Raw genomic sequence first — 55796 nt, 5'->3', positions numbered from 1 at the left:
AGGTCAATGATTGAGCCTCTGAAAACTCATACTCATCGGGTAAGCGAGCAAAAAATTGTGGGTCTCGCGGAGGTGCCTCAAACAGAGTAATGTTCTCGCTTCCGACTCTAGTTTCACCTGCTATAGCCCGCACGCGACTCAAGTCATCATGAAAATATTCCGCCAGAGTCGGCAGGATGTTCGCTTTGAAAACGTGAGCCAAAGCTCGGAGGTGGCCATCAGGGCTCTCAGCCCATGACATTGTCGAACGGATAGCATCGAGTCGCGCCTCCATTAAAAAAGCATGACCAAATTCGTAGCCACCACCAAGCAAAATAGTTACCCGATTATTGATTCTATTTAGTAAAGCACAAACATCAACACCATCGTAATTATCTGGTAATAAGTCGGGCTCTGCGGGTATAAGGGCAAACTCAAATCGACGCCGCATAGCAAAGTCCAACGCTGTCAGCGATCGATCCACAGTATTCATTGTACCGACTATCGATACATTGGCAGGAACCGAGAAAAGGGACTTCGAGTAAGGTAACCAGACCTTCTTCTCTTCTAGCATCCCCTCACGCTTGTCAGTCTCAATCAGCGTCAACAACTCACCGAAAACCCGGGAAGGTTCTGCCCGGTTGATTTCATCAATCACAAGCACAACTGGACTTCCAGCTGTTGACTCTGTTGCCAACAATTCGCGAAGCCTCCTTACAACCGATCCATAATGAGAAGCATTACTTAGATCAGAACTCGAAAACATGCGGCTTCGTGCGGCAATTATTTTCCGAACAACCGCCCCCACACGGGTAGTTTCGGTCTCATTTTGATCACGCTGAGGCTCTGGCACATCGGAATCATTCGGATCTATACCATACTCGGCCAGATTAAGAAGACTCTTCCCCGGGATGGAGAAAATTTGAGGCGGATAACCCATGGCAAGGACACGATCAATCACATATCTAGGAACGTACTTATCAATAGTGGAAGCGACTTCATCAGATCGATTAGGAGTAACACGAACTACCCAGCCGCCGGCGTCCTTGTCCACCACAATCCCTGCTGGACGCCCCATACCATCACTAAGCTGCTCTCCAATCTGTAAATCAGTTTCGAACCTGGCTCGCAAACAGAGAGACTTGAAAGGCCCATCAACGACTCGATAAGCCAACTGACCTGTATCATCGACTACGGGTCGGTATCCCTCCACAAAATCTTCGTAAGAGTAGCTTGGGTGGAAGGTCACCCAGAGAATTCGACCGTCAGCAACCAAGCTGTCATGAAGCGAACGTAACTTCGAGTCAGGATCCACTTCCTCAAGAGCCTCAGCATAAAGCTTAGGCTCCACAGCCTTAACAGCCTCGCGAGCTGCACGCCATGTCTTACCAGTCCCAGGAGGACCGTACAGAATCTTCATCGTTGCCGCGGTCAATTTTACTCTCCTCAATCCATTCTGCTGCTCAGTTCATCCCTTGCCGAGACAGACTATCTCCTTGGCATCGATCAGCCAGAAGAGTGCCGATTTTACCAATATTCGCTCGCTAGCAGCATAGCGTTAAATCGGCCGACGCACAAAATCCCCATTGATGAGGATGCAGGAAAAGCCTATAAAATCGGGAACATTTTACGGTTTCATGTGAGCTACGCTAAGAGCTTGCATATGAGCCAAGCACTGCTATGTAGAGAGGTAACGGTGCACTAACTAGGAAAAGCGCGGCCTTGTTTACTATAATTTAGTTTTTGAGAAAAACTATCATGATTTCTGCGAGTTTCTTTTGACTCATCGCAGTTATTGCGTTCACGATTACTGCTGAACGACATTTCTACCATTTCACCTCACACTAGCAACGACCGATTAAGCCACCTTGCGCACACAATAAAAACCTCTATTCCAAGCAACCATAACCCCAATGAAAATGGCGAAACCAAAATAAAACCGCCATAAACGGCTAAACCACCCGAAGGTGGTTTAGTTTTTTCAAATAATGGTCGGGACGGAGTGATTCGAACACTCGACCCCTTGCACCCCATGCAAGTGCGCTACCGGGCTGCGCTACGCCCCGACAAGGCGGTTCTCAATGTTGCCGAGAACGAGAAGAAATGTACCCTAACCTTTTGATTAATGGAAGCTTTTTTTCAAAAAACTTTCCACCCATCGGCTTTGGTCACTTCTTGAGCACCACCAACACATCCTCCAACTCCGCAATCATCTGCCGAATCAGCTGTTTGTACTGGCTGGACTCATCCTTGACCTCATCACTGGAGAGCCGTAACCGCGCCCCGCCAATGGTAAAGCCCTGGTCATACAGCAAAGCGCGGATCTGGCGGATCATCAGCACGTCCTGGCGCTGATAATACCGCCGGTTGCCACGGCGCTTCACCGGGTTGAGCTGCGGAAATTCCTGCTCCCAGTAGCGCAGCACGTGCGGTTTTACCGCACAGAGCTCGCTGACTTCACCGATGGTGAAGTAGCGTTTGCCCGGGATGGGGGGCAGCTCGTCGTTATGGCTTGGTTCCAGCATAGGCCTCTACCCGGGCTTTCAGCTTCTGCCCTGGACGAAAGGTGACGACGCGGCGCGCGGTGATCGGGATCTCTTCCCCTGTTTTAGGGTTGCGGCCCGGCCGCTGGCGTTTGTCGCGAAGGTCGAAGTTGCCGAAACCGGACAGCTTGACCTGCTCGTTGTCTTCAAGCGCGTGCCGAATTTCTTCGAAAAACAGCTCGACCAGCTCCTTGGCCTCACGCTTGTTAAGCCCCAGCTCCTCGTACAGCCTTTCGGCCATCTCAGCTTTCGTCAGAGCACCCATGCCGTTATTTCCTTAACGTGGTGTTCAACCTTTGTTCAAGCGAGGTGAGGATGGTTTGCAGGGTTTCATTCACCTCATCGTCGTTAAGAGTGCGCGATGGATGTTGCCAGGTCAAGCCGACGGCCAGGCTTTTTCTATCAGGATCAATGCCTTTACCCTGGTAGACGTCAAACAGCCTGAGGTCTGTGAGCCATTCGCCTGCATTGTCACGAATTACTTCAAGCACCGAGCTAGAAGCTACATCACGACCTGCGATCAAGGCCAGGTCACGACGGGTTTCCGGGAACTTGGACAGCTCGCTGAACTTCGGCAGGCGGCCTTCCACTACATCACCGAGCACCAGCTCGAAGACGAACACCGGGCGGTCGAGGCCGAGGGTCTTGGCCAGCTCCGGGTGGATGGCGCCGAGGTAGCCGACTTCCTTGCCGTCGCGCTCGATGCGGGCGGTCTGGCCGGGGTGCAGGGCTGGGTGCTTGCCGGCGACGAAGCTGAAGTCGCTCAGGGCGCCCGAGTAGCCCAGCAGGGCTTCCACGTCGGCTTTGACGTCGAAGAAGTCGATGCCGTCGCGACCGTTCGCCCAACCTTCGGGCTGGCGGCTGCCGGTGACGACGCCGGCGATCATCGGCTGCTGCTTGAGGTCACCGAGCTGGCCGACGAAGCGCAGGCCGCTTTCGAACAGGCGCACGCGGTCTTGCTGGCGGTTGAGGTTGTGCTGCATCGCCTTGACCAGGCCCGGCCACAGCGAGGCGCGCATGGCGGCCATGTCGCTGGAGATGGGGTTGGCCAGCAGCAGCGGCTCGACGCCCGGGGTGAACAGCTCGAACAGTTTCGGGTCGATGAAGCTGTAGGTGATGGCTTCCTGGTAGCCGCGGGCGACCAGCAGACGGCGCAGGTTCGGCAGCTCGCCGCGGGTTTCCGGGCGGGCTTGCGGGGCCAGGCGGGCCTGCGGGTAGCGCACCGGCAGGTTGTTGTAGCCGTACAGGCGGGCCAGTTCTTCGATCAGGTCGACTTCCAGGCTGACGTCGAAGCGGTGGCTTGGGACGGTGACCGTCCACTGCCCTGCCCCATTGGCGCTGGTTTTCAGCTCCAGGGCGTTGAGCAGTTGCTCGACCTGGGCGGCGTCCATCTCCATGCCGAGCATCTGGGTGATGCGTTCGGCGCGCAGGGTGATCGGCGCGATATTCGGCAGGTGCTGCTCGCTCACGGTCTCGACTACGGGACCTGCTTCGCCGCCGACGATCTCGAGGATCAGGGCGGTGGCGCGCTCCATGGCTTCACGGGCCAGTTGCGAGTCCACGCCGCGCTCGTAGCGGTGCGAGGCGTCGGTGTGCAGGCCGTAGGAACGGGCCTTGCCGGCAACGGAGATCGGCTCGAAGAAGGCGCTCTCGAGGAACAGGTCGCGGGTCTTCTCGGTGTTGACGCCGCTGTGCTCGCCACCCATCACGCCGGCAATGGCCAGGGCGCGGGTGTGGTCGGCGATCACCAGGGTATCGGCGCGCAGGGCGACTTCCTGGCCGTCCAGCAGGACGAGCTTCTCGCCCTCCTCGGCCATGCGTACGCGGATGCCGCCGTTGATTTCGGCGAGGTCGAAGGCGTGCATCGGCTGGCCGAGTTCGAGCATCACGTAGTTGGTGATGTCGACGGCGGCGTCGATGCTGCGCACGTCGCTGCGGCGCAGGCGCTCGACCATCCACAGCGGGGTCGGCTTGCTCAGGTCGACGTTGCGGATCACGCGGCCCAGGTAGCGCGGGCAGGCGGCCGGGGCGCTGACTTCGACCGGGCGCACTTCGTCGTGGGCGGCCGGTACCGCTGGCACCACCGGGCGGGTGACCGGCACGTCGTACAGGGCGCTGACGTCACGGGCAAGGCCGGCCAGGGACAGGCAGTCGCCGCGGTTCGGGGTCAGGCCGATCTCGATGCTGGCGTCGTCCAGGTTCAGGTACTTGCGAATGTCTTCGCCAACCGGGGCGTCAGCCGCCAGTTCCAGCAGGCCGTCGTTCTCTTCGCTGATCTGCAGCTCGGAAGCCGAGCAGAGCATGCCGAACGACTCGACGCCGCGCAGCTTGGCCTTCTTGATCTTGAAGTCGCCCGGCAGTTCGGCGCCGATCATGGCGAACGGGATCTTGATGCCTGGGCGGGCATTCGGGGCGCCGCAGACCACCTGGAAGGTCTCTGCGCCGTTGCTCACCTGGCACACGCGCAGCTTGTCGGCGTCCGGGTGTTGTTCGGTGGTGAGGATCTCGCCCACCACGATGCCGCTGAACTGGCCGGCAGCGGGGGTCACGCTGTCGACTTCGAGGCCGGCCATGGACAGGCGGGCGACCAGTTCGTCACGGGAGACTTGCGGGTTTACCCAACCGCGCAGCCACTGTTCACTGAATTTCATGCTGTTCTCCTGAAAGTTGCGTCGATTGGGCCTAGCGGAATTGAGCCAAGAACCGCAGGTCGTTGTCGAAGAACAGACGCAAATCGTTGACGCCATAGCGCAGCATGGCCAGGCGCTCGGCGCCCATGCCGAAGGCGAAGCCTTGGAACTCTTCGGGGTCGATGCCGGACATGCGCAGCACGTTCGGGTGGACCATGCCGCAGCCCATCACTTCCAGCCAGCCGGTCTGCTTGCACACGCGGCAGCCCTTGCCGGAACACATCACGCACTGGATGTCGACTTCGGCGGAAGGCTCGGTGAAGGGGAAGAACGACGGGCGGAAGCGCACGGCCAGTTCTTTCTCGAAGAACACCCGCAGGAACTCTTCGATGGTGCCCTTGAGGTCGGCGAAGTTGATGCCACGGTCGATCAGCAGGCCTTCGACCTGGTGGAACATCGGCGAGTGGGTGATATCCGAGTCGCAACGGTACACACGGCCTGGGCAGACGATGCGGATCGGCGGCTGGGTGCTTTCCATGGTGCGCACCTGTACCGGCGAGGTGTGGGTGCGCAGCAGCATGTTGGCGTTGAAATAGAAGGTGTCGTGCATCGCCCGGGCCGGGTGGTGGCCGGGGATGTTGAGCGCTTCGAAGTTGTGGTAGTCGTCTTCGACCTCGGGGCCTTCGGCGATGCCGTAGCCGATGTGGGTGAAGAACTGCTCGATGCGCTCGAGAGTACGGGTGATCGGGTGCAGCCCACCGGTGGTCTGGCCACGGCCTGGCAGGGTCACGTCGATGCATTCGGCGGCCAGGCGAGCGTTGAGCTCAGCCTCTTCAAAGCCGGCCTTGCGTGCGTTGAGCACGTCGGTGACGCGTTCCTTGGCGTCGTTGATCAGCGCGCCGACCTTGGGGCGCTCTTCGGCTGGCAGGTTGCCCAGGGTCTTCATCACCTGGGTCAGTTCGCCTTTCTTGCCGAGGAATTGAACCCGGATCTGTTCCAGGGTAGTGATGTCTTCAGCGCGTTCCACGGCCTCGAGGGCTTGGGCGACCAGCGCGTCCAGGTTTTCCATGTACAGACTCCAGATACGAAAATAGGGGAAGAGCTTTTGAAGGCTCTTCCCCTATCCGATGACGTTTTACACCCGACGGCGCAGGCGCCGCCGGATGATTGTCGTGGGTACTTAAGCCAGTACGGCTTTAGCCTTCTCGACAATCGCAGCAAACGCCGCTTTTTCGTTCACTGCCAGATCGGCCAGAACCTTACGGTCGATTTCGATCGACGCCTTTTTCAGGCCAGCAATCAGACGGCTGTACGACAGACCGTTGGTGCGGGCACCGGCGTTGATACGAGCGATCCACAGTGCGCGGAACTGACGCTTCTTCTGGCGACGGTCGCGGTAGGCGTATTGGCCTGCCTTGATGACCGCCTGCTTGGCAACGCGGAATACGCGCGAGCGTGCACCGTAGTAGCCTTTAGCCAGTTTCAGAATTTTCTTGTGACGCTTACGAGCGATGACGCCACGCTTTACACGAGCCATGAGTAACTTCCTCTATCTTTGACCGAAATTAACGTACGCGCAGCATGCGCTCGACTTTTGCCACGTCAGACGGGTGCAGCAGGCTGGCACCGCGCAGTTGACGTTTACGCTTGGTCGACATTTTGGTCAGGATGTGGCTCTTGAAAGCGTGCTTGTGCTTGAAGCCGGAAGCGGTTTTCAGGAAACGCTTCGCAGCACCGCTCTTGGTTTTCATTTTTGGCATGTTGGAACTCCGCATTCGATAAAATTACACAATAATCATCAGGCCTGCCGTGCCCGGGAGATTACTTCTTCTTTTTGGGGGCGATGACCATCATAAGCTGGCGTCCTTCCATCTTCGGATGCTGCTCAACGGTGCCGTATTCGGCGAGGTCGGTTTCGACCCGCTTCAACAGCTCCATGCCCAGCTCCTGGTGGGCCATCTCACGGCCGCGGAATCTCAGAGAGATCTTGGCCTTGTCCCCATCGCTAAGGAAACGTACCAGGTTGCGTAGTTTTACCTGGTAATCCCCTTCTTCCGTCCCTGGACGAAACTTGATTTCTTTGATCTGGATCTGCTTCTGGTTCTTCTTGGCTTCGTTGGCCTGCTTCTTCTTCTCGAAGAGGTGCTTGCCGTAGTCCATCACCTTGCAGACGGGCGGCACCGCGTCTGCAGAGATTTCCACCAGATCCAGCTTCGCTTCATCAGCGATACGCAGCGCTTCATCAATCGAGACGATGCCAATCTGCTCGCCGTCAGCACCAATTAACCGAACCTCGCGTGCCGAGATATTCTCGTTGATCGGGGCTTTCGGTGCAGTTCGTTTATCGTTTCTCATTTCACGCTTAATAGTCATTACTCCGATTCTTGGCGACCACGCCGGGAAACCGCTTGCGACAGCAGCTCAGCGAACTGCGCGACGGGCATCGAGCCCAGGTCTGCGCCTTCGCGGGTGCGCACAGCGACGGTTTGCGTTTCGACTTCGCGATCCCCTATAACCAAAAGGTAAGGGACACGCAGCAACGTATGCTCGCGGATTTTAAAGCCGATCTTCTCATTTCTCAAGTCCGACTTGGCACGGAATCCGCTACCGTTCAGGGCTTTTTCCACCTCGAGGGCGAAATCGGCCTGCTTGTCGGTGATGTTCATGATCACGGCCTGGGTCGGCGCGAGCCAAGCCGGGAACACGCCGGCGTAGTGCTCGATGAGCATGCCGATGAAGCGCTCGAACGAGCCGAGGATGGCGCGGTGCAGCATCACCGGGCGCACGCGACTGTTGTCTTCGGCGATGTAGCTGGCGTCCAGGCGCTCCGGCAGGTTCGGGTCGTACTGCAGGGTGCCGCACTGCCAGTTACGGCCGAGGCAGTCGCGCAGGGTGAACTCGATCTTCGGACCGTAGAACGCGCCCTCGCCCGGCTGGTATTCCCACTCCAGGCCCGACTCGTTCAGGGCGTCGGCCAGCGCGCCTTCGGCGCGGTCCCACAGCTCTTCGGAACCCACGCGCTTGGCGGGACGGGTCGAGAGCTTCATGGCGACGTCGGTGAAACCGAAGTCCTTGTACACATCCAGGGTCAGCTTGATGAAGTCGGCGGCTTCTTTCTTCACCTGGTCTTCGGTGCAGAAGATGTGCGCGTCGTCTTGTACAAAGCCACGCACGCGCATGATGCCGTGCAGGGCGCCGGACGGCTCGTTACGGTGGCAGGCACCGAACTCGGCCAGGCGCAGCGGCAGGTCGCGGTACGATTTGAGGCCTTGGTTGAACACCTGCACGTGGCACGGGCAGTTCATCGGTTTTACCGCGTAGTCGCGGTTTTCCGACGAAGTGGTGAACATGTTCTCGGCGTAGTTGGACCAGTGGCCGGAACGCTCCCAGAGGATGCGGTCGACGACCTGCGGGGTCTTGATCTCCTGGTAGCCGTTTTCACGCTGGACCTGGCGCATGTACTGCTCGAGCACCTGGTACACGGTCCAGCCGTTGGCGTGCCAGAACACCATGCCCGGGGCTTCTTCCTGCAGGTGGAACAGGTCGAGCTGCTTGCCGATCTTGCGGTGGTCGCGTTTTTCGGCTTCTTCGATGCGCTGGATGTAGGCGGCCAGCTGCTTCTTGTCGGCCCAGGCGGTGCCGTACACGCGTTGCAGCTGCTCGTTCTTGGCATCGCCACGCCAGTAGGCGCCGCTCAGCTTGGTCAGCTTGAATGCCTTGAGGAAACGAGTATTCGGCACGTGCGGGCCACGGCACATGTCGACGTATTCTTCGTGGTAGTACAGGCCCATGGCCTGTTCATCCGGCATGTCCTCGACCAGGCGCAGCTTGTAGTCTTCGCCACGCTGGGTGAACACATCGATGACTTCGGCGCGCGGGGTCATCTTCTTGACGACGTCGTAGTCCGTGTCGATCAGCTGCTGCATGCGCTTTTCGATGGCGGCGAGGTCGTCCGGGGTGAAGGGACGCTCGTAGGCGATGTCGTAGTAGAAGCCTTCGTCGATCACCGGGCCGATCACCATGCGGGCGGTCGGGTACAGCTGCTTCACCGCGTGACCGACCAGGTGGGCGCACGAGTGACGGATGATCTCCAGTCCCTCTTCATCTTTAGGGGTGATGATCTGCAGGGTGGCGTCGTGGTCGATCTTGTCGCAGGCATCGACGAGCTTGCCGTCGACCTTGCCGGCCAGGGTGGCCTTGGCCAGGCCCGCACCAATGGATGCGGCGACTTCGGCTACGGATACCGGCTGGTCGAACGTGCGTTGACTGCCATCGGGAAGAGTAATAACGGGCATGGCGCCTCCTCTCCTAGTGGTGACCCCTACCAAAGGTCACGTGGGTTGGGATGAGCCAGTACAAGATCCGCCCTGCCTTTCCCGCGGGAAAGCCTGCCTCACAGTGGCAGAGACCTTTCGGCCTGCCAGGGTCGAACCAGAGTGACTGGAAGGTAAAAGTTGCAGGCCGCCGGTGGCGAGCCGCAAGCCGAGCATGCTAGCACGCGGGTTGCACCGGGTCGCGGAAATATTTGGAAATTACGCCGCCGGGGTGAACTTGTACGGAAAATTTCCTATCAGACCTTCTGAAGCAACCTACTCTTGATGAGACCTTTACCCAAGGAGTGTCCGGTTATGCGACTTCAGTCCCTTCTGGCTGCCTGCGCCGCAAGCGCCCTGCTGCTGCCGCTGGCTGCCAACGCAGGCAATTTCCCCGCCGGCAAGGAAGCGCACTACATGACCCAGTGCCAACAGGTGGCGAGCGGCCAGGGCGTGGACGCGGCGACGGCGAAGAAGCACTGCGAGTGTGGCGCCCAAGCCATCAAAAAGAATTTCAACGATAAGGAGATCGATGAGCTCGACGGCAAGGACGGCGTTGACGCCAAGCTGATGCAGAAGGCCCGGCAGGTGGTTCAGGCCTCCTGCATGCCGAAATAACCAGGGTTAGCGGGCCATTTCACGCATCTTTTGCGCTGTATCAACATCCTGCGAAGGTAAAAGGCGCTAGATGCGTAGAAATGGACTATAGTGTCGTCGGTGCCACTGAAGCTTCGCGACATTGCACCCCGATAAAAAATCATGTTTCTGGAGATTCACCCCATGTCCAATCGCCAAACCGGCACCGTCAAGTGGTTCAACGATGAGAAAGGCTTCGGCTTCATCACTCCTCAAGGCGGCGGCGACGACCTGTTCGTACACTTCAAGGCTATCGAAACCGACGGTTTCAAAAGCCTGAAAGAAGGCCAAACTGTTTCCTTCGTTGCCGAAAAAGGCCAGAAGGGCATGCAGGCTGCGCAGGTTCGTCCGGAGTAATTTTCGGATAGCTGCAAAAAAACCCGCCACTTGTGGCGGGTTTTTTATTGGCTGCGCTGCAGCTTGTCGGAACCGGCTACCTTGAACGGTCAGGCTGGCCGCCCCCCTGTGGGAGCGGCCTTGTGTCGCGAAAGGGCTGCAACGCAGCCCCAGGATATCGGCGTCGAAGCAGAAATTGCCGGGGCCGCTTTGCGCCCCTTTCGCGACACAAGGCCGCGCCGACAGGGGGGCCAATACTGGGCTTGGATCAACCGCAGTTGACGCGGGTAACCACACCCTTGTCGTCGACATTCAGGTTCAACCGCTCGGAGCGGTATTCGAGGGTGATCATGTCGTGAGGCTTGAGGATGCGCGCCATCTGCGAGCCACTAGCCTTGCGCGCCTGCTCCAACAACTCTGGCGAGGCCAGCTTGCCGATGGTGAAGTCGGCGCCACTGGCTTCGCAGCGGCCATCATTGCCGGCCGGGGTGGCCTGGGTACTGCTGCCGCCCGAGGAGCCACCGGTGCTGCAACCTGTCAGAACGGAAGCCACCAGCAAGGTCGCCAGGCAAGCGCGGGTACGGAACATGAATCCTCCTAAATAAAGCCGGGAACTGCCTGATGCGACAATTCCTCCAGGCATTTGTTGCAAATTCGCACGATTCTGCCTGACTTGGCCACTTGACGCGAAAGACAATCGTCACCGGATTTTGCACCGAACCGTCGGTTCGGCCAACCGCGCCCCTTATGCTTAAGTCGCAGGTCCCGTCACGCAAAGGCATGATTTACTGCAAGAAGCGGAGCGCGAAACGCCTCCCCTTCGAACGCCAGGATGCGGTATTCGACCTATCACCCAGGCCCAGCGAGAACCGCCCCATGAGCAGCCACAGCATCGACGCCGATATCAAGGTCAAGTGGGACGAAGGCCAGAGCGCCTACAGCCCGAGCACGCCCGAAGAACTGATGCTGATCGCCGTCGACCTGCTGGTGCGCGACCGCGGGGGTGACGCGGCGCGCAGCTTCATCGAGCAAGTACTTGAGCGCCACGCGCCGCACGAGGCTATTTCAATCGGGCCAGGCGGGCGCTGAGCAGGTCGAAGAAGCCCTGGGCGTCGCCCTCCTCGATCCACATCACGTTGGCCGGTTGCTTGAGCACGCCGTACCAGTCGGCGATGGTCTGGCCGAAGGTCGGGCCTTCACGGCTATCGACCACCATATGCACCTGGCGCCCCTTGAACAGCTCGGGCTTGAGCAGGTAGGCGATGACGCTGGCGTCGTGCACCGGGCCGCCGGGCATGCCGTAGTTGTCCATGTCGAACTTGATGTAGGCGTTGAGGATGTCCACCACCAGCTTGCTGGCATTGTTGTTCACCGCCGCCAGCTGCTTGAGGCGGGCGTCGCTGGTGAGCACCTTGTGGGTGACGTCCAGCGGCAGGTAGGTCAGCTTGACGCCGCTGGCCAGCACCACTTCGGCGGCGTGGGGGTCGGCGAACAGGTTGAATTCGGCGGCCGGGGTGATGTTGCCGCCGTTGAAGTGGGCGCCACCCATCACCACCACTTCCTTGATGCCGTTGACGATCTCGGGTTTCTGGATCAGCGCCAGGGCCAGGTTGGTCTGCGGGCCGAGCATGGCCACGGTGATGCTGTGGGGCTCAGCAGCACCCAGGGTGTCGATCAGGTACTGCACGGCATTGCCGTTGGCCAGGGGCTTTTTCGGTTCGTGGACCTGGACGCCGGTCAGGCCTTCCTCGCCGTGGACGTTGGCGGCGTAGATCGGCGTGCGCACCATCGGCCGCCCTGCCCCGGCGTACACCGGGATCTCTTCGCGGCCTGCCCATTCGCGGGCCAGACGGGCGTTGCGCGAGGTCTTTTCCAGACGCACGTTGCCAGCCACGGTAGTGATGGCGCGGATCTTCAGTTCCTCGGGCGAGGCCATGGCCAGCAGCAGGGCCACCACGTCATCGGCGCCGGGGTCGGTGTCGATGATCAGGTCGCGGGGCGCGGCCATGACGGCGGTGGCGGCTAGCGCGGACATGAGGACGGCTCCTTGGAGCAGGGATTTGAGGGACATTCAGCACTCCTTGTTGCTAGGGGATGATTTCAACAGGGGCCGCTTTGCGGCCCTTTCGCCGGCTTGCCGGCGATCGAGGGCACAGCCCTCGCATTCGGTCTAAAAGGTAACGCCAGCCACCAGGGCAATATTGCTGTAGGGCTTGCACTCCCCCGTACGCACCACGGCCCGGGCCTGGCGACACAGGGTCTTGAAATCGGCATGGCTAAGCACCTGTCGCTGGCCCAGCTCGCCGCCGGCATGCAGCCGCTCGACCTCGGCCAACCCTGGCGGCAAAGCCTGGAACACTTCCTCGGCCAGCACATGGCGCTCGACCTGCATCTCGCTCAGCACCACGCGCAGCACGCTGGCGAAGTCCGGGATGCCCGGCGTCAGCGCCAGGTCGATCAGTTCCACGCCCGGCGGCACCGGCAGGCCGGCATCACCGATCACCAGGATGTCGCCATGGCCCAGCCCGGCGATGGTCCGCGACAGGGCGATATTCAACAGTGGCGTCTTCTTCATGGCGCCAGCTCCTTCAGGTAAGGGATCGAAGGCTGCGCGCCGACACGGGTCACCGACAACGCGGCGGCGCGCTGGCCGAAGCCGATCGCCTCGTCCTCGGGCAGGCCGCGCGCCAGGCCAGCGGCAAAGCCGCCGACGAAGGTGTCGCCGGCCGCCGTGGTGTCCACTGCCTGCACCCGGGGCGCCGGGAACTGCCGGCTGCCGGCGGCATCGACCAACAGCGCACCCTCACCGCCCAGGGTGACGATCACCTTGCCCGCGCCCAGCTGACGCAGACGTTCGGCCGCCCGGCGGGCGCTGTCCTGGTCCTCTACCTGCACCCCGGCCAGGGCCTCGGCCTCGCTCTCGTTGGGGATCAGGTAGTCGATGTAGGCATACCACTCCGCCGGCAGCGGCCCGCTGGCCGGCGCCGGGTTGAGGATCACGGTCTTGCCCAGCTCGCGGCCACGGGCCAGGGTCCAGGCCACGGTGGCGGTGGGCACCTCCAGCTGGCAGATGATCACCTCGGCGCCCTGCAGCAGGTGGTCGAAACGGCTCACCGACTCGGGCCCGAGCAGGCCGTTGCCGCCGGGAATGACGACGATGGCGTTCTGGCTGGCGGCATCCACCACGATCAGCGCCACGCCGCTGGACACGCCCTCGCACAGGCTCACGCCCTGGCAATCGACACCCTCGCGCTTCAACGCCTGGCGCAACTGCTGGCCATAGGCGTCATCACCGACGTTACCGACCATTGCCACGCTGGCGCCCAGCCGCGCGGCGGCCACCGCCTGGTTGGCGCCCTTGCCGCCGGGCGCGGTGAAGAAGCTTTCGCCGGGCAAGGTCTCGCCGCCCCGGGGCAGGCGCTGGGCGCGGGCCACCAGGTCCATGTTGAGGCTGCCGACCACCACCACCTTGGCATCCATGGGTATTCCTTAACGGTAATCGTTGAACAGGTCCGGGCGCGGCCCGGTGGATTCACGCAAAACGATGCGCGGGGCGACGATGCGCTGCTCGGCGCCGCCGTCGCGCCGTGGCGTGACGATGCGCGACAGCAACAGGCCGGCGGCGCTCTCGCCCAGTTCACGGATCGACTGGCCGACCGTGGTCAGCGCCGGGTACACGTAGCGGCTCAGTTCGATATCGTCGAAACCGATCACCGACAGCTCGCCGGGCACGTCGATATTGCGCTCGGCGGCGGCGCGCAACACGCCGAAGCCGATCATGTCGTTACCGGCGAAGATCGCCGTGGGCCGCTCGCCGTCGAGCAGGCGCGCCGCGGCGGCATGCCCGCCGAGGCTGGTGAAGTCGCTGTGCAGCACATGGCCGGGGGCAACGCGCACGCCGGCCTCGGCCATCGCCCGGCGGAAACCGGCCAGGCGCAGCTGGCTGACACCGGTGTCCACCGGGCCGCCGATGGTGGCGATCTCGCGGTGCCCCAACTCCAGCAGGTGGCGGGTGGCCAGGTAGGCGCCCTGCTCGTGGTCGATGCGCACCAGGTCGGCCTCGACGCCGTCCAGGGCGCGGTCGACGATGACCATCGGCGTGCGCACGCCGCTGAGGCTGTCGAGCAGGTCCTGGTCCTCGCCCACCGAGGCGACGATCAGCCCGTCTATGCGCTTTTCCAGCAACACACGCAGGTAGCTGCGCTGCTTCTGCGGGTCGTCGTCGGAGTTGCACAGGATCACGCAGTAGCCGTTGCGCTCGCAGGCGTCCTCGATGCCCCGGGCCAGCTCGGCAAAGTACGGGTTGACGCTGTTGGGCACCAGCAGGCCGATGGTGGCGGTGCTGCGCGCCTTGAGCGAGCGGGCCACGGCGCTGGGCACGTAGTCGAGCTCGGCGATCGCCGCCTCGACCTTCAGGCGCACGTGCTCGCTGACCGGGCGGGTCTTGTTCAGTACATGGGACACGGTGGTGTAGGAAATCCCCGCCAGTGCCGCGACGTCTTTGATGGTTGCCATGGTTTCAGTTCCGCCGGTTCGCGCGCCGGCTGCGGTAAGTGTCGAGTACCACGGCGATGACGATCACCGCCCCGGTGATGATGCGCTTGGTCGGCTCCGAAGCGCCGATCTGGGCCAGGCCTGCGGCCAGCACCGAAATGATCAGCACGCCGAAGAAGGTGCTGATGACCGAGCCGCGCCCGCCCATCAGGCTGGTGCCGCCGATCACCACGGCGGCGATCACCTGCAGCTCGAGGCCGGAGCCGGCGTTGGGATCGGCGGCTTCCAGACGGGAGATCTGGAACAGCGCGGCGAGGCCGGCGAGCACGCCCATCAGGGCGAACACCAGGATCTTGTACGGACGCGGGTCGATGCCGGCCAGGCGCACGGCCTCTTCGTTGGTGCCGATGCCGATCAGGTAGCGGCCGAACACGGTGCGGGTCAGCACCAGCTGGGCGGCGACGATCACCAGCAAGGCGATGATGAAGGCCGGCGAGATGCCGAAGGCGATGGGGTTGGAGAACCAGGCGAAGGCGTCGCCGATGTAGGCGGTACGCGAGTCGGTGAACTGGTAGGCCAGGCCACGGGCCATCTCCAGCACGCCCAGCGAGACGATGAACGAAGGGATGCGCCAGGCCACAGTGATGCTGCCGGTGACGGTGCCGGCCAACGCGGCCACGGCCATGCCCAGCAGCGCGGCAGGCAGCACGCTCCAGCCCCAGCCGAGGATCGCCACGCTGACCGTCGAGGCGGCCAGGGCCAGCACCGAGCCCACCGACAGGTCGATGCCGCCGATGATCAGGACGAAGGTCATGCCCACCGCCAGCACCATCAGGTCGGGGATCTGGTTGGCCAGGGTGCTGAAGGTGGCGTAGGACAGGAAGTGGCTGCTCAGCATCGAGAACAGCACGATCATCGCCAGCAAGGCGCCGGCCAGGCCCAGGTAGGTGCCCAGGCCGAAATAGGTGCCGCTGCGGCGCACGGGCGCGGCGCCCGACGTATTTGTTGTGGTTTTCATGCGTCCATCCTGGGGGCTGCGTCGTGCAGCAGGGCATCACGTTTCTGGTAGCCGGCGAAGGCGGCGGCAAGCAGTTGGTCCTGGGTCCAGTGATCACGGTCGAAGGTGTCGATCAGACGACCGGCGCTGAGCACGGCAATACGGTCGCAGATCAGCATCAGCTCGCGCAGGTCGCTGGACACCACGACGATGGCCTTGCCCTGGCGGGCGAGCTCGGCGAGCAGGCCATAAATGTCGAACTTGGCGCCGACGTCGATACCGCGGGTGGGCTCGTCGAACAGCAGCACCTGGCAGTCGCGCTCCAGCCAGCGGCCGATCACCACCTTCTGCTGGTTGCCGCCGGACAGCTCGCCCACGGCTTGGGCAGGGCTGGCACTGCGGATGCGCATGGCGCCGATCTGGCGCTCGGCCAGCGCGCGTTCGGCGTCGCGGTCGAGCACGCCGGCGCGGGACACGGCACCGAGGTTGCCCAAGGCAATGTTGGCGCTGATCGACTGGCTCAGCAGCAGGCCTTCGCCCTTGCGGTCCTCGGTGATCAGCGCAATACCGGCCTTGACCGCGGCCTTGGGCGAATCGATGACCACCGGCACCGGCGGCTGGCCGAGGGCGACCTGGCCGCTGTCGGCGCGGTCGGCGCCGTAGATCAGGCGCAGCAACTCGGTGCGGCCGGCGCCGATCAGGCCGGAGATGCCGAAGATCTCCCCTGCCCTGACCTCGAACGACACCTCGCGCACCTTGTCGCCACGGCTGAGCTTGTCGACCTTGAGCAGCGGCGCGCCGATGCTGCGCTGGCCGAGGTCGATATGCTCGCCCAGCTCGCGACCGACCATCAGGTTGACCAGTTGCTCGCTGTTGTAGCGCTGGATCGGCTCGGCGCACACCAGCTTGCCGTCGCGCAGCACGGCGATGCGCTGGGCCACGCGTTGCAGCTCTTCGAGGCGATGGGAGATATAGACGATGGCCACGCCGCGCTGGCGCAGGCGCTCGATCTGGGTGAACAACAGCTCCACCTCGCGGGCGGTGAGCATGGCCGTGGGTTCGTCGAAGATCAGCACATGGCAGTCGCCGATCAGGTTGCGGGCGATCTCGACCATCTGCTGGTGGCCGATGCCCAGCTCGCCCACAGGGGTGTCCGGGTCGATGGCGTCCAGGCCGACCTGGGCCATGGCCGCGCTGGCCAGCTGGCGCAGGCGCTTCTGGCTGACCCAGCCGAGGCGGCTGGGCAGGTTGTCGAGGAACAGGTTCTCGGCCACGGTCAGGGTGGGCAGCAGGTTGAGCTCCTGCATCACCATGCGCACGCCAAGGCGCTCGGCCTCGGCGCGGTTGCCGGGGCTGTAGGGCTGGCCGCGATAGCGCATCTGCCCGGTGGTGGGGATCTCCAGGCCGCTGATCAGCTTGGACAGGGTCGACTTGCCCGCGCCGTTCTCGCCGGTCAGGGCCAGCACCTCGCCGCCGCGCAGCTCGAGGGTGACGTCGCCGAGCACGGGCTGGGCGTAGGTCTTGCCCAGACCGCTGACGGCTAGCACGGTTTCATTGGCCGATACTGACATGGCCATACTCTCCTAGGTTGGCACAACACCCCGGTAGGCGCGGGCTTGCCCTGCGAAGCCGTCGACGCGGCGCATGGCACCGGTCAGGCCGGTGATCACGGGGCAAGCCTGCTCCTACAGGGATCACAACATCACTGGGTAATCAGCTCGACTGGCGTCTGGATGACATTGTCGGCATCCACGCCCGGCTGCTCGCCCTTGAGCATCTTCAGCGCCGCCTGGATGCCGAACACCGCCTGCTGGCTGGCCGCCTGGTCGAGGGTGGCGAGCACACGGCCATCCTTGAGCATCGGTTTGATGGCGTTGATGTTGTCGTAGCCGACCACCTGCACCTGGCCGGTCTTGCCGGCGGCGCGCACGGCCGAGACGGCCCCCAGGGCCATGCTGTCATTGCCGGCAAGCAGCGCCTTCAGCTCGGGGTATTCGTTGAGCATCGAGGCGGCCACGGCGTTGCCCTTGTCGATCTCCCAGTTGCCCGACTGCACCGAGACGATCTTCATCTGCGCGGCTTCCATGGCGTCCTTGAAGCCGGCAGTGCGCTGCTGGGCGTTGGTGGTGGTCGGCACGCCTTCGATGATGCCGACCTGATCGCCGGCCTTGAGCTTCTGCCGGGCCAGGTAGTCGCCGACCAGGCGCGCGCCCTTGCGGTTGTCCGGGCCCACGAACGGCACGCTGATGCCCTTGCTCTTGAGCACGGCGGGGTCGAGACGGTTGTCGATGTTGATCACGGTGATGCCGGCGTCCATGGCCTTCTTGATCACCGGCACCAGCGCCTTGGAGTCGGCCGGGGCGATGACCAGGGCCTTGGCGCCAGTGGCGATCATCTGCTCGACGATGCGGATCTGGTTGCCGGTGTCGGTCTCGTCCTTGATGCCGTTTGCCACCAGGGTGAAATCGTTCGGGTGCTCTTTCTGGTAGGCCTTGGCGCCGTCCTCCATGGTGCGGAAGAACTCGTTGGCAAGGGATTTCATCACCAGGGCGACCTTGGGGGCTTCCTCGGCGTGGGCAGTGGAGAGGGCGAAGATCAGCGAGGAGAAAACGGCGAGGGCCAGTGGACGGCCGGGGAACGGCAGTTTCATGGAAATGACTCCGAATCTTGTGGTTTTTATCGGATCGCAAACGTTTGCGGTGATCAACTATGGAAACAGCCGTAGGTTTTGTCAAATCCATTGCGTACGCAGCCACAGCTCCACACGTCGGATTATCCGCAATCCGTCCGAAAAACCGAACATTTTTCCTACATAAATTCGGCCAGCCGAACAAGCACGACCTTCCTGACCCTGCGGTCAATTCGAGTACCCCCAGTCAAAGCAGGGGTTTCAAGATGAAATTCGACGAACGGTAGTTGCTGGTACGAAATCTGCCTTATCCCAGTGCGACATAACGCACATCTCCTCCAGGAAGAGAGAAGCAGAAATGATGAAAACCGCTATCAAGACCTTCGCACCAAGCGCCCTGGCGCTGCTACTGGTACTGCCGACCACCGTTTCCGCCAAGGAAGCCGCGCAACAACAGAAACTCGCCAACGTGGTGATCCTGGCCACCGGCGGCACCATCGCCGGCGCCGGCGCCAGTGCCGCCAACAGCGCCACCTACCAGGCCGCCAAGCTGGGCATCGACAAGCTGATCGCCGGCGTGCCGGAGCTGCAGGACCTGGCCAACGTGCGCGGTGAGCAGGTGATGCAGATCGCCTCGGAGAGCATCGGCAACGACGACCTGCTCAAGCTGGGCAAGCGTGTCGCCGAACTGGCCGACAGCAAGGACGTCGATGGCATCGTCATCACCCACGGCACCGACACCCTGGAAGAAACCGCCTACTTCCTCAACCTGGTGGAAAAGACCGACAAGCCGATCATCGTGGTCGGCTCGATGCGCCCGGGCACCGCGATGTCCGCCGACGGCATGCTCAACCTGTACAACGCCGTGGCCGTGGCCAGCAGCAAGGACGCCCGCGGCAAGGGCGTGCTGGTGACCATGAACGACGAGATCCAGTCCGGTCGTGACGTGAGCAAGGCGGTCAATATCAAGACCGAAGCCTTCAAGAGCCAGTGGGGCCCATTGGGCATGGTGGTCGAAGGCAAGTCGTACTTCTTCCGCCTGCCGGCCAAGCGCCACACGGTCAACTCCGAGTTCGACATCAAGACCATCAGCAAGCTGCCGGCCGTGGACATTGCCTACGGCTACGGCAACGTGACCGACACCGCCTACAAGGCGCTGGCCCAGGGTGGCGCCAAGGCGATCATCCACGCCGGCACCGGCAATGGCTCGGTATCGTCGCGCGTGGTGCCGGCGCTGCAGGAGCTGCGCAAGGACGGCGTGCAGATCATCCGTTCGTCCCACGTCAACCAGGGCGGCTTCGTGCTGCGCAACGCCGAACAGCCTGACGACAAGAACGACTGGGTCGTGGCCCACGACCTGAACCCGCAGAAGGCGCGGATCCTGGCGATGGTCGCGATGACCAAGACTCAGGACAGCAAGGAGCTGCAGCGGATCTTCTGGGAATATTGATCGGCCTGCGCCTCGGGCTGGTGTGTTGAACATACCGGCCCTATCGCGGGGCAAGCCCGCTCCCACAAGTCTGCAACGACTTTGTGGGAGCGGGCTGACCCCGCGATGCTTTCAATGGAACCAATCCCTCTACCACGGTCTTATACGGCTTTCATCCTACCTGCTGTTGCGAAACGGCTTACAGTGAAATACTGTATGCGCATACAGCAAAACAAGGAAAAGCCCCGTGGCCCAACCCGCCTCCGCGTCGCCAAGCAGTTATGAACTCCTGGGTCAGCGCATCCAGAAGATCATCAACAGCCCCACCGCCCAGCGCAGCCGCGCCGCCTTGATCTTCCGCCTGGAGCACGAGTCGCCCGACGACTGGGCAACCCTGCTCGAGGAAATCGCCGAGAACGACAACGTCACCCTCGCCCACCGCGACGATGGCGGCGTACAGATTTTCTGGACCGTGCCGAAGGAAGACTGACCGCGCATGAGAGTTTCGCTTTTCGCCGCCTGCCTGCTGCTGCTTGCCCCCCTCGCCCACGCTGACGCCCCACGCACCTTCCAGGAGGCCAAGAAGGTCGCCTGGAAGCTGTACGCGCCGCAGTCCACGGAGTTTTATTGCGGCTGCAAGTACAAGGGCAACAAGGTCGACCTGGCCTCCTGCGGCTACGCGCCGCGCAAGAACCTCAACCGCGCCTCGCGCATCGAATGGGAGCACATCGTCCCGGCCTGGCAGATCGGCCACCAGCGCCAGTGCTGGCAGGATGGCGGGCGCAAGAACTGCACGCGCCACGACAAGGTCTACCAGCGCGCCGAGGCCGACCTGCACAACCTGGTGCCGAGCATTGGCGAGGTCAACGGCGACCGCAGCAACTTCAGCTTCGGCTGGCTGCCCGAGCAGCATGGCCAGTACGGCAGCTGCCTGACCCAGGTCGACTTCAAGGCCAAGAAGGTCATGCCGCGCCCATCGATCCGCGGGATGATCGCGCGCACCTACTTCTATATGAGCAAGCAGTATGACCTGAGGCTGTCCAAGCAGGACCGCCAGCTGTTCGAGGCCTGGAACAAGACCTACCCGCCGCAGGCCTGGGAGCTGCAGCGCAACCAGCAGGTGGCATGCGTGATGGGTCGTGGCAACGAGTTTGTCGGGCCGGTCAATCTCAAGGCCTGTGGCTGAGCAGGGTCAGGCCAGCGTCTGCAGGTAGGCGCTGGCCTGCTGGTAGCGACAAAGCCGGGCAAGGTCGGCCGGGCCTGGATGGGCAATGCGCGAGAGGTCGCTGTTGTCGGCCAGGTCGGCGAGCTTGACCTGGCGCGCCAGGGGGTCGACGCCCAGGCGGATGACGAAGGCCTCGTAGCTCTCCCCTTCGCGGCGGCTCAGCGCCAGCAGCGCGGCAAGGATCTTCAGCGGGAAACCTTCGCGGGCGAGGTCGGACAGGGTCAGCGGGGTGTCTTCCAGCACGTCGTGCAGCACCGCGACGATGCGCTGTTCCGGGGTGATCACTCGCTCCATCACCCGCAGCGGGTGGAGGATGTACGCCGCACCGCCTTTGTCGAACTGCCCTTCATGTGCCTTGATGGCCATCGCGATGGCCCGCTCCAGCGTCGCCATGAAGTCATCCCCTCTTTGAACCCCCGCACTAGACAGCATAGCCGCTGTGCGCCCTCACTGCAGCGGACTGCCAACGGGAGCGGACGTGCCGCGTGATCACCCACGCAGCCAGTGCCAGGTTATTGCGCAGCGCGCACCACAATGGACCTTTCACGACCCGAAGGCGCTGTGCAGCCCCCGCCCCCCAAGGCCTCCGGCCACCTGGCATCCTCCTTGCTGCCGTCCCCCGCTTAACCTTTTGCCAGCCTTAGGTTTTTTAAGGTTCATGAGCACAAATTTACTAATTTCTCGATACCCGCCCACCCCGCATCATCGCTCCAACAAGAACGCGTCGCCCCTTGCCGGCACGCACCCGGGCTTCCCCCGATGCCCCACCTTGCCTTGGAGTCAGTCATGACCAGTGCAGCCAATTCGGCACCCCTCATCGAGAAACACACAATCGGCTACGTGCCGCCGCAAGACCGCCATGGAAAGGTAAGGGATCTGTTCACACTGTGGTTCGGCGGCAACATCGCGCCGTTGCCCATCGTCACCGGCGCGCTGGGCGTGCAGCTGTTCCACCTCAACCTGGTGTGGGGCATCGTCGCCATCCTCGTCGGCCACCTGGTCGGCGGTGTGCTCATGGCCCTGCACTCGGCCCAGGGCCCACAGATGGGCATCCCGCAGATGATCCAGAGCCGTGCCCAGTTCGGCTCGCTCGGCGCCCTGCTGGTGGTGGTGATCGCCGGAGTCATGTACATCGGCTTCTTCGCCTCCAACATCGTGTTGGCCGGCAAGTCGCTGCACGGCGTGGTCGACAGCGTGCCGGTGCCGGTGGGCATCGTCATCGGCGCCCTGGGCTCGGGCATCATCGGCATCATCGGCTACCGCTTCATCCACGTGCTCAACCGCATCGGCACCTGGGTGCTGGGCATCGGCATCGTGGTCGGCTTCGGCTACATCTTCAGCCATGTGCAGAGCGACGACTTCCTCACCCGCGGCGGCTTCAACCTGGCCGGCTGGCTGGCCACCGTGTCGCTGGCGGCGCTGTGGCAGATCGCCTTCGCCCCCTACGTGTCGGACTACTCGCGCTACCTGCCGGCCGACGTCAAGGTGTCCTCGACCTTCTGGACCACCTACCTGGGCTCGGCCCTGGGCTCGAGCCTGTCGTTCATCTTCGGCGCGGTCGCGGTGCTGGCGATCCCGGCCGGGATGGACACCATGGACGCGGTCAAGCTCGCCACCGGCACCCTCGGCCCGCTGATGCTGGTGCTGTTCCTGCTCAGCGTGATCAGCCACAACGCCCTCAACCTGTACGGCGCGGTGCTGTCGATCATCACCCTGGTGCAGACCTTCGCCTACCGCTGGATCCCCACCGCCAAGAGCCGCGCCGTGCTGTCGCTGATCGTCCTGGCCGCCTGCTGCGTGGTGGCGGTGTTCGCCTCGGCGGACTTCATCGGCCACTTCGTCGACATGGTGCTGGTGCTGCTGGTGGTGCTGGTGCCGTGGACGGCGATCAACCTGATCGACTTCTATGTCATCCACAAGGGCGACTACGACATCGACTCGATCTTCAAGGTCGACGGCGGCATCTACGGCCGCTACAACCCCCAGGCGCTGATCGCCTACGCAGTGGGCATCGCGGTGCAGATCCCGTTCATGAACACGCCGCTGTATGTCGGGCCGGTATCCGTACACATCAATGGCGCCGACCTGTCGTGGCTGGTGGGGTTGGCGATCACCTCGCCGTTGTACTGGTGGCTGGCCACTCGCGACAGCGCGTATCGCCGTCGCCAGGTGAGTGCAAAGCTGGCGGCGGGGGTCTGAATCCGCCGGGCTGATGATCGACAGGAAGACCCGCCACGGCGGGTCTTCTGCCCTTGCCAGGCATGCTCACCGCTCACCCAGAAACGTCCTACAAAGCAAGTGGACCCAGCTGATTACTCCAGGCAAAACACCTTGGCGAGCATACGCACCTCCCGCACAAGGAGTGTCCCATGCAAAAATTGCCGGCCCCCGACTTCACGATCCTGCGCAAGAAACGCAAGCTGATTGCCGCCATCATCCTGACGGTGCTCGCCCTCGGCGCCATTGCTGCCGTGTTCAACCAAGTGTTCTTCTACAACGAAGCGGGCCAGATGACCCACGTGCGCACGATCTTCGGCGAGGAAAAGGTGGTCGAGGACGTCGGCTACGCGACCAAGTGGTTTGGCCGCAGCACGGTCTGGCGGCGCACCATTGGCGTCCAGTCCGCCCTGCGGGCGGACAATCAGGAGGACAACCGTGGCGGACAACCCTCGGTGATCCTGGAAAACCTGCCGATCGTGTTCCTCGGCAACGTCGATGCCAAGGCCGAGTTCAGCACCCAGTTCCGCCTGCCCTCGGGCGATGCCTTCCTGAAGATTGCCCAGGAGTACCGAACCCCCGACAACTTCCTGCAGCGCGCCCTGCTGCCCGCCGTCAAGGAAACCCTGCAGGCCACCGCCTCGCTGATGAGCGCCGATGACTACTACGCCGGCAACCGCAGCCACTTCGGCGCCGAGTTCGAGAACCAGCTGCGCAACGGCCTGTACCTGACCAGCCGCAAGGAGATTCGCGTGCAGCGCGACAACCTGCCGGCACAGACCGCGATACTCCAGTCGGGCACCGACCAGGGCAGCTTCGGCGACAACTCCGCGACCCGCTTCGTCATCGAGAAAAAACTCGACAAGGACGGCCAGGAACTACGCAAGCAACAGCAGTTCCGCCTGTTCGGCGTCGAGGTCGTCGATGCCCGAGTGACACACATCGACCCCAACCCCCAGTACCAGGAACGCATGGTGAGGGTGCAGCAGGCGCTGGCGGAGCTGGCCGTGGCCCGACAGAACCGACTCAAGGAAGAGGAAGAAAAGGAGCTGGTCTCCGCCCGCGGTGCCAAGGACGTCGAGGCCAAGCGCCAGGAGAGCCTGCGTCAGCAGATCGAACGCACCACCGAAGCCGAGACCGAGAAGCAGCTCACGCTGATCAATGCCGAGCGTGAAAAACGCCGGGCCGAGATCGACAAGCAAACGGCCGAGTTACTTCGTGACAAAGCCAAGGTCAACGCCGAGGCCACCAAGATCACTGCTGACGCTGAAGCCTACGCACGTGAAGCCTCGCTCAAGGCCGACGGCGCCCTGCAGACCAAGCTCGATGCCCTGGTGCAGATCAACCGCGCCTGGGCCGACGCGGCGGCCAAGGCACCGGTGCCCAGCGTGATGATGGGAGGCTCCGACGCGGGGCTTGGTCGTCAGGACGAGATGGGCAAACTGATGAGCGTGCTCGCGACCAAGGCAGCGAAGGATCTGGTGCTGGACCTCAAGACGCCTTGAGTAAACACCTGGCCACCGGGCCCCGCATTGGTACCTGAAACTCCCAATGCGGGGCTGGCTTGTCGGACCGACATGAGCATCTGCGATGGGCAACGTTCGCACAACCCGGCTATGCAAATAGAAACATCAGACGCGCTTGAACTGCACCAGGAGAGCAACGAAAGCCATCCAGACAACAGCGATCAGAATGCAGTACATACCTAGCTTCATGCGCCTTTTCAGGTAGACCGGAAAATCGCGACTATCCTCCGGATTCAGCCACCCCTGACGAATACTTAACTTAGGCCAGAACATGCCGGCCGTCATGGCACACACTGTCATCAGTCGAAACTTTAGCGTCAGCGCGCCACCGTTTTTCAGCTCTTCGCGAAGACCTTCGCTTCGCTGCAATGCTTCGCACATCACCTGGAAATGGCGCGAGCCTGCGATATGCAACTGAATTGCAAGCCCGGTCAGCACAATAATGAAAGGAGTGAGTAGCAACACTATCCTCAACTCCACAGGCCACCAGCTCAAATCAATCATAAACAACCTCATACAGTAACTCGCCTGCCCCTTCCCCTAAGAACTCACCGAGTTTCCCCACACCGAGGGAAGATGCGCCGATTACTGCGATCCCGCAGGTGGCCCGTCCCCATGGTCCAAAACCACAGACTGCTTTAATGGCGAGTTTTCCGACACCGCCACCGGCCATACCTCCCGCGCCCCCCCCTGAAAAGCTACCGGTTTCGGTATACCGGACACGTTTACATTCTTCAGTCTCCCCGGCGCGGCAAGCTTCGTAGATTTTCATGTAAGAAGACGTCGCCCCCAAGCCCACCGCCACATGCCCCCCATACTTCAAATACTTCGACATCTTCGCCACTTCATCCAAATGCGTCGCATACCCCGGTATCGCCCCCGGCGCACCAGCCTTGGACCAGTGATGAACAAGGCTTTTGGTGGAGATATTCAAGCTCTTACGCAGGCTTTCATGCCCCCCAACGTTCAGGTACTTGCCCAGAAACGCACTACGCAGCTGAGCATCCAGCTGCTGATAGAGCGCTCGACGTGATTCGAAGAATTGCCGACTATTGAGATGACCATGCAAGGTGAACTCGCGCTGATGCAGGCGTTCGAGCCCCTTGAGCGTATCCCCAACCTGCCCCAGCCCTCGCGACAGCATGTCCTTGCCCACGCCCATGGATTGACTCGCGCCATTGAGCACTCCGGCGACCTCGCCAATGTGCTGCATCATGAAGTTGGCCTCCTGCTCGTCGAGCACAGCCAGTGCCTCCCGCGCCCGCTGCGCCGCAGCCATCAGGTCGGCTTCCTCGCGGGTGCAGGCGTGGTGGTTGTCGGGGTCACCGAGGACGAAGATTTCACCGGCCTTGAAACCTTGCTCGAAGGTAGGGTTCAGGCGCTGGATGCGTGCAATAGGCAGTGTGCTGTCCTGCGCCAACAACTGAGCCAGTACCTGGGGGCCGGACATGCTGCGGGGAACGATATGAAAACCGGGTTCCAACCCGACTTGCGCAGACGCGATGGCGCCAGACATCTGTGCGTTGGCTGGGGTATGGAGAGTGCGGGCGCCGGGGGCCGTCGCCGCGTTTGTCTGCCTGCCATGCATGGGATGACTGGACGTCGCCATTCCACCCAAAGGAGCAACCACCCTGTTACTGCCGTTCGGGCAACCACAGGCAACCAGGGAACCATCCGTCGCCAGTGGCTGACCGTCGGAAATCCACCCGAGGTAGCCCTCTACAACGACGCCAGGTTGGCAGCAGAGCGGACATTCGGTAGTCGAGTCCCCGACCCGCAGGACCTTTCGCCCATCACAGATGTAACTCTCACCGCTGGCAATGCAAATTGCACCCGTGGTGGTCACATCACCATCTACTGCCTGGCCTTTCCCATCAAGACTGACGCGATACATGTGCAGGTTCCTTTTGCGCTGGAAGCTCAAGAACCTAACAAATGAAGTTCGCCCCGTTACCCGAGAAAAAGCGAAAGAGATTTTTCCTACTCTGACAAGAGAAAAGTCTTAAAACCAAACATGTAACCAGCCTGCTCAGGCGTGCAGCCGAACCTGAGCGGGCGGGTCACGATGCTCTTCAGTGCCCGCTACGCAACATCTCCTTCGGCACATACTTGCCAATCTCATACTTGCCGATCGCCGCCCGGTGCACTTCATCCGGCCCGTCGGCCAGGCGCAGGGTGCGTTGCATCGCATACATGTACGCCAGCGGGAAATCACCGCTCACCCCGGCCCCGCCATGGATCTGGATGGCCCGGTCGATCACCTTGAGCGCAACGTTGGGCGCCACCACCTTGATCTGGGCGATCTCGCTGCGCGCCACCTTGTTGCCGACAGTGTCCATCATGTAGGCGGCCTTCAGGGTCAGCAGGCGGGCCATGTCGATCTCCATCCGCGAGTCGGCGATCTTGTCGACGTTGCCGCCCAGCCGCGCCAGGGGTCGGCCGAAGGCGGTGCGCTCGACCGAGCGTTTGCACATCAGCTCCAGGGCGCGTTCGGCCATGCCGATCGAGCGCATGCAATGGTGGATCCGGCCTGGGCCGAGGCGGCCCTGGGCGATTTCGAACCCGCGGCCCTCGCCGAGGAGCACGTTTTCATACGGCACGCGCACGTTCTCGAACAGCACTTCGGCATGGCCGTGGGGCGCGTCGTCGTAGCCGAACACCGGCAGCGGGCGGACGATCTTCACCCCGGCTGCGTCGGTGGGCACCAGGATCATCGAGTGCTGCTGGTGGCGCTGGCCGTCCGGGTTGGACAGGCCCATGAAGATCATCACCTTGCAGCGCGGGTCGCAGGCGCCGGAAGTCCACCACTTGCGGCCGTTGATCACCCATTCGTCACCGTCGCGCACAGCGGTGGCGGCCATGTTGGTGGCGTCCGAGGAGGCCACGTCCGGCTCGGTCATGGCGAACGCCGAACGGATCTCGCCGCGCAGCAGCGGCTCGAGCCACTGGCGTTTCTGCGCCTCGCTGCCGTAGCGCACCAGCACCTCCATGTTGCCGGTGTCCGGCGCCGAGCAGTTGAACGGCTCGGGCCCCAGCAGCGAGCGGCCCATGATCTCGGCCAGTGGCGCGTACTCAAGGTTGGTCAGCCCCGCGCCGTACTCCGATTCCGGCAGGAACAGGTTCCACAGCCCCTCGGCGCGGGCCTTGGCCTTGAGTTCCTCGACAATCGCGGTGGGCTGCCAGCGGTCGCCCTCGGCGACCTGGCGCTCGAACACCGGCTCGGCCGGGTAGACGTATGCATCCATGAAAGCGCTGACGCGCTCGCGCAGTGCCTGGACCTTGGGCGAATAGGCGAAATCCATCGGGGCTACCTTCAGTCAATGAAGAACATGGGCCTGAGCCTAGAACAGCCACCCTTCATCCACCTAGTCTATTTTCTACGTGTATAAACATTCATAACCAATATATGATCACCCGATAATTCCAACAAAGAGCGGCGCCCATGAACCTCAGCAAGGTCGACCTCAACCTGTTCATCGTCTTCGACGCCATCTACACCGAAGCCAACCTGACCCGCGCCGGGCAGATCGTCGGCATCACCCAGCCGGCGGTGTCCAACGCCCTGTCGCGCCTGCGCGAGACCTTCAACGATCCGCTGTTCGTGCGCACCGCCCAGGGCATGGTGCCCACGCCCATGGCGCAGAACATCATCGGCCCGGTGCGCAACGCGCTGTCGCTGCTGCGCACCTCGGTGCAGGAAAGCCGCATCTTCACCCCGCTGCAGGCCAGCAAGACTTTTCGCATCAGCATGACCGACCTCACCGAGGCGGTGATCCTGCCGCCGTTGTTCCAGCGCCTGCGCCGCCTGGCCCCGGCACTGGTGATCGAGAGTTTCCTGTGCAAGCGCCGCGAGACCACCAAGGAACTGGCCGCCGGGCGCCTGGACTTCGCCGTCGACGCGCCGCTGAACACCGACCCACAGGTGCGCCACGTCAAGCTGATGCAGGACCGCTACGTCTGCGCCATGCGCCCCGGCCATCCGCAGGCCGACGGCAAGCTGACCCTGGACAGCTACCTGGCCATGACCCACATCCATATTTCCAGCCGCCGCAACGGCTTGGGCTATGTCGACCTGGCCCTGGGCAAGATGGGCGTGCAGCGCCGTGTCGCGCTGCGCTCGCAGCACTACCTGATGGCTTCGCAGGTGCTGCAGCAGACCGACATGGTGATGACCGTGCCCGAGCGCTTCGCCCGCCGCCATCAGCTGCGTCACCAGCCGCTGCCGGTGGAGGTGCCGGCGCTGGAGACCCACCTGTACTGGCACGAAAGCACCGACCAGGACCCGGCCAACCGCTGGATGCGCGAGCAGATCATCGAGCTGTGCGAACGGGTGGTGGCCCAGGATGAGCAGGAGCAGGCGGATTCGTCCATGGCCTCGGCCTGAGTCGCCTACACTGTGGGGGATTGCCTCTGAACCCGGGAGCCACTCATGGACGACCACCAACACGGCAAGCCACCGACCTTCTGGCAGATGCTGCAAAGCATTCTCGCCGCCGCCTTCGGCGTGCAGAGCGGCAAGAACCGCGCGCGCGACTTCACCTACGGCAAGGCCAGCCATTTCATCGTGATGGGAACGCTGTTCACGCTGATCTTCATCTTCGTGCTGATTGGCCTGGTGCAGCTGGCGCTGCACCTGACGGCGCGCTAGCCGCGCGAGGGCAAGGCCCTGCACAAATCCCTGTAGGAGCCGCCCCAAACGCAATCCGCCCGCGGATATCCCTTCCGCGGGCGGCTCAGGCGTGACTCACGGTCTCGAGCAGTTTTGCGCTACTGATGGCTGACCCAATACACCGCAGTGACCACCACCAGCACGATCAGACACAGGATCGCCCAGGCATCGACACTGCTGTCAGCTTTGCGGACCTTGGTAGAGTTTCCCATTGCATTGCCTCTTGTAGTGGTTATGGGAATGCACTTCACAAGCAGCAGTTAAGTCCAGCAATGCCCTTCCCTCAAGCAGGGGTTTTCAGTAGTCGACGGGTGACGTGAGAAAGGGGTAGCGAAAGTCCGTCGGCCTGCCCTCGGCACTGAAGCGGTGGAAGTCGATGCCGTGGTTGTCCTGTTCCAGCAGCTTGAGCCAGCGCCGGGCCTTGTCCGCGTCGATCAGTTGCAAGGCCGGCACGCTATGTTCCCGCTGGCCATCGCGCCCCACTGCCAACCCCTGGGCGTCATCATGCAACATGACCATGGCCCAGCCGCCGAGGGTGAAATGCCCGCCCATCAGCACGCTCAGACGCCCGTCGATCCGCGCCCGCAGGGCCTCGGGCGAGCTGTTGACCGCGCTGAACAGGGCATCGCGCCCCGGCACCTTGCCCAGGGCCTCGAACGCTTGCATGGCGCCGAACGCCATCTGGTCGTTGGCCGACCACACCAGGCGCGTGTCGGGGTAGCGCTCCAGCAGCATCTGCGCCTGCTCGAAGGCGCGTTCGCGGCGCCAGCCGCCATACACCACCTGGCGCAGGCGCACCTGGGGGGACTCCGCCAGCGCCCGGCGCATGCCCTGCACCCGCAATTGCGAGGCGGGCGTGGTCTTTATCCCGGCGAAGGCCAGCAGGTCAACCGGCCCTGCGTCAGTCGGCACCTGCGCCACCATCGCCTTGAGCATCTGGTAACCGGCCTCCTCGTCGTTGCTGACCAGGGTGCCGAGCACTTCAGGATACTTGTCGGGCTGCGCCTGGATGCTGTGCGCCTGGCTGTCGGTGAGGCCGTTGTTGACCAGGAAGAGCTTGACCCCGGTGCCCCGTGACAGGCGGATGATCTCTGGCGCGACATACTGCTCGTTGACCAGTACCAGGTAGTCCGGGCGCTGCGGTCCTTGCAGCACTTCGCGGGCCTGGGTCAGCGCGAGGTCGGCGCGGCGCTCGCTGTACTGCACGCGCAAGGCCATGCCCAGGTCCTGGGCGGCGGCCTGCATGAAGCGCGAATAATCGACCCAGAACGTCTCATTGGAATAGCCCGGGTTGAGGAACACCACGGACGCTGCCTGTGCGCTCGCTGCCAGTGGCAGGCTCAGGCACAGGCTCTGGCACAAGGCCTTGAGCATGCTGATACTTCCCTGCGGAGCAAACCCCGGATTATAGCGCCGCGATGTACCGGCGCGGACAAATGCCAGTCAGTCTCACTTAGTCCAAATGGTTCTTTTCATATGCAAAAACATCACTTTAGCGCATAAACCCACTCTGCTATCGTGCCTCGGCTCCGACCTGGAGTGCGCGGCCGTGCGCGCGATTAGCTGCATGCTAGCCTGAGACAGGACTTATATGTACGTATACGACGAGTACGATCAGCGGATCATCGAGGACCGCGTCAAGCAGTTCCGTGATCAGACCCGCCGCTACCTGGCCGGTGAGCTGAGCGAAGAAGAATTCCGCCCTCTGCGCCTGCAGAACGGCCTGTATATCCAACGTTTCGCGCCGATGCTGCGTGTCGCCGTGCCCTATGGCCAGCTGAACGCCCGCCAGGCCCGCATGCTGGCGAAGATCGCCCGCGACTACGACAAGGGTTACGCGCACATCAGCACCCGCCAGAACGTGCAGTACAACTGGCCGGCGCTGGAAGACATCCCGGAAATCCTGGCTGAACTGGCCACGGTGCAGATGCACGCGATCCAGACCAGCGGCAACTGCCTGCGCAACGTCACCACCGACCAGTTCGCCGGTGTCGCCGCCGACGAGCTGGTGGATCCGCGCCCGTGGTGCGAGATCGTCCGCCAGTGGACCACCTTCCACCCGGAATTCGCCTACCTGCCGCGCAAGTTCAAGATCGCCGTGAACGGCTCCAGCGACGACCGCGCCGCCATCGAAGTGCACGACATCGGCCTGGAGCCGGTGCGCAACGCCGCAGGTGAGCTGGGCTTCCGCGTGCTGGTCGGCGGCGGCCTGGGCCGCACCCCGGTGATCGGCTCGTTCATCAACGAGTTCCTGCCCTGGCAGGACCTGCTCAGCTACCTGGATGCCATCCTGCGCGTGTACAACCGTTACGGCCGCCGTGACAACAAGTACAAGGCGCGGATCAAGATCCTGGTCAAGGCCCTCACCCCGGAAGTGTTCGCCGAGAAGGTCGAGGCCGAGATGGCACACCTGCGCGGTGGCAGCACCACCCTGACCGAGGACGAGGTGCAGCGCGTTGCCCGCCACTTCGTCGACCCCGAGTACCTGGCCCTCGACAACGTCGACTACAGCGCCCTGGACGCCGAGCACCCAGGCTTCGCCCGCTGGCGCTCGCGCAACACCCGCGCGCACAAGAAGCCGGGCTACGTCGCCGTGACCCTGTCGCTCAAGCCCACCGGCGTCGCCCCGGGCGACCTGACCGACAAGCAGCTCGACGCCGTCGCGGACTTCGCCGAGCGCTACAGCTTCGGTTTCCTGCGCACCTCCCATGAGCAGAACATCATCCTCGCCGACGTCGAGCAGCGCCAGCTGCACGCGCTGTGGCTGGAACTGCGCGAGCAAGGCTTCGCCACCCCGAACATTGGCTTGCTGACCGACATAATCTGCTGCCCGGGCGGGGATTTCTGCTCGCTGGCCAACGCCAAGTCGATCCCGATCGCCGAGTCCATCCAGCGCCGCTTCGACGACCTGGACTACCTGTTCGACATCGGCGAGCTCGACCTGAACATCTCCGGCTGCATGAACGCCTGCGGCCACCACCACGTCGGCCACATCGGCATCCTTGGCGTGGACAAGAAGGGCGAGGAGTTCTACCAGGTCTCGCTGGGTGGCAATGCCGCACGCGACGCGAGCCTGGGCAAGATCCTCGGCCCCTCCTTCGCCCAGGACGACATGGCCGACGTGATCGAGAAGCTGATCAATGTGTACGTCGAGCAGCGCACCGAAGACGAGCGCTTCATCGACACCTACCAGCGGATCGGCATCGACCCCTTCAAGGAACGCGTCTATGCAGCGAATCATTAAGAACAACCAGATCGTCGACGAAACCTGGCACCTGCTGCCCAAGGACGTCTCGATCGACGAGCTGACCAACTGCGACGACTACATCGTGCCGCTGCAGCTGTGGCGTGACCATCCGAGCCTGCTCAAGGCCCGCGACGGCGGCCTGGGCATCTGGCTGGACAGCGACGAGGAAGCCGAGGAAATCGGCGAAGACGTCGAGCACTTCCAGGTCATCGCCCTGAACTTCCCGGCCTTCACCGACGGGCGCAACTACTCCAACGCGCGCCTGCTGCGTGACCGCTACAAGTTCAAGGGCGAGCTGCGCGCCATCGGCGACGTGCTGCGCGACCAGCTGTTCTACATGGCCCGCTGTGGCTTCGACGCGTTCGCCATCCGTGCCGACAAGGACCCGGAAGACGCGCTGCAGAGCCTGAAGGACTTCTCGGTGACCTACCAGGGCGCCACTGACGAGCCGCTGCCGCTGTTCCGCCGCCGCTGATCGCTCCTGGCCCTACGCAACAGCCCGCCAATCGGCGGGCTGTTGCGTTTGGGGCCGACCGTGCTTTAGCGCAACGGCACGTAGATATCGGTCTGCCACTGCTCCAGCGGCGTCTGCGGGTAGATGCTCAGGTAATGGAAGAACAACGGATGATCGCGCAATTCCTCGCCACTGGCCGGCAGCCAGTCGCGGTAGAGCGGATAGATCGTCTCGCCGATATGGTCCGGCGAGCCGACATGCCGCACCACCGCGCAGCGCCCGGCGGGCAGGCTCGACTCCCGCACGCCCTGGGCGTTCGGCGCCACCGCCTCGTGGATTTCCCCGCAGATGGCGAAGCGGAAGTCTTCCGGCGCCGTGGTGTCCGGGTTGTTGTAGGGAATGCCGAAGCTGCGGCTGCTGGCCACGGGCGACTGCCCGCTGCTCATGCGCCAGTCGATGAAGTGGCGCACAGTCTCGCTGACCCGATTGGCCGGCCCACGGTGCTCGAGCGCGGCAAGGCGCACGGCGGCGAAATCGACGATTCGTACCTGCATGGTGATGCTCCTGGAAAAATGAGGAATGGCAAACACCGTATTCCATACCTGCCAGTCAGGCCGGCGGCGGAACGCGCTGGGCGCATGCCCGAAGGCCCGGCGGAACGCCCGGCTGAACGCTTCCGGGCTTTCGAAGCCCGCCTCCAGCGCCACCGCCAGCACCGAGTGGCCTGGCTGGCCGAGCAGCCGGTGGGCCGCGCGACGCAGTCGCATCAGTTGCACGTAGCGGGCAACCGGCACACCCACATAGGCGCTGAACTGGCGATGGAAGTGGAACACCGAAAAGTGCGCCACCGCGCTCAGGGCCTCCACCGACAGGTCGCCTTCCAGGTTGTCCTGGATATAGGCGAGCACGGCGTCGAAGCGGGTCTTGTAATGAACGTTGACGGGCAAGGTCAGTGTGCTCCTGGAAATACGGCAGGCCACAGCTTCGTCGATCCGCGCTCGGGCCTGCCTAGCCGCATTTGCTCAATCACAACCACCTGCAGGTTTGCCATGATGCCGGATGCATCCCCCTGCTTGATACCCCTATTGCCTAGCCACCAATCACAACCCACCCTCCCATTCATGACTCCAAGTCAAAGGACCTTGACTCACCGGCGTCTTAATCAATCCCGCCGAACGGCGCAAACTGCGCTCACTCGTTCGAACCCGCACCCCACTGTCCGGGCTTCGATCCCCTCACTCGACAGGAGCAGATCCATGAGCATTCCTTCCTTCGGCCTGGGCACCTTCCGCCTCACCGGCCAGGCCGTCATCGATTCGGTCAAGTCGGCGCTGGAGCTGGGCTACCGCGCCATCGACACCGCGCAGATCTACAAGAACGAGGCCGAAGTCGGCCAAGCCATTGCCGAAAGCGGTGTGCCGCGCGACGAGCTGTTCATCACCACCAAGATCTGGGTCGACCACTACGCCGCCGACAAGCTCATCCCCAGCCTGCGCGAGAGCCTGGCCAAGCTGCGCACCGACCATGTCGACCTGCTGCTGATCCACTGGCCGGCACCAGGCAACGGCGTCGAGCTGCCCGAATACATGCAGGCCCTGGCCGAGGCCAAGCACCAGGGTCTTACCCGCCAGATCGGCATCTCCAACTTCAACATCGAGCTGACCCGCCAGGCCATCGCCGTGGTCGGCCAGGGCGAGATCGCCACCAACCAGATCGAGCTCAGCCCGTACCTGCAGAACCGCAAGCTGACTGCCTTCCTCCAGGAGCAGGGCATCACCACCACCTCCTACATGACCCTGGCCTACGGCAAGGTGCTGAAGGATCCGCTGCTGGCGCAGATCGCCGCCAAGCACAAGGCCACCGTGGCCCAGGTGGCCCTGGCCTGGGCCTTGCAACTGGGCTACGCGGTGATCCCGTCGTCCACCAAGCGTGAGAACCTGGCCAGCAACCTGCTTGCCCAAAGCCTGCGCCTGGACGCCGACGACATGGCGCGCATCGCCACCCTGGAACGCAACGGCCGCGAAGTCAGCCCGGACGGCCTGGCGCCGAACTGGGACTGATCTGCACCGGGCATGGAAGCCCACCCCCGTTCTCAACCGCTTTTTCGGAGCTCCCAATGAGCACGCTTTCCCCCAAACGGGTGCTGTTCGCCCTGGCCATCGGCGCCTTCGGCATCGGCACCACCGAGTTCACGCCCATGGGCCTGTTGCCGGTGATCGCCGATGGTGTCGGCGCCAGCATTCCCAGCGCGGGCATGCTGATCACCGCCTACGCCATCGGCGTGATGGTCGGCGCGCCGATCATGACGTTGCTGTTCAGCCGCTTCGGCAAGCGCGCCGCACTGATGATGCTGATGGGCATCTTCACCCTCGGCAACCTGCTCTCGGCCCTGTCGCCGGACTACTACACCCTGCTCCTTTCACGCCTGATCACCAGCCTCAACCATGGCGCCTTCTTCGGCCTGGGCGCGGTGGTGGCCGCCAGCGTTGTGCCCCGGGACAAGCAGGCCAGTGCCGTGGCCACCATGTTCATGGGCCTGACCATCGCCAATATCGGCGGCGTGCCGGCCGCCACCTGGCTCGGCCAGCAGGTCGGCTGGCGCATGGCCTTCGCTGGCACCGCGGTGCTCGGCGTGCTGGCCATCGCGGCGCTGTGGTACGCCCTGCCCAAGGGCGAGCGCGGCAGCGTGCCCCATGTGCGCAAGGAACTGGCGGTGATCGCCCGCCCCAACGTGCTGCTGGCCATGGCCACCACGGTCCTGGGTGCCGGCGCCATGTTCACCCTGTACACCTATGTCGCCCCGGTGCTGGCCGAACTGACCGGCGCCTCCGACAGTTTCGTCACCCTCGGCCTGGTGCTGATCGGCGTCGGCTTCACCCTCGGCAACAGCCTGGGCGGCAAGCTGGCCGACTGGTCGCTGGACGGCGCCGCGCGGATCTTCCTCGGCGCGCTGGCGGCGATCATGCTGCTGATGCCGCTGGTACTGGGCAGCCATGTCGGCGCCGCCCTGGCGCTGCTGGTGTGGGGCGTGTTCACCTTCGCCGTGGTGCCACCGCTGCAGATGCGGGTGATGACCGCCGCGGCCGAGGCGCCGGGGCTGGCGTCGTCGATCAACGTGGGCGCGTTCAACCTGGGCAATGCCGTCGGCGCCGCCCTGGGTGGCGCGGTGATCAGCCTGGACCTGGGCTATGCGGCGGTGCCGATGGCCGGTGGCCTGCTGGCGGCGACCGGCTTGCTGCTGGTGTGGCTGGGTGGGCGCGGCAAGGCCAGCGACCCGGCATTGGGCAGCACTGCCTGACCGCTGTCGCCGCAGCGGGTCGGCTCCGCTATCACTCATACCCTGGGTGATGCGTGCAGGCCCGGCTCGCGACGGCGGCAGTGATTGCTTAAGCCCGACGCTTTACCTAGGCTAGTGGCCTTTTCCTCGCAACGAGACAGGGCCATGTCAGAACACGAAACCATCGGCGAAGGCCGTTTCAGCAGCATCGAGATCCGTGTGCTCGGTTCGCTGATCGAGAAACAGGCCACCAGCCCGGAAACCTACCCCCTGACCCTCAATGCCCTGGTCTTGGCCTGCAACCAGAAGACCAGCCGCGAACCCGTCATGAACCTGACGCCCGGCCAGGTCGGCCAGGCCCTGCGCAACCTGGAAAGCCAGGAGATGGCGCGCCTGCAGATGGGCAGCCGCGCCGACCGCTGGGAGTATAGAGTGGACAAGGCCCTGGAGCTGGTGCCGGCGCAGCTGGTACTGATGGGGCTGATGTTCCTGCGTGGCCCGCAGACCCTCAGCGAGCTGCTGACTCGCAGCAACCGCCTGTACGCCTTCGAGGACGTCGATCAGGTCCAGCACCAGCTCGAGCGCCTGGTCTCGCGCGAACTGGCCCTGCACCTGCCGCGCCAGGCCGGCCAGCGCGAAGACCGCTACACCCACGCTCTGGGCGACCCGGCCGAGATCGAGGCGATTCTCGCCGCCCGCCAGCAGGACGGCGGCCACCGCTCCGCCAGCGTGGCGGACGAGCGCATCGAGGCGCTGGAAGCCCGGGTGTCTGCGCTGGAAGCGCGCCTGGCCCAACTCGAAGGTTGACTCAGGGCTTTTCGGCGTCGGGAAAGTTGCGGCAGCTCTTGCGTTCGGCCAGCTCCCGCGCGCTGGGGCGCTGGTCGACAAACACGGTGCGGCCGTCGGCGTAGATTTCCAGGTAGCCCCAGTGCAGGTCCTGCTCGGTCTGCCCGGGTTTGGGGGGGACGAGCCACCAGGGTTCGCGGCTGATCAGGGTCATGGGTGGGCTCCAGTGGGGCTGGGGGTAGTTTGTGCGGTAACTATAGACAGCCAGGCCTGGCACTCCCGCCCGGACTGTTCCTCCAGGCACAATTCTCAAGTGCCCGGCGCACCGATTCTCCCTGTCCTGGGATGGGTCTAATCTGGCTCCTGCAAACCCACTCCCCGCAAGGAACGACCACGATGTCCCGCCCACCACTGCCCCCCTTTACCCGTGAAACCGCCATCGAGAAGGTACGCCTGGCCGAAGACGGCTGGAATAGCCGCGACGCCGCCAAGGTGGCCCTGGCCTACACCCTCGACACCCACTGGCGCAACCGCACCGAGTTCTGCAACAGCCGCGAGCAGGCCCAGGCCTTCCTCACCCGCAAGTGGAACCGCGAGCTGGAGTACCGCCTGATCAAGGAACTCTGGTCCTTCACCGACAACCGCATCGCCGTGCGCTACGCCTACGAGTACCGCGACGACAGCGGCCAGTGGTACCGCGCCTACGGCAACGAGAACTGGGAGTTCGCCGAGGACGGGTTGATGCGCAACCGCCACGCCAGCATCAACGAACAGCCCATCAGCGAGGCCGAGCGCAAGTTCCGCTGGCCGCTGGGGCGCCGCCCGGACGATCATCCGGGGCTGAGCGAGTTCGGTTTCTGAACAGTGACGCCGGATTTGCGGGGCCGCTCAACGGCCCCGCACAACCGGCGGGCACATAGCGGGATTACCGAGCAGACGAGACAGGTCGTACGCAGCCTCCAGAACTTTTTCCGTTTTCCCGGTCTATTGGGTGAGTGCGCTCCACGGTTGTTCCAGCAACCACCGAACGCACCTTCAATTGCCAATCAGAGGTTGTCTTCACTCATGAACTTCCCTGCCCCATGCCTGCTGCTCGTTGGCCTGTTCGCACTTGTGGCCGCAGGCTCGGCATCCGCCGCCCCCATGAAGACTTCGACACCTCCCGCCCACAGCCTCGACCTGGCGGACCGCCAGGCCAGCGAACGCCCTTGGCCAAGCCTGGCCAGCACGCCGTCCGCACCGCTGCTGGCCCACGACGAACGCTACCGGCACGACGAACGCTGGCATGACCACCGCGACGACTGGCGTCGGGAACAGTGGCGGCGAGAACAATGGCGCCGGGAACAGCACCGTCGGGAAATGGAACGGCAACGCTACTGGGAGCGCCATCACGAGCGTGCCCTGCGTCATCGCTATGACGACGACCACCGCTACTATCGTCGCTGAACAATTCACAGACTGCCTGCCTCGGGCAGGCAGTACATTCGCCTCTCTCTCCTGGGCCACACCCCTGCCATCGCGCAGACGGGCTTGCTATTCACATATGGGATTCCGCATATTCGGCCCTCCATATGTATAGACGATCATCATGCTCACGCCCCGAGGTATTCAAATGCCTCGCCGACGAGACCATCGGTGCCCTGTCGACCCAGGCCAGCGATGCCCAAGGCCTGGTGCGCGAAGCGATGATCTACGCCAATGTCATCGGCTGCGACCTGGGGCCCAAGATCACCCCCATCGGCAGCCTCGCCACCCTGCTCTGCCTGCACGTACTGGAGCGCAAGGGCATGCGCATCACCTGGGGCTACTACTTCAAGGTCGGCATCCTGAACGCCGGAGAAAGCCTGTAGGCGCTCAAAAGCACCCGGCCCTCATCGGTTCGCTCAACTACCGTGGGCTGATCATCTTCGGCCCACTGGACGAGTAGCCAGAATCGCCCTAGCATCGGCGCCCCCACGGCCTCACTCACGGACGATCATGCCCTCCGCCACCCGCCTGCTTGCCCTGTTCGCCCTGTCCACCCTGGTCAGCGCCTGCAGTATCAATGGCACCTACATCGACAGCACCCGCCCTGATGCAGCCAAGCTGCGCTACATCTCGGGCAATGGCAGCGCCACCCTAGACCTGTTCGACAGCGCGCGCTGTGAAGGCCGGACCACCGGCATCCTCAACAACCTGTTCGTGCCCGACTCTCGCCGACGGGCCGACATGAGCGTGCCGCCGCCGGCAAACAGCAACAGCTACTACGAGATCCGCCTCGAACCCGGTCAGCCGATACATGTTCGCGCCAACACCCAGGGCGCCAGCACGGTCTGCTCGGCCTCGTTCACCCTGACACCGCAGGCAGGCTCCGAATATGAACTGCGCTTCGACCAGTCGCCTGGCTACTGCCAGGCAACGCTGGTGCGGCTGCAAAGGGTCGAGGGCAAGGACCAACGCCTGCCCTATCCGATGATCGACACCATCCCGAGCGCCTGCTGGGGTACCTCGGCGTTATTCCCGAAACAACCCACACCGCTGCCCGACACCGCCCGGCGCACCGCGTTGATCGACAGCATCATCCGCGACAGCGTCACCCCGGAGATGGAGCAATTGACCACGTTGCGCAAAGCCGTCGCCCTGACTCGGCAAGCCTCCCCCGAAGTCCAGGTAGCAGCGCGCAAGCGGGAACTGGGCCTCGATCTGCCAGAGGCCTACTGGCAGCAGTACCAGCAGAACCTGCAAACCTTCGCCGAGGCGCTCGCCAACCTCAAGGCACGCACGCTGGAACGCTACGACGCCGACAGCCGCGCCTACCTGCGTAGCGTGCGCGACGAGCAGTTGCAGGTCTGGGCCGGAGGAAACAACGACGCGCGCCTGCCGAGCAAGGCCCAGCGCATGCGCGACATGGCCTACTACTACAACTATGTCCTGCAGGAGACGATCGCGCAGATCAGCCTCGAACACTTGCGCAACATGGCTGAACTGGATCAACGCGAAGGGGTTTGCAAGCGCTTCGCCGGATGCTGGAAACTCTAGGCCGTCACCGAGCGACGGTCTGCCCCATGCTACCGGGGGATGACGGTCACGGTCTGCGACCCGGACCTGGCAGGGGCGCTGAAGCTGCCGACGGTTTGCTTGTCCGCAGGTAGTGTGCCGCACCCCCGAGCCTGTGTATGCTGCACGGGCGCGGCGAGCGGCCCCCGGCGGCTTGCAGGACCTCGCGCGGCCGCCCTGCGTGATCGGACCATGACCGGGCTACCCGTTTCGGACACTTCTGCCCTATGCCCGTCGACCTGCAAGCGCTCTACCCCAGGCTGATCCACCTGATGCTGGACACCGTGTTCGTGGTCGACCGGGACGACACCATCGCATTCGTGAGCAACGCCTGCGAGGCCTTGCTCGGCTACCGCGCCGACGAACTGACCGGCACCCCGATCACCCGCTACATGCACCCGGATGACCTGGAAACCACCCGCGCCTCGATCGCCCGGGTCATGGACGGCACCCCGCACTTCGACTTTCGCAACCGCTATGTACGCAAGGATGGCGAGATCGTGCATATCCTCTGGGCGGCCTTCTGGTCCGACGAGGTGGGCGCGCGGATCGGCGTCGCCCGCAACATCACCGCCCTCACCCAGGCCGAGCAGGAACTGCGCTTTCTCGCCCATCACGACCCGCTGACCAAGCTGACCAACCGCTCGCTGTTCAACGACCGCCTGGCCACCGCCCTGCGCGCCGCCCGTCAGCAGCAGCGCCGGCTGGCCCTGCTGTTCCTCGACGTCAACGACTTCAAGGGTATCAACGATGTACACGGTCACGCGGCCGGCGACCGCGTGCTGTGCACCATCGCCCGACGCCTGCAGGACAGCGTGCAGGAAGCGGACACCGTGGCGCGGATCGGCGGCGACGAGTTCATCGTGCTGCTGACCGATGTACCGTCGGAGGACGCCGTGTACGAGGTGGTCGAGCAGATCGCCATGGTCATGGAGGAGCCGCTCGGCGCCGAGTTCGGCGACGTCAGGATGCCGTCCTGCAGCATCGGCGTGGCCTGCTACCCCACCGATGGCGAGGATGCCGACACCCTGCTCAGCCATGCCGATGGCGAGATGTACCGCAAGAAGCGGCGGCGGGCGCGGGTGGGGTGATGGCCAGGTGTTATCTGGTCTTGCCCGCGATGTGGCCCGCACACTTGCTCAGCCCTTCCAGGCTTCCACCACCACCCGCGTCGCCGCCGCGATCGTCTCGCTGTTCCACGGCGCATCCTGTTTCGTGCCACGGCTGAACACCACCAGGATCCACGGCGCCCGGCCCTTGGGCCAGATGACCGCGACATCGTTGGCCACGCCATAGTCGCCCGAACCGGTCTTGTCGCCCACCACCCAGTCCTTCGGCAGCCCGGCGCGAATACGGGCATCACCCGTGGTGTTGCCCTTGAGCCAGGCCTGCAGCTGTTGTTGCGCGCCGGCGGGCAGGCCATCGGTGAGCAGCAGGCGCTGCAAGGTCACGCCCATGGCCAGGGGCGTCGTGGTGTCACGCGGATCGCCCGGCAAAGCGGTGTTCAGCGTCGGCTCGTTGCGATCGAGGCGGAAGGTCGGATCGCCCAGGCCACGGACGAACGCCGTCAGCCCGGGCGGGCCACCGACCAGCTCGAGCAGCAGGTTGCCAGCAGTGTTGTCGCTGTACTGCACGGCGGCGGCGCACAGTTCGGCGACGGTCATGCCGGGCCCGACATGCTTTTCGGTGACCGGTGAATAGACCACCAACTGCTCGGCGCCATAGGCGATGCGCCGCGCCAGCAAGCCCGGCTCGGCCTCGTTGCGGTGCAGGACGGCACCGGCGAGGACGGCCTTGAAGGTGCTGCAGAAGGCGAAGCGCTCTTCGCCGCGCCAGGCCAGCTGCCGACCGCTGCCGGTGTCCAGGGCCCACAGGCCGATGGTACTGCCGCTGGCCGCCTCGAGCTGTTGCATCGCCTGACGCAGCGGATCGTGCGCCCAGGCGGGCAAGGTCAACAGGGCCGAGCAGCCGAGCGCGCCCTGGAGCACGCGGCGGCGGCTGAGGGTTGAAATCATGCAGGCATCCCTTGTGAAAATAAGCAAAACGCGAAGGCTAGAACGTTTTAGCACCCGAGCCAAGCACCTCCTTACCGCTCCGGCAGGCGAGCATAGGCCGTGGGCAAGCGGATTCTTTTCGCGCCACTGCCCTGGCCACCCTTGCGTTGACCGGCAAAAGGCAGGACAGTAACCGGGTGTTCCCGCAATGAAACGGAGATTCGCCTTGACTACCGATCGCCTGAGCCTGCTCCAGTTCGAGCAACTCAGCCTGAAGCCCGCCGCCGCCAGCCAGTTCGCCCTCTCGCTAAAGGAGCTCGAACAGCTGACACTCCCCGAGCGCTACGCCTATCGTGCAGCCCACTACCTGGGCGACATGGCCGAGGCAGAGAACAACCAGCAGCTGGCTGTCGCCAAGGACCAGGGCATCGGTTTCACCCAGGGGCTGCTCACTGCAGCGGCCATCGAAGATGCCCTGGCGAAAAGGCTGATCGAGGTCTTCAATAACGCGAGCGAGCGCGCCTCCAAGCTGCTGCCACAGTAACGGTAGTTGCCTTCCCGAGCCCGGCGCCTGTCCGGGCTCATGCCTGATCCTGCCGTACCAGCTTCTGCGTCTCGCCTGGCCATCGTCCAAGGAGTCCACATGCCACTGGTACGCATCGATATCAAGCGCCACCCCGACCCTAACCATCTGCGCACACTCGGCCAGATCGTCTACGCCTGCATGCGGCGCACGATCAATGTGCCCGAGCACGACAATTTCCAGATCCTGACCGAACACGACGGCGACGGCCTGGTGAGCGACCCACAGTACCTGGGCATCCAACGCTCCGACGGCCAGGTGTTCATCCAGATCACCCTCAACGAAGGCCGCACCCTGGAGCAGAAGAAGGCGCTGTACCAGGCCATCGCCGAAGGCTTCGAACGCGAGGCCGGGGTGCGACCGCAGGACGTGTTCATCAACCTGGTCGAGGTGCACAAGGAGAACTGGTCGTTCGGCAACGGTATCGCCCAGTACGCCAGTTGAGGTAAGGCCGCACCCGGACAACGGCAAGGACAATGCTCCGGCTTCGCTAATCGCCAACGTAGAATTCAATCCTCCCTTTGATCGGTGAACCCTTTCATGGCAAGCGCGCCATTTTTCCCCTTGCAAGCCCTGGCGGCCCAACTGCTGCCCTATCTGCCCGCCGACGGTAACGACGGCTCCCACGACCTCGCCCATCTGCAACGGGTCTGGCGCAATGTCCGGCGTATCCAGGCCAAGGAAGGCGGCGACCTCGACGTACTGCTCGCCGCCACCGTGCTGCACGATTGCGTGACGGTGGAAAAGAACTCGCCCCTGCGTGCGCAGGCCTCGACGCTTTCGGCCGAACGCGCCGCCGCGATCCTCGCCGACATGGGCTGGCCGCTACCGCGCATCGAACAGGTGGCCCATGCAGTGATGACCCACAGCTACTCGGCAGGTTTGCCGCCACAGAGCCTGGAAGCGAAGATCCTCCAGGACAGCGATCGCCTCGACGCCATCGGTGCCGTCGGCATCGCCCGCTGCTTCTATGTGGCCGGGCGCACGGGGTCGGCGCTCTACGACGTCGAGAACCCCACCGCCGCAGGCCGGGACAATCGCGACAACCGCTTCGCCATCGAGCACTTCCCGACCAAGCTGCTCAAGCTCGCCTCAGGCTTTCAGACCGGCGAAGGTGCGCGACTGGCCGCGCTCAGGCATCAGCGGCTGGCGTCGTTCCTCGCCGAATTCATGGAGGAAATCGGGGTAGACTGACAGCCTTTGCGCCTCCCACCCTTGCCATGGACAGCAAACCCGATGCGACTGCTCTATCCCTGCGAACCCTTCAACCTGAAACAGCCCGATGAACAGTACGCCGAGGAGTACAACGCGGCGCTGGCGGCCGGACTGGACACCCTGCTGTTCTCGTTCGAAGCCCTTGAAGCCGGTCTGCTCGAAACCTCCCGCGCCCTTAATCCGGGCGATTGCATTTTGTACCGGGGCTGGATGCTGACGCCCGAGGCCTACGCCGTGCTGGTCGACCTGCTGCATGGTAGTACCGCAGCCGCGCTGACCAGTCCCGAGCAGTACCGGCAGTGTCATCACCTGCCGCAGTGGTACCCGTTGCTGGCCGCGCATACAAGCGAAACGGTGATACTGCCCGACGACGCCGATTTCGAGCAGGCGCTCGCCGGCCTGCAATGGCCGGGCTATTTCATCAAGGACTATGTGAAATCGCTGAGCACCGGCAACGGCAGCCTGGTGGACAGCCCTCGGGAAATCGCGCCGCTGGTGGCCCAAATGCGCCAATACCGCGGCCAGGTCGAGGGCGGTATCTGCGTCAGGCGGCGGGAAAGCTACCTCAAGGAAACCGAGCGTCGTTACTTCGTACTCGATGGATGCGCCCACGGTGCGGATGGCAAGGTGCCCGAGCTGGTGCGAGAGTGCGCAAAGCGGATCGACAGCCCGTTCTTCTCGGTCGACACGGTGATGCGCGCCGATGGCGTGCTGCGGCTGGTGGAGCTGGGCGACGGCCAGGTATCCGACCTCAAGGAATGGCCCACAAAGCGCTTCGTGGGCCTGTTGAAGAGCCGCTGAGAAAACATCCTTCAAGGGCACGCCGGCGCTGCCTGTGATCACAGGCAACCCCGATCTCAAGAAACGCCTGTTTCTGTAGAAACCCGCTTTACCTGTCTATAGCTTCATAGTTCATCATCGCCCCACTGCATGAGGGGAAGACTGGTGTACCGCATATCCGAACTGGCGGCGAAGGTGGGCCTGAGCCGCTCCACGCTGCTCTATTACGAAAAACTCGGACTGGTGTCCTCGCGGCGCCAGGCCAACGGTTATCGTACCTACGGCGAGCAGGACCTGCAGCAGCTGCGGCTGTTGCAGCAACTGCAGGCCGGCGGGCTGAGCCTGAAGGAGTGCCAGGCCTGCCTGGAGGCACGCCTGGACCGCGCGGCCCTGCTCGAACGCCTGCACACCCTGGACGAAGAGATCGCCGCCCGGCAACGCTCACGTGACCTGCTGGCGGCGATGCTCGGGTTGTCGTCCATGCGCCCCTGGCACGAGGCCCTCGAGCAGCAGGCGCCCGGCGCCCACCTGGCGTGGCTGCGCCGGCAAGGATTCAATGAGAAGCAGGCCCTGCGCCTGAAATGGCTGTCCCGCGACATGAACGAACACGACCGCTACATGGCCGACTTCGAACGCCTCTTCGAGGGCCTTGAGCACCTTGGCCCAGGGTCGCCAGAGGACTCACTCAAAGCACTGCACGCCCTGCCCCACGCCCCCGCGACACTGCTGGACATCGGCTGCGGCCGTGGCACCTCCAGCGTGCTGCTGGCCGAACACAGCCAGGCGCACATCACTGCGCTGGACAACGACGAGCACAGCCTTGGCTGCCTGCGGGCGACCCTGTTCGACAAGGGCCTGCAGGCACGGGTCACGCCGATTTGCGCGAGCATGACCCAGCTGCCGTTCGCGCCTCGGCACTTCGACGCGATCTGGGCCGAGGGCTGCGCCTACATCATGGGCTTCGACAACGCCCTGGCGTACTGGCGTACCTTCCTCAAGCCCCAGGGTTACCTGGTCATCAGCGACCTGGTGCGGGTGGCCGACAGGCTCGCCCCTGCGGCCGAGGCGTTCTGGCAGGCCGCCTACCCCGACCTGCACAGCGTCGACACGCGCCTGGCCGCAATCGCCCGCCTGGGCTATCGCACCCTGTCGCACTTCCCCTTGAGCGCGCAGGCCTGGGCCAACTATCTGGAGCCGCTGCGCGAACGCGTGGCCAGCCTGGCGGACGAGGACTTCGCCTCCCAGGCCCTGGCCGACATCCGCCGCGAACTCAAGACCCACGAAAACCACCTGGGCGAGTACGGGTATCATCTGTTCGTCATGCAGACGCGCTGAACCCGCCCCAGGACATGGAGCCACCATGAACATCGAAAAACTGCAGAACCGCCTCGCCTTCCTGCGCCAGGCCGAACAACTCAAGAGCGTGATCCGCAGCGCCCACACCTCCAGCGGCCGCGCCGAGAGCACCGCCGAGCACACCTGGCGGCTGTGCCTGATGGCCATCACCTTCGCCGACGAACTGGGCGACCTCGATCTGCTCAAGGTGTTGAAGATGTGCCTGGTCCACGACCTGGGCGAGGCCATCAGCGGCGACGTCCCGGCCGTCAGCAAACAGGGCTTCCCCGACAAGAGCCGGCAGGAACGCGAAGACCTGCTGCAGTTGATGGCGAGTCTGGACGCCGCCCTGCGCGAGGAGATCATGGCGTTGTGGGAGGAGTACGAGGCCGCCACCTCGGCCGAGGCACAGGCGGTCAAGGCCCTCGACAAGCTGGAGACCCTGCTGCAGCACAACCAGGGGCGCAATCCTCCGGGCTTCGACTATGCCTTCAACCTCGACTACGGCAAGCGCTACACTGCCGCCACGCCGCTGTTCGAGGCCCTGCGCGGCCTGATCGACGCCGACACGCGCCGGCATCTCGACAATGGCATCAGCCTGCGCGACGAGCGCCCGGAGGACGCCAACACCATCGGCCAACTGACCGAAGCCGCCTTTGCCAACGCCGAGCACAGCAACCACACCGAGCAGTTCATCGTCAGCGCCCTGCGCCGAGCCGGAGCGCTCACGGTATCGCTGGTGGCCGTGGAGGCCGGCGTCATCGTCGGCCATGTGGCGATCTCCCCGGTGACGCTGTCGTCGGGTGCCGAGGGTTGGTACGGGCTGGGGCCGGTCTCGGTGCTGCCGCGGCGTCAGGGCCAGGGCATCGGCTCGGCGCTGATCAACGCCGCGCTGGCCCGCCTGCACGGGCTGGGTGGCCAGGGCTGCGTGGTGTTGGGCGACCCGGGGTACTATGGCCGCTTCGGTTTCAAGGCCCAACCGGGCCTGAGCTTGCCGGGCGTACCGGCCGAATACTTCCAGGCCCTGTCCTTCAGCGGTGATGTGGCGCAGGGCAGCGTGCAGTACTGCGCGGCGTTCGAGGCAACCTCCAACGCGTAGAACGCGGTCACTGCAGGAGCGGGCTTGCCCCGCTCCCGGAGGTTGCGCATCACCCCGCGAGCCGACACGAACAAATGTGCTCCGCAGCCAGCGACCATCGTCTACCTGAACGTTTTCGAACGCGCCTTTCCTTCGCACCAGGTTCCCCGATGCAAGCACTCCTGCAAGAGATCCTCGACCACGTCCGCCCCCTGCTCGTCCAGGGCCAGGTGGCGCAATACATCCCCGCCCTCGCCCAGGTCGACCCGAACCAGCTGGGCATCGCCGTGCAGAGCCTGGACGGCCAGCTGCACTGCGCGGGCGATGCGCACACGCCGTTCTCGATCCAGAGCATCTCCAAGGTGTTCAGCCTGGTGCAGGCGATCAACCACAGCGGCGAGGACATCTGGTCGCGGCTGGGCTACGAGCCTTCGGGCCAGGCGTTCAATTCGCTGGTGCAGCTGGAGGTGGAGAAAGGCCGGCCCCGCAACCCGTTCATCAATGCCGGGGCGCTGGTGATCTGCGACATCAACCAGTCGCGCTATGCCACCCCCACCCTGTCGATGCGCGACTTCGTCCGCCGCCTGGCGGCCAACCCGCGCATCGTCAGCGACACCGTGGTGGCCGAGTCGGAATACCAGCACCGCGCGCGCAACGCGGCCATGGCCTACCTGATGCAGGCCTTCGGCAACTTCCACAACGATGTCGATGCGGTGCTGCGCAGCTACTTCCATCACTGCGCGCTGTCGATGAGCTGCGCCGATGTGGCGCGCGGCTTTGCCTTCCTGGCCAACAGCGGCTACTGCCCGCACAGCGGCGAGCAGGTGCTCAGCCCGCGCCAGGCGCAACAGGTGAACGCGATCATGGCCACCAGCGGGCTGTATGACGAGGCCGGCAACTTCGCCTACCGGGTCGGCCTGCCAGGCAAGAGCGGCGTGGGCGGCGGCATCGTCGCGGTGGTGCCGGGGCGCTACAGCATCTGCGTGTGGTCGCCGGCGCTGAATGCCTCGGGCAACTCGCTGGCAGGGCTGCGGGCGCTGGAGCTGCTGAGCGAGCGAATGACCGGGTCGGTGTTCTCGGCGGTCTGAGCGAGGTTGTTGCAGGCAGGCACTGGACTGCATACATAACCTGCGTGGGGGCGGGTTTGCCCCGCGATGGAGTCAGATGCGCCCATGGTACGGCCTGGTCCTGTGCTATCGCGAGGCTAGCTCGCTCCTACAGCTCTCGCGCCAGGCCCAAGGGCTCACCCCCACCCATCGATTTTTCGTACGAAGCTTAGAGTTTCAACCAACAAAAAGGGGCGCAAAGCGCCCCGGACCTCATTGGTGTGAATGGAAGAGGTTCAGCCTTCGATACGCCCTTCGACCGTCACCGGCCCAACCTTCAGCTTGCCACCCTCCAGCGACGCGCTCGGCAGGCCAGCCTCCGGCAGCTTGGGCAGGTCGAGGGTGGCCTTGACCTGGTAGCCGAGCGGTTTCACATCGGCACCGAGCGTGGTACCGCCCTGCTCCACGCCCTTGACCTGCAGACCCAGCCCACGCTGTGCCGAGATGCCCGAAGCCTGCGTAACCCCGGCCTTGCGCACGAACTCGCCCTGGGCATTGAACGACGGCGTGTAGTCGAAGCCTGGTTTCTCCTGGCCCTCCTTCGCCTCGCCCGGTTTGCCGGCCAGGCCCGCGCCCAGGTCGACCCGTACCGAGGTGGTGGTGTCCTGGCGTTCCGCGACCGTCAACCCGCCCGCCAGCTTGCCGCCGACCTGCTGGCCGTCGACCCGTGCGCCGCTGAGTTGCGCCGCACCGGCACTGTTCAGGGTCACATCGCCAGCGGTGATATGGCTGTTCTGCTGGGTGGTGGCCTGCAGATGGTCAACCTGCACCTTGCCGCCCAGGTCGAAGTCATGGGACGAGCTGACCTCTTGCCCCGCGTCCGCCGGCGTAGTGCGGCTCAGGTTGCTCCCGGCCTTCACCTCGACGCCCCAGTTGGTGCGGGCCTGAGTGGACTGCGCCGACTCCAGCGCCAGGCCACCCTCGCCTGCGCTGACGTTGACGCCCGTGGCACCGACCTGGGTACCCTGCAGATGCACCGACTGGCCGGCCAGGTCCACGTTGCCATGGCTGTTCAGCTGGCCGCCGGCCAGGGGCTGCGAACGTTCGCTGGTCTGGCCCACATTGAAGTTGCCGCCCAGCTTGCCGCTCAGATCACGCCCTTGCTCACCGGTGGCAGCCTTGCCGCCGAGGTTGAGGCCGCCGCCCAGATGGCTGCCGCTGACAGTCCGGGTGTCGCTGGCGGCCTGCAGGTCGAGGGCGCCACCGGCCTTGAGTTCGACCGGGCCGTTCGCGTCGATGCGCGTGCCCTGCAGGGTCTGGTCGCCACCACTGCCCAGTCGCACCGGGCCGTTGCCGCTGATGCTCGCCACCTGGGCCTTGCTGTCGACACTGTGCTCGCCGGCATGGTCGAGCTGGAACCCGGCGCCCAGGTCGACCTTGTCGCCCACCGGCAAGGTGCCCACGGTCAACGAACCGCTGCCACCGAGGCTGCCGGTGTCGCGACGCGCCTGGTTGCTGGCCTGGTCCAGTGCCAGCTTGCCGCCGGTGTTGACCGCCACCGCGCCCTGGCCACCGTCGAGGCGGCTGCCTTCGAAGCGGGCATCGCCACCGACCTGGATGTTCAGGCCCTGGCTGCCACTGAAAGTACCGACCACGGCAGTGGATGTATCTTCGCTCAAGTGCTTGCTGCCACCGGAACCATTGGCGGTCACGTTGAGGTCTTCGCCGGTCTTGGTGTAGATCCGCGCGGACACATCGGCGTTCACCTGCTGCTCGCTGCGGCTGTGGGTGTTGCTGGCCGCGTCGGCCTGAAGCGAACCGGCCTTGATGTCCAGCGCGCCGCCGTTGGCGTTGTAGCGGGTGCCCTGGTCCTTCAGCGCACCGGCCACGTCCAGTTGCACACCCTGGCCATTGAACTGGCTGACCACCACAGTGCCGGTCTGCTCGCCCTGTTGCTGGCTGGCATGGCCCACGGCCAGGTCGACGCCCAGGTTCGGCGTGCCAAGCTTGCCCAGGGCGGCGGTCAGCGAAGTCTTGCCGTCCAGCACGTCCTTGACGTCATTAAGCGGCAGCTTGCCGTCGAGCGCATCCTTGACCGACACCTTGCCGTCCACCACATCCTTGACCGCCCCGGCGATCGGCCGGGCAATGTCCTTGTACTCGACGTTGACACCGACATCCGCCGTCCAGTTGCTCTGCTGATGGCTAGTGTTGGTGGTGTCGCGGGCCGCGCGGTTGTCCACCTGGCCTGCGCTGATGCTCAGGGTACCGGCGCTGTTCACCTGCGCGCCTTCGCTGGCCAGTGTGTCGGCCTTGATTTTCAAGCTGCCGGCGCTGTCGAGGCCGGTGGTCTTCGCCGTGGTGCTGCTCGAGGCGTCCTGCTGGGTGCCATGGGCGAAATCGACCCCGGCGCCGGCACGGTCGAGGCCAGCGGTGAGGTAGACGCCACCGCCGGTATGGCTGCTGTCGCGGGTCTCGCTGCGGCTGTCCTGCTCGGCCAGCAGCGACACCTGCTTGCCGGCCAGGGTGGAATCGCCCGCGGTGGACTTCACCGCGGCGCCCTTGACAGTCAGGTCACCGCCAGCGGTCAGTTGAACCTCGCTGCCGCTGAGGCTGGAGCCCTGCTGACTGACCTGGCTGCCAGCGGCGCTCTGGCGGTCGCTCGCATAGCCGATGCCAGCACGATACTGCCCGGAGCCCGGCGCGGTCTCCTTGGCCGACGCAACGAAGCCACGGCTGCTGCTGGCGCTGTTGTGCTCGCGGGTGTCCTGGGCCGAGGCGACCTTCAGATCGCCCGCGGCATCAGCGTTCAGCGCACCGCTGGCCTTGACCGTCGAGCCGACCACGTCGATGCCCTCGGCGCTGCTCAGGCCGACGCTGCCACCGGCCACCAGCTCGCTGCGCACCGCGGTGCTTTCCCGGCTGTTCTGCTTGGCTTCGTTGTGGCTGACGCCGAAGAACTTGCTCTGCTGGTTCTGGCTGTCACGCTGGTCGGTGCGCGAGGCGTTGCTGATCTGCACCTGCTTGCCGGCGATGCGGATGTCCTGGCCACTGGTCAGCTGGGCACCTTCGGCCAGCACCGAGGCCTTGGCGTGCAGTGCGATGTCGCCACCCTTGAGCTGGCTGGTGACGCTGCGCTGGGTTTCGTTGCGGTTGTCCCAGTCGGCCTTCCAGAAACCCTTGGTGTGCTTGCCCTGGTCGGTCTGCACCTGGCGCTCGGTGGCGGCGGTCAGACGCAGGTCGGCGCCGCTGTCCAGGCTCAGCTTGCCGGGCGCCTCGAGGCTGGCAGCGCTGAGGGTAAGGTCCTGGCCGGCGTGCAGCCCGGCATCACGCTGGGCCACGACCCGGGTGGCGTGTTCGCGGGTGTCGCTGTCGGTCTGGGTGCGCTGGTAGGTCTCCCAGTCGATGCCCAGCGCGCCGCTGCGCCAGTTCTCGCGTTTTTCCTGGAGCTTGCGGCTTTGCACGGTGCTCAGGGTGAGGTTGCGTCCGGCGTCGAGCTTGACGTCGCGCCCGGCCACGTCGGCGGCGGCCAGGGTCAGGTCCTGGGCGCCACGCAGTTCGACATCACCCTGGCTGCTGCGCACGCCGGTACGGGTCGCTTCCAGCGAGTCGGCCACGGCAGCGCCGCTGACGTTCAGGTCACCCGCCGAGTCGATGCGCACGCCGTCACGGCCGTCGATCTGCCCCGACCCGACCCGCACCCCGGCACCTTGCGCGGTGCTGACGATATTGATGCGTCCGGCCTGCATCGCGCCGAACAGGCTGGCGTCGATACGCTGCTCGCCACTGGCCGCACCGCGGTCGACGACCTGGACCTGGCCGCTGGCGTAGTCCACCTGGTTGCGGCCCACGGTGAGGTTGAGCTGGTCACGGGCATCCAGACGGCCCTGGCTGTCGATGCGCGGGGCGATCAGGTTGACCGAGCCGCCGTCGTTGCGCAGGCCGGCGCCCTGCACCTGCAACTGGCCGCTGGCGTCCTGGGTGCCCAGGGCCTTGAGCCGGCCCGCGTCCAGTTCAGGGCGGCCCACCACCAGGCTGGCATTGGGCGCGTTGATGAAACTGGCGCCGTTGACCGAGATGCCGTTGGGGTTGGCCAGCACGTAGTCGGCGGCACGACCGAAGATTTCCTGGGCGCCATTGATGGCGGAGGCGTTGCGGCTGACCACTTCGTTGAGGATCACGCTCGCCGCCTGGCCCTGGAACTGCGGGTTGGCCGCCAGCTCACCGGCCAGCTGCGAGTGGCCGGCCTGCAGGGCGTTGTTCAGCACCAGGCCCTGGCGGTCGACGTTGTAGTCGAGAAACTGGTTGTGCGACAGGCCCGCGCCGTTGGGCGCGACGATATTGACGATGGGCACGCCGCCCTGGGTCTGCAACTGTGCCGTGCCCCCGGGGCCGGGGGCGACCACGACGCCGCCGGCCAGCGCCTGGGGCAGGCTCGCGGCCAGGAACAGGCTGGCTATCGCCCAGCGCAGCTTGCCTTGCGGGGACAGGTTGAAGGTAAAGGGGGTCTTGGGCATAGGTCACTCTCCATGTCGGTACTGCTGATTCGGTGCACTCAAATCTGCACGGCGGCCCTGAACAGCCAGACCTCGGGCTCGCGGTGGTAACCGCTGGGGGTGGTCAGGCTGCGCTGGTAGTCGACGTCCAGCTGCAGGGCCTTCCAGCTCAGGTTCAGGCCCAGGCTTGCGCCGCTCAGGCGCTGGCTGGCGGCGCCGTGGTCGGCCTTGATCCAGCCGTGGTCCAGCCCCAGCCGCGGGGTGATGGTCAGCGGCCCCTGGGGCTGCAACGGCAGGCGCAGGGTGTTGCGCCACACCGCGCCGCTGGCCCCGGACAGGCTGCTGAGGCGGTAGCCGCGCACAGCGGAATCGTCAGTGCCGAGCAACTGCTCGATGGCCGGCAGCGGGTCGGGGCTGTACTGCAGGTTGAGCTGGCTCTGCCACTGCCAGGCCTGGCCCAGCAGCTGGCCATTGCGCCACTGGCCGAGGCCGGCGCGGTACTTGCGAAACTGCGCCATGGGCAGGTCGGGCACCGGCCGGTCGGCATCGTCGTCGGCGCCAAACCAGTGCAGTCCCTGGGCGTAGTTGAGGTCCAGGTTCCACACCGCGCTGTCGAGCCAGAACAGGTTGAGCCCGGCTTCGGCCACCGTCAGCGTCGGGCTCTGCACATCCAGGCGGACCTTGGCGAATTCGCTGTCGACGTCCTTGTGCGCCAGTTGCAGGCTGGCGCTCAGTTGATGGCGCTGGTCGCGCCACAGCACGCGCTCGCCGCGCAGGCTGAGCTGATCGGTGATGCCGGTGCTGTGCAGGGTCAGGGTGCTGAGCTTGATCGGCGAGCGGTACTCGGCATGGCTGGCGAACAGGCTGAAGGTCCAGTAGCCATAGGGAATCGCGTAGTACAGGCTGGCATTGCGGCTGTAGCGATCGCCCTGGTTGAGGGTATCGCTGGCCGACAGGCTGAGCAGGTCGTTGAGCGCCAGCGGGTTGTCCAGGCTCAGGCTGAGCACGCTGCGGTCGCGGCCCGTGCTGGCGCTGCCGAGGTTGTCCAGGCCCAGGCCCACGGAAACCCGCGGCTGGCCGGCGCTGCGTGGGCGCAGGATGATCCGCGAGGCGCCCGGCTGGCTGCCGGGGGCGATGTCGGCGGTGAGGTCGACCGAGCGCAGGCGATTGAGCTGGTCCAGGCCCTGCTCCAGGTCGCGCAGGTTCAGCGGCTCGCCGAGCATGCCGGGAAAGGCCCCGGCCAGGGACACCGGCAGGCGCTGGTCGGCCAGCTCGATGGCCTCCAGGTAGCCTTCGTCCACCAGGATGTCCAGCGACTGCCCGGCCGCCGGGGCGCTGCTCAGGTAGGGTCGGCTGGCGATAAAGCCCTTTTCCAGGTACAGCGCGGTGATGCCCGCCAGCAACTGGTTGATCTGCCCCACGCCCATGCACGCGGCCACCAGCGGGTCGATGCGGGCATCGAGGGTGGCGCGGTCGATCAGCGTGACACCGCCGATGCGCACCCCGGCCAGCGGCCAGCAGCGCGCATCCGGGGCCGCGGCCCTGGGAGCCTGTGGGGTGGAGTCGGGCGCGGTGAACGCGCCGCGTTGCAGTTGCCGGCGACGTTGTTCCAACTGCAGTTGCTGCAGGTCGTGTTGTTGCTGTTGTTGTTGACGCAGCACTTCCTGGCCAGGCGTAAATGTCTCGGCATGCAGGTTGCCGGCGCACAGGCAAGCCAATGCGACAGACAGCGTTAATTGACGACGATCAACAGCAGACAGGTACGACATACAACACCCATTCGCAGGCAAAGGCACAGCGAGAATCGCAGTACTTGGAACTTCCCGGCACGGTCACCGAGGGTTATCGGCACACGCGCAATAACTTTAGAAAGTTGAGCGTTGTTTGTTGACACGCTCGCGGAAAAGTTAATGACTGCTAATTACTACATGGCTTTGGGCATGACCGCAGGGTCACTGGATAGCCTGTGGTAAAGCGGGTATACGGGTTGACGAGATCGAATTGTCCAACAATCGAACTTGATGACTGTCTGGCCCCACAGTACTTGTAGACACGAGTGGGAGACACCTGACTTTAGTCGTACACGATCTGCTGCTTCAAATTTCTGGTTTTCGGAGAGATTGAGCAAAACATGAACTGATTAAAAATCACGCAACAACCGAGCTATATAGCGGAGTGCATTGTGTTCCGAACATTGGATTTTCCGTGGTCGTCGGAGGGCGCATTGCAACGCAAACAAGATCGAGTTCCGTACAGGCGGCACTCGATCTCGAGAACAGCGTGATTCAGCACTTGACCGTCACCGCTCCAGCGCCGAACCGCGCAATAGTCCCCCCTTTTCACTCCCCTCGCCCAGCCCATCGATCTGCGCCATGCTCAGCCGCGCCGTCTCCTGCAAGCCCAACGAACACAGCGCCACCAGCGCCAGCGCCGCCGCCCCGTACAGCGCGACGCCCAGTGGGTCATGCCCGGTGAGAATCAGGATCGCCGTGGCAATGCTCGACGCCGTCCCGCCCCCCAGTGCCGCGCCGACCTGGTAGCTGGCGGAAATGCCCGAGTAACGCATTTCCCGGGGAAACTGTTCGCCCAGGAACGCCGGAATCGGCCCCTGTGTGGCGCCCATCAGCGCACCGACCAGGCTGTAGGCGACCAGGGCGATACCGAAGTGGCGCATGTCCACCAGGGCAAAAAAGACGAACAGCCCCAACGCCATGACCAGCGCCCCAAACACCATCACCACACGCCGCCCCAGGCGGTCCGACAGGTGCCCGAACAGCGGCGCCGACAGCACGATGGCCACCGACAGGGTCAGGTCGAACATCAGGGCCTCGGTGCTGCCATACCCC

54 protein-coding genes, 1 tRNA gene and 2 pseudogenes (2 of these 57 only partly in view) are annotated in these 55796 nt (G+C 64.1%); 28 read left to right on the top strand and 29 right to left on the bottom strand.

All coding sequences use genetic code 11. The features are described 5' to 3' along the window. The 10 genes from ACVWZ5_RS08610 to thrS all read right to left on the bottom strand — a co-directional run. A protein-coding gene (locus ACVWZ5_RS08610; protein ID WP_457340547.1) for an McrB family protein crosses the window boundary here: on the bottom strand, positions 1-1414 show its 5' portion. The gene continues 86 nt to the left of window position 1, outside the view; the window shows 1414 of its 1500 coding nt (coding positions 1-1414); its start codon is at positions 1412-1414; its stop codon lies off the left edge, out of view. A 554-nt stretch (positions 1415-1968) separates the two neighbouring features. Then, positions 1969-2045 (bottom strand) — tRNA-Pro (locus ACVWZ5_RS08605). 102 nt (positions 2046-2147) lie between these two features. Further along, positions 2148-2504, bottom strand: coding sequence for a MerR family transcriptional regulator (locus ACVWZ5_RS08600; RefSeq protein ID WP_011533210.1), 357 nt, complete (start codon positions 2502-2504; stop codon positions 2148-2150). Continuing rightward, positions 2485-2787: an integration host factor subunit alpha gene (gene ihfA / locus ACVWZ5_RS08595; protein ID WP_009394049.1), complete on the bottom strand. Its 303-nt coding sequence runs from the start codon at positions 2785-2787 to the stop codon at positions 2485-2487. Before ihfA ends, ACVWZ5_RS08600 begins: the two co-directional genes overlap by 20 nt. Positions 2788-2791: 4 nt before the next feature. Further along, positions 2792-5173, bottom strand: a complete 2382-nt coding sequence (gene pheT / locus ACVWZ5_RS08590) for a phenylalanine--tRNA ligase subunit beta (RefSeq protein ID WP_186596247.1) — start codon at positions 5171-5173, stop codon at positions 2792-2794. 31 nt (positions 5174-5204) lie between these two features. Continuing rightward, entirely contained in the window at positions 5205-6221 is a 1017-nt protein-coding gene (gene pheS / locus ACVWZ5_RS08585; protein WP_028691467.1) for a phenylalanine--tRNA ligase subunit alpha, read from the bottom strand. 111 nt (positions 6222-6332) lie between these two features. Next, positions 6333-6689, bottom strand: a complete 357-nt coding sequence (rplT, locus tag ACVWZ5_RS08580) for a 50S ribosomal protein L20 (RefSeq protein WP_003250671.1) — start codon at positions 6687-6689, stop codon at positions 6333-6335. 28 nt (positions 6690-6717) lie between these two features. Continuing rightward, on the bottom strand, positions 6718-6912 hold the full coding sequence (rpmI, locus tag ACVWZ5_RS08575) for a 50S ribosomal protein L35 (RefSeq protein WP_003250667.1): 195 nt from the start codon (positions 6910-6912) through the stop codon (positions 6718-6720). A 61-nt stretch (positions 6913-6973) separates the two neighbouring features. Beyond that, positions 6974-7525, bottom strand: coding sequence for a translation initiation factor IF-3 (gene infC / locus ACVWZ5_RS08570; protein WP_172402370.1), 552 nt, complete (start codon positions 7523-7525; stop codon positions 6974-6976). After that, positions 7525-9447 carry a threonine--tRNA ligase gene (gene thrS / locus ACVWZ5_RS08565; protein ID WP_096049896.1) on the bottom strand — a complete coding sequence of 641 codons (1923 nt, stop codon included), beginning with the start codon at positions 9445-9447 and terminating at the stop codon, positions 7525-7527. Before thrS ends, infC begins: the two co-directional genes overlap by 1 nt. 333 nt (positions 9448-9780) lie before the next feature. On the opposite strand from thrS, the gene ACVWZ5_RS08560 reads away from it, so the two are divergent. Next, positions 9781-10083 carry a hypothetical protein gene (locus tag ACVWZ5_RS08560; RefSeq protein ID WP_446846630.1) on the top strand — a complete coding sequence of 101 codons (303 nt, stop codon included), beginning with the start codon at positions 9781-9783 and terminating at the stop codon, positions 10081-10083. 162 nt (positions 10084-10245) lie between these two features. After that, complete coding sequence (locus tag ACVWZ5_RS08555) at positions 10246-10458, top strand: cold-shock protein (protein WP_007956027.1); 213 nt, start codon at positions 10246-10248, stop codon at positions 10456-10458. Positions 10459-10705: 247 nt separating this feature from the next. Here ACVWZ5_RS08555 and ACVWZ5_RS08550 read toward each other — a convergent pair whose 3' ends face one another. Beyond that, positions 10706-11026 carry an I78 family peptidase inhibitor gene (locus ACVWZ5_RS08550; protein ID WP_280070479.1) on the bottom strand — a complete coding sequence of 107 codons (321 nt, stop codon included), beginning with the start codon at positions 11024-11026 and terminating at the stop codon, positions 10706-10708. 287 nt (positions 11027-11313) lie between these two features. On the opposite strand from ACVWZ5_RS08550, the gene ACVWZ5_RS08545 reads away from it, so the two are divergent. Then, positions 11314-11526, top strand: a complete 213-nt coding sequence (locus ACVWZ5_RS08545) for a hypothetical protein (RefSeq protein WP_062574426.1) — start codon at positions 11314-11316, stop codon at positions 11524-11526. Here the strand turns inward: ACVWZ5_RS08545 and ACVWZ5_RS08540 are convergent. From ACVWZ5_RS08540 to ACVWZ5_RS08510, 7 genes are all read right to left on the bottom strand, one after another. Further along, positions 11498-12508, bottom strand: coding sequence for a nucleoside hydrolase (locus ACVWZ5_RS08540; RefSeq protein ID WP_062574427.1), 1011 nt, complete (start codon positions 12506-12508; stop codon positions 11498-11500). The two genes, ACVWZ5_RS08545 and ACVWZ5_RS08540, sit on opposite strands and share 29 nt — an antisense overlap. 99 nt (positions 12509-12607) lie before the next feature. Then, a complete protein-coding gene (gene rbsD / locus ACVWZ5_RS08535; protein WP_050705224.1) occupies positions 12608-13012 on the bottom strand; it encodes a D-ribose pyranase in 405 nt (134 codons plus the stop codon). Next, positions 13009-13917, bottom strand: coding sequence for a ribokinase (rbsK, locus tag ACVWZ5_RS08530; protein ID WP_062574428.1), 909 nt, complete (start codon positions 13915-13917; stop codon positions 13009-13011). Before rbsK ends, rbsD begins: the two co-directional genes overlap by 4 nt. A gap of 9 nt (positions 13918-13926) precedes the next feature. After that, positions 13927-14952 (bottom strand): LacI family DNA-binding transcriptional regulator, encoded by a 1026-nt coding sequence (locus ACVWZ5_RS08525; RefSeq protein WP_062574429.1) that lies wholly within the window; start codon positions 14950-14952, stop codon positions 13927-13929. Between the two features lie 4 nt (positions 14953-14956). Then, positions 14957-15949, bottom strand: a complete 993-nt coding sequence (locus ACVWZ5_RS08520) for an ABC transporter permease (protein ID WP_028691457.1) — start codon at positions 15947-15949, stop codon at positions 14957-14959. After that, entirely contained in the window at positions 15946-17499 is a 1554-nt protein-coding gene (locus ACVWZ5_RS08515; protein WP_084941326.1) for a sugar ABC transporter ATP-binding protein, read from the bottom strand. Before ACVWZ5_RS08515 ends, ACVWZ5_RS08520 begins: the two co-directional genes overlap by 4 nt. 131 nt (positions 17500-17630) lie before the next feature. Beyond that, a complete protein-coding gene (locus ACVWZ5_RS08510; RefSeq protein WP_062574430.1) occupies positions 17631-18578 on the bottom strand; it encodes a sugar ABC transporter substrate-binding protein in 948 nt (315 codons plus the stop codon). A gap of 340 nt (positions 18579-18918) precedes the next feature. Here ACVWZ5_RS08510 and ACVWZ5_RS08505 point away from each other — a divergent pair, with 340 nt between their 5' ends. From ACVWZ5_RS08505 to ACVWZ5_RS08495, 3 genes are all read left to right on the top strand, one after another. Next, on the top strand, positions 18919-20007 hold the full coding sequence (locus ACVWZ5_RS08505) for an asparaginase (protein ID WP_028691454.1): 1089 nt from the start codon (positions 18919-18921) through the stop codon (positions 20005-20007). Positions 20008-20233: 226 nt separating this feature from the next. Further along, positions 20234-20476 carry a DUF1654 domain-containing protein gene (locus ACVWZ5_RS08500; protein WP_062574431.1) on the top strand — a complete coding sequence of 81 codons (243 nt, stop codon included), beginning with the start codon at positions 20234-20236 and terminating at the stop codon, positions 20474-20476. Positions 20477-20482: 6 nt separating this feature from the next. Continuing rightward, a complete protein-coding gene (locus tag ACVWZ5_RS08495) occupies positions 20483-21172 on the top strand; it encodes an endonuclease (RefSeq protein ID WP_096049893.1) in 690 nt (229 codons plus the stop codon). 6 nt (positions 21173-21178) lie between these two features. Here the strand turns inward: ACVWZ5_RS08495 and ACVWZ5_RS08490 are convergent, their stop codons facing one another. Next, positions 21179-21604: a GTP pyrophosphokinase gene (locus ACVWZ5_RS08490; RefSeq protein WP_084941241.1), complete on the bottom strand. Its 426-nt coding sequence runs from the start codon at positions 21602-21604 to the stop codon at positions 21179-21181. A 393-nt stretch (positions 21605-21997) separates the two neighbouring features. On the opposite strand from ACVWZ5_RS08490, the gene ACVWZ5_RS08485 reads away from it, so the two are divergent. Then, positions 21998-23410, top strand: a complete 1413-nt coding sequence (locus tag ACVWZ5_RS08485) for a purine-cytosine permease family protein (RefSeq protein ID WP_028691450.1) — start codon at positions 21998-22000, stop codon at positions 23408-23410. Between the two features lie 170 nt (positions 23411-23580). Next, positions 23581-24933 (top strand): SPFH domain-containing protein, encoded by a 1353-nt coding sequence (locus tag ACVWZ5_RS08480; protein ID WP_062574435.1) that lies wholly within the window; start codon positions 23581-23583, stop codon positions 24931-24933. 126 nt (positions 24934-25059) lie between these two features. Here ACVWZ5_RS08480 and ACVWZ5_RS08475 read toward each other — a convergent pair whose 3' ends face one another. From ACVWZ5_RS08475 to ACVWZ5_RS08465, 3 genes are all read right to left on the bottom strand, one after another. Further along, positions 25060-25458: a hypothetical protein gene (locus ACVWZ5_RS08475; RefSeq protein WP_084941246.1), complete on the bottom strand. Its 399-nt coding sequence runs from the start codon at positions 25456-25458 to the stop codon at positions 25060-25062. Continuing rightward, entirely contained in the window at positions 25451-26848 is a 1398-nt protein-coding gene (locus ACVWZ5_RS08470) for a PAAR domain-containing protein (protein ID WP_457340546.1), read from the bottom strand. The genes ACVWZ5_RS08475 and ACVWZ5_RS08470 overlap by 8 nt, the downstream gene beginning before the upstream one ends. Before the next feature lie 178 nt (positions 26849-27026). After that, positions 27027-28256 (bottom strand): acyl-CoA dehydrogenase, encoded by a 1230-nt coding sequence (locus tag ACVWZ5_RS08465; protein ID WP_062574438.1) that lies wholly within the window; start codon positions 28254-28256, stop codon positions 27027-27029. Between the two features lie 140 nt (positions 28257-28396). On the opposite strand from ACVWZ5_RS08465, the gene ACVWZ5_RS08460 reads away from it, so the two are divergent. Continuing rightward, complete coding sequence (locus ACVWZ5_RS08460) at positions 28397-29338, top strand: LysR family transcriptional regulator (protein ID WP_028691447.1); 942 nt, start codon at positions 28397-28399, stop codon at positions 29336-29338. 45 nt (positions 29339-29383) lie between these two features. Beyond that, on the top strand, positions 29384-29602 hold the full coding sequence (locus ACVWZ5_RS08455; RefSeq protein ID WP_028691446.1) for a DUF2970 domain-containing protein: 219 nt from the start codon (positions 29384-29386) through the stop codon (positions 29600-29602). A gap of 318 nt (positions 29603-29920) precedes the next feature. Here the strand turns inward: ACVWZ5_RS08455 and ACVWZ5_RS08450 are convergent, their stop codons facing one another. Next, positions 29921-30997 (bottom strand): ABC transporter substrate-binding protein, encoded by a 1077-nt coding sequence (locus ACVWZ5_RS08450; protein ID WP_062574439.1) that lies wholly within the window; start codon positions 30995-30997, stop codon positions 29921-29923. 217 nt (positions 30998-31214) lie between these two features. On the opposite strand from ACVWZ5_RS08450, the gene ACVWZ5_RS08445 reads away from it, so the two are divergent. Beyond that, positions 31215-32867, top strand: coding sequence for a nitrite/sulfite reductase (locus ACVWZ5_RS08445; RefSeq protein ID WP_062360993.1), 1653 nt, complete (start codon positions 31215-31217; stop codon positions 32865-32867). Next, the gene (locus ACVWZ5_RS08440) at positions 32851-33345 is read left to right on the top strand and encodes a DUF934 domain-containing protein (RefSeq protein ID WP_028691443.1); all 495 of its coding nucleotides are present in this window, start codon (positions 32851-32853) and stop codon (positions 33343-33345) included. Before ACVWZ5_RS08445 ends, ACVWZ5_RS08440 begins: the two co-directional genes overlap by 17 nt. 65 nt (positions 33346-33410) lie before the next feature. Here ACVWZ5_RS08440 and ACVWZ5_RS08435 read toward each other — a convergent pair whose 3' ends face one another. Next, positions 33411-34271 carry an AraC family transcriptional regulator gene (locus ACVWZ5_RS08435; RefSeq protein ID WP_236248360.1) on the bottom strand — a complete coding sequence of 287 codons (861 nt, stop codon included), beginning with the start codon at positions 34269-34271 and terminating at the stop codon, positions 33411-33413. 309 nt (positions 34272-34580) lie between these two features. Here ACVWZ5_RS08435 and dkgB point away from each other — a divergent pair, with 309 nt between their 5' ends. The 3 genes from dkgB (at position 34581) to ACVWZ5_RS08420 (ending at position 37408) form a co-directional block, all read left to right on the top strand. After that, entirely contained in the window at positions 34581-35384 is an 804-nt protein-coding gene (gene dkgB, locus ACVWZ5_RS08430) for a 2,5-didehydrogluconate reductase DkgB (protein ID WP_182324398.1), read from the top strand. 56 nt (positions 35385-35440) lie between these two features. Further along, entirely contained in the window at positions 35441-36622 is a 1182-nt protein-coding gene (locus tag ACVWZ5_RS08425) for an MFS transporter (RefSeq protein ID WP_062574441.1), read from the top strand. Positions 36623-36766: 144 nt separating this feature from the next. Continuing rightward, positions 36767-37408, top strand: a complete 642-nt coding sequence (locus ACVWZ5_RS08420; RefSeq protein ID WP_457340545.1) for a YceH family protein — start codon at positions 36767-36769, stop codon at positions 37406-37408. Position 37409: 1 nt separating this feature from the next. On the opposite strand, the gene ACVWZ5_RS08415 is transcribed toward ACVWZ5_RS08420, so the two are convergent. Continuing rightward, positions 37410-37601, bottom strand: a complete 192-nt coding sequence (locus tag ACVWZ5_RS08415; RefSeq protein WP_028691438.1) for a hypothetical protein — start codon at positions 37599-37601, stop codon at positions 37410-37412. A gap of 182 nt (positions 37602-37783) precedes the next feature. Here ACVWZ5_RS08415 and ACVWZ5_RS08410 point away from each other — a divergent pair, with 182 nt between their 5' ends. The 5 genes and pseudogenes from ACVWZ5_RS08410 to ACVWZ5_RS08390 all read left to right on the top strand — a co-directional run bounded on the left by ACVWZ5_RS08410 (position 37784) and on the right by ACVWZ5_RS08390 (position 41514). Then, positions 37784-38248 carry a nuclear transport factor 2 family protein gene (locus ACVWZ5_RS08410; protein WP_457340544.1) on the top strand — a complete coding sequence of 155 codons (465 nt, stop codon included), beginning with the start codon at positions 37784-37786 and terminating at the stop codon, positions 38246-38248. A 204-nt stretch (positions 38249-38452) separates the two neighbouring features. Beyond that, positions 38453-38833 (top strand): hypothetical protein, encoded by a 381-nt coding sequence (locus ACVWZ5_RS08405; protein ID WP_069017407.1) that lies wholly within the window; start codon positions 38453-38455, stop codon positions 38831-38833. Positions 38834-39012: 179 nt separating this feature from the next. Next, a pseudogene (locus ACVWZ5_RS08400) lies at positions 39013-39237 on the top strand (ArsB/NhaD family transporter); the annotation flags it as partial. Between the two features lie 127 nt (positions 39238-39364). Beyond that, positions 39365-40405 carry a hypothetical protein gene (locus ACVWZ5_RS08395; protein WP_457340543.1) on the top strand — a complete coding sequence of 347 codons (1041 nt, stop codon included), beginning with the start codon at positions 39365-39367 and terminating at the stop codon, positions 40403-40405. 245 nt (positions 40406-40650) lie between these two features. Continuing rightward, complete coding sequence (locus tag ACVWZ5_RS08390; RefSeq protein WP_028691434.1) at positions 40651-41514, top strand: sensor domain-containing diguanylate cyclase; 864 nt, start codon at positions 40651-40653, stop codon at positions 41512-41514. Between the two features lie 48 nt (positions 41515-41562). On the opposite strand, the gene bla is transcribed toward ACVWZ5_RS08390, so the two are convergent. Next, positions 41563-42438 (bottom strand): class A beta-lactamase, encoded by an 876-nt coding sequence (gene bla / locus ACVWZ5_RS08385; protein ID WP_186595297.1) that lies wholly within the window; start codon positions 42436-42438, stop codon positions 41563-41565. 205 nt (positions 42439-42643) lie between these two features. Between bla and ACVWZ5_RS08380 the strand changes: the two genes are divergently transcribed. The 8 genes and pseudogenes from ACVWZ5_RS08380 to glsB all read left to right on the top strand — a co-directional run bounded on the left by ACVWZ5_RS08380 (position 42644) and on the right by glsB (position 48496). Continuing rightward, a complete protein-coding gene (locus ACVWZ5_RS08380; RefSeq protein WP_084941257.1) occupies positions 42644-42961 on the top strand; it encodes a hypothetical protein in 318 nt (105 codons plus the stop codon). A 99-nt stretch (positions 42962-43060) separates the two neighbouring features. Beyond that, complete coding sequence (locus ACVWZ5_RS08375; RefSeq protein ID WP_062574448.1) at positions 43061-43444, top strand: tautomerase family protein; 384 nt, start codon at positions 43061-43063, stop codon at positions 43442-43444. A gap of 96 nt (positions 43445-43540) precedes the next feature. Continuing rightward, complete coding sequence (locus ACVWZ5_RS08370; RefSeq protein WP_457340542.1) at positions 43541-44194, top strand: HD domain-containing protein; 654 nt, start codon at positions 43541-43543, stop codon at positions 44192-44194. A gap of 42 nt (positions 44195-44236) precedes the next feature. Next, positions 44237-45016 (top strand): ATP-grasp domain-containing protein, encoded by a 780-nt coding sequence (locus tag ACVWZ5_RS08365; protein ID WP_062574450.1) that lies wholly within the window; start codon positions 44237-44239, stop codon positions 45014-45016. A 144-nt stretch (positions 45017-45160) separates the two neighbouring features. After that, a complete protein-coding gene (locus ACVWZ5_RS08360) occupies positions 45161-46330 on the top strand; it encodes a MerR family transcriptional regulator (protein WP_457340541.1) in 1170 nt (389 codons plus the stop codon). Positions 46331-46355: 25 nt separating this feature from the next. After that, a pseudogene (locus tag ACVWZ5_RS08355) lies at positions 46356-46913 on the top strand (HD domain-containing protein); the annotation flags it as partial. Positions 46914-46922: 9 nt separating this feature from the next. Then, positions 46923-47429, top strand: coding sequence for a GNAT family N-acetyltransferase (locus tag ACVWZ5_RS08350; protein ID WP_230962683.1), 507 nt, complete (start codon positions 46923-46925; stop codon positions 47427-47429). A gap of 149 nt (positions 47430-47578) precedes the next feature. Next, complete coding sequence (glsB, locus tag ACVWZ5_RS08345) at positions 47579-48496, top strand: glutaminase B (RefSeq protein WP_028691427.1); 918 nt, start codon at positions 47579-47581, stop codon at positions 48494-48496. Positions 48497-48750: 254 nt separating this feature from the next. Here the strand turns inward: glsB and ACVWZ5_RS08340 are convergent, their stop codons facing one another. The 3 genes from ACVWZ5_RS08340 to ACVWZ5_RS08330 all read right to left on the bottom strand — a co-directional run. After that, a complete protein-coding gene (locus tag ACVWZ5_RS08340; protein WP_457340540.1) occupies positions 48751-52971 on the bottom strand; it encodes a hemagglutinin repeat-containing protein in 4221 nt (1406 codons plus the stop codon). A gap of 38 nt (positions 52972-53009) precedes the next feature. Beyond that, a complete protein-coding gene (locus ACVWZ5_RS08335; protein WP_062574453.1) occupies positions 53010-54719 on the bottom strand; it encodes a ShlB/FhaC/HecB family hemolysin secretion/activation protein in 1710 nt (569 codons plus the stop codon). 530 nt (positions 54720-55249) lie between these two features. Next, on the bottom strand, positions 55250-55796 hold the 3' end of the coding sequence (locus tag ACVWZ5_RS08330) for an MFS transporter (RefSeq protein ID WP_457340539.1). The gene runs 779 nt beyond the window's last position; only the last 547 of its 1326 coding nucleotides appear in the window; its start codon lies off the right edge, out of view; its stop codon occupies positions 55250-55252.

It is taken from the genome of Pseudomonas sp. TE6283 (assembly GCF_054060555.1).
This window is presented reverse-complemented; position numbering and strand designations above follow the sequence as displayed.

What these genes read in the sequence shown, in the direction of transcription:
- ihfA (WP_009394049.1), bottom strand. Translation starts at nt 2,787, where the DNA reads ATGGGTGCTCTGACGAAAGCTGAGATGGCCGAAAGGCTGTACGAGGAG.
- ACVWZ5_RS08455 (WP_028691446.1), top strand. Translation starts at nt 29,384, where the DNA reads ATGGACGACCACCAACACGGCAAGCCACCGACCTTCTGGCAGATGCTG.
- ACVWZ5_RS08495 (WP_096049893.1), top strand. Translation starts at nt 20,483, where the DNA reads ATGAGAGTTTCGCTTTTCGCCGCCTGCCTGCTGCTGCTTGCCCCCCTC.
- ACVWZ5_RS08340 (WP_457340540.1), bottom strand. Translation starts at nt 52,971, where the DNA reads ATGCCCAAGACCCCCTTTACCTTCAACCTGTCCCCGCAAGGCAAGCTG.
- ACVWZ5_RS08515 (WP_084941326.1), bottom strand. Translation starts at nt 17,499, where the DNA reads ATGTCAGTATCGGCCAATGAAACCGTGCTAGCCGTCAGCGGTCTGGGC.
- ACVWZ5_RS08410 (WP_457340544.1), top strand. Translation starts at nt 37,784, where the DNA reads ATGTCCCGCCCACCACTGCCCCCCTTTACCCGTGAAACCGCCATCGAG.
- rpmI (WP_003250667.1), bottom strand. Translation starts at nt 6,912, where the DNA reads ATGCCAAAAATGAAAACCAAGAGCGGTGCTGCGAAGCGTTTCCTGAAA.
- rplT (WP_003250671.1), bottom strand. Translation starts at nt 6,689, where the DNA reads ATGGCTCGTGTAAAGCGTGGCGTCATCGCTCGTAAGCGTCACAAGAAA.
- ACVWZ5_RS08390 (WP_028691434.1), top strand. Translation starts at nt 40,651, where the DNA reads ATGCCCGTCGACCTGCAAGCGCTCTACCCCAGGCTGATCCACCTGATG.
- ACVWZ5_RS08485 (WP_028691450.1), top strand. Translation starts at nt 21,998, where the DNA reads ATGACCAGTGCAGCCAATTCGGCACCCCTCATCGAGAAACACACAATC.
- ACVWZ5_RS08545 (WP_062574426.1), top strand. Translation starts at nt 11,314, where the DNA reads ATGAGCAGCCACAGCATCGACGCCGATATCAAGGTCAAGTGGGACGAA.
- ACVWZ5_RS08450 (WP_062574439.1), bottom strand. Translation starts at nt 30,997, where the DNA reads ATGCTCAAGGCCTTGTGCCAGAGCCTGTGCCTGAGCCTGCCACTGGCA.
- ACVWZ5_RS08490 (WP_084941241.1), bottom strand. Translation starts at nt 21,604, where the DNA reads ATGGCGACGCTGGAGCGGGCCATCGCGATGGCCATCAAGGCACATGAA.
- ACVWZ5_RS08465 (WP_062574438.1), bottom strand. Translation starts at nt 28,256, where the DNA reads ATGGATTTCGCCTATTCGCCCAAGGTCCAGGCACTGCGCGAGCGCGTC.
- ACVWZ5_RS08520 (WP_028691457.1), bottom strand. Translation starts at nt 15,949, where the DNA reads ATGAAAACCACAACAAATACGTCGGGCGCCGCGCCCGTGCGCCGCAGC.
- rbsD (WP_050705224.1), bottom strand. Translation starts at nt 13,012, where the DNA reads ATGAAGAAGACGCCACTGTTGAATATCGCCCTGTCGCGGACCATCGCC.
- bla (WP_186595297.1), bottom strand. Translation starts at nt 42,438, where the DNA reads ATGATTTCAACCCTCAGCCGCCGCCGCGTGCTCCAGGGCGCGCTCGGC.
- pheS (WP_028691467.1), bottom strand. Translation starts at nt 6,221, where the DNA reads ATGGAAAACCTGGACGCGCTGGTCGCCCAAGCCCTCGAGGCCGTGGAA.
- rbsK (WP_062574428.1), bottom strand. Translation starts at nt 13,917, where the DNA reads ATGGATGCCAAGGTGGTGGTGGTCGGCAGCCTCAACATGGACCTGGTG.
- ACVWZ5_RS08425 (WP_062574441.1), top strand. Translation starts at nt 35,441, where the DNA reads ATGAGCACGCTTTCCCCCAAACGGGTGCTGTTCGCCCTGGCCATCGGC.
- ACVWZ5_RS08370 (WP_457340542.1), top strand. Translation starts at nt 43,541, where the DNA reads ATGGCAAGCGCGCCATTTTTCCCCTTGCAAGCCCTGGCGGCCCAACTG.
- thrS (WP_096049896.1), bottom strand. Translation starts at nt 9,447, where the DNA reads ATGCCCGTTATTACTCTTCCCGATGGCAGTCAACGCACGTTCGACCAG.
- ACVWZ5_RS08375 (WP_062574448.1), top strand. Translation starts at nt 43,061, where the DNA reads ATGCCACTGGTACGCATCGATATCAAGCGCCACCCCGACCCTAACCAT.
- ACVWZ5_RS08470 (WP_457340546.1), bottom strand. Translation starts at nt 26,848, where the DNA reads ATGTATCGCGTCAGTCTTGATGGGAAAGGCCAGGCAGTAGATGGTGAT.
- ACVWZ5_RS08395 (WP_457340543.1), top strand. Translation starts at nt 39,365, where the DNA reads ATGCCCTCCGCCACCCGCCTGCTTGCCCTGTTCGCCCTGTCCACCCTG.
- ACVWZ5_RS08555 (WP_007956027.1), top strand. Translation starts at nt 10,246, where the DNA reads ATGTCCAATCGCCAAACCGGCACCGTCAAGTGGTTCAACGATGAGAAA.
- ACVWZ5_RS08440 (WP_028691443.1), top strand. Translation starts at nt 32,851, where the DNA reads ATGCAGCGAATCATTAAGAACAACCAGATCGTCGACGAAACCTGGCAC.
- ACVWZ5_RS08560 (WP_446846630.1), top strand. Translation starts at nt 9,781, where the DNA reads ATGCGACTTCAGTCCCTTCTGGCTGCCTGCGCCGCAAGCGCCCTGCTG.
- ACVWZ5_RS08405 (WP_069017407.1), top strand. Translation starts at nt 38,453, where the DNA reads ATGAACTTCCCTGCCCCATGCCTGCTGCTCGTTGGCCTGTTCGCACTT.
- ACVWZ5_RS08505 (WP_028691454.1), top strand. Translation starts at nt 18,919, where the DNA reads ATGAAAACCGCTATCAAGACCTTCGCACCAAGCGCCCTGGCGCTGCTA.
- pheT (WP_186596247.1), bottom strand. Translation starts at nt 5,173, where the DNA reads ATGAAATTCAGTGAACAGTGGCTGCGCGGTTGGGTAAACCCGCAAGTC.
- ACVWZ5_RS08550 (WP_280070479.1), bottom strand. Translation starts at nt 11,026, where the DNA reads ATGTTCCGTACCCGCGCTTGCCTGGCGACCTTGCTGGTGGCTTCCGTT.
- ACVWZ5_RS08525 (WP_062574429.1), bottom strand. Translation starts at nt 14,952, where the DNA reads ATGGCAACCATCAAAGACGTCGCGGCACTGGCGGGGATTTCCTACACC.
- ACVWZ5_RS08415 (WP_028691438.1), bottom strand. Translation starts at nt 37,601, where the DNA reads ATGACCCTGATCAGCCGCGAACCCTGGTGGCTCGTCCCCCCCAAACCC.
- glsB (WP_028691427.1), top strand. Translation starts at nt 47,579, where the DNA reads ATGCAAGCACTCCTGCAAGAGATCCTCGACCACGTCCGCCCCCTGCTC.
- ACVWZ5_RS08445 (WP_062360993.1), top strand. Translation starts at nt 31,215, where the DNA reads ATGTACGTATACGACGAGTACGATCAGCGGATCATCGAGGACCGCGTC.
- ACVWZ5_RS08420 (WP_457340545.1), top strand. Translation starts at nt 36,767, where the DNA reads ATGTCAGAACACGAAACCATCGGCGAAGGCCGTTTCAGCAGCATCGAG.
- dkgB (WP_182324398.1), top strand. Translation starts at nt 34,581, where the DNA reads ATGAGCATTCCTTCCTTCGGCCTGGGCACCTTCCGCCTCACCGGCCAG.
- ACVWZ5_RS08480 (WP_062574435.1), top strand. Translation starts at nt 23,581, where the DNA reads ATGCAAAAATTGCCGGCCCCCGACTTCACGATCCTGCGCAAGAAACGC.
- ACVWZ5_RS08540 (WP_062574427.1), bottom strand. Translation starts at nt 12,508, where the DNA reads ATGTCCCTCAAATCCCTGCTCCAAGGAGCCGTCCTCATGTCCGCGCTA.
- ACVWZ5_RS08475 (WP_084941246.1), bottom strand. Translation starts at nt 25,458, where the DNA reads ATGATTGATTTGAGCTGGTGGCCTGTGGAGTTGAGGATAGTGTTGCTA.
- ACVWZ5_RS08510 (WP_062574430.1), bottom strand. Translation starts at nt 18,578, where the DNA reads ATGAAACTGCCGTTCCCCGGCCGTCCACTGGCCCTCGCCGTTTTCTCC.
- ACVWZ5_RS08600 (WP_011533210.1), bottom strand. Translation starts at nt 2,504, where the DNA reads ATGCTGGAACCAAGCCATAACGACGAGCTGCCCCCCATCCCGGGCAAA.
- ACVWZ5_RS08460 (WP_028691447.1), top strand. Translation starts at nt 28,397, where the DNA reads ATGAACCTCAGCAAGGTCGACCTCAACCTGTTCATCGTCTTCGACGCC.
- ACVWZ5_RS08365 (WP_062574450.1), top strand. Translation starts at nt 44,237, where the DNA reads ATGCGACTGCTCTATCCCTGCGAACCCTTCAACCTGAAACAGCCCGAT.
- infC (WP_172402370.1), bottom strand. Translation starts at nt 7,525, where the DNA reads ATGACTATTAAGCGTGAAATGAGAAACGATAAACGAACTGCACCGAAA.
- ACVWZ5_RS08335 (WP_062574453.1), bottom strand. Translation starts at nt 54,719, where the DNA reads ATGTCGTACCTGTCTGCTGTTGATCGTCGTCAATTAACGCTGTCTGTC.